Annotated in this window: 48 protein-coding genes and 1 riboswitch; of the genes, 21 read left to right on the plus strand and 27 right to left on the minus strand. The window is 43.4% G+C overall.

From position 1 onward, the window contains the following. Positions 1 to 63 precede the first annotated feature (63 nt). Complete coding sequence (locus tag LZG71_RS19645) at positions 64 to 618, minus strand: hypothetical protein (protein ID WP_233823237.1); 555 nt, start codon at positions 616 to 618, stop codon at positions 64 to 66. A gap of 69 nt (positions 619 to 687) precedes the next feature. After that, positions 688 to 1272, minus strand: coding sequence for a crossover junction endodeoxyribonuclease RuvC (ruvC, locus tag LZG71_RS19650; protein WP_310587772.1), 585 nt, complete (start codon positions 1270 to 1272; stop codon positions 688 to 690). A gap of 7 nt (positions 1273 to 1279) precedes the next feature. Here ruvC and LZG71_RS19655 point away from each other — a divergent pair, with 7 nt between their 5' ends. After that, on the plus strand, positions 1280 to 2284 hold the full coding sequence (locus LZG71_RS19655; protein ID WP_233823241.1) for a lysylphosphatidylglycerol synthase domain-containing protein: 1005 nt from the start codon (positions 1280 to 1282) through the stop codon (positions 2282 to 2284). Positions 2285 to 2302: 18 nt separating this feature from the next. Beyond that, a complete protein-coding gene (locus LZG71_RS19660; RefSeq protein ID WP_233823243.1) occupies positions 2303 to 3448 on the plus strand; it encodes a glycosyltransferase in 1146 nt (381 codons plus the stop codon). 952 nt (positions 3449 to 4400) lie between these two features. Here LZG71_RS19660 and LZG71_RS19665 read toward each other — a convergent pair. Then, complete coding sequence (locus tag LZG71_RS19665; RefSeq protein WP_310587766.1) at positions 4401 to 6470, minus strand: choice-of-anchor A family protein; 2070 nt, start codon at positions 6468 to 6470, stop codon at positions 4401 to 4403. Positions 6471 to 6816: 346 nt separating this feature from the next. Further along, entirely contained in the window at positions 6817 to 7644 is an 828-nt protein-coding gene (locus LZG71_RS19670; RefSeq protein ID WP_233823247.1) for a LexA family transcriptional regulator, read from the minus strand. 128 nt (positions 7645 to 7772) lie between these two features. Between LZG71_RS19670 and LZG71_RS19675 the strand changes: the two genes are divergently transcribed. From LZG71_RS19675 to LZG71_RS19700, 6 genes are read left to right on the plus strand one after another with little or no spacing between them, the layout of a single operon-like run. After that, a complete protein-coding gene (locus LZG71_RS19675; protein WP_233823249.1) occupies positions 7773 to 8672 on the plus strand; it encodes a MerR family transcriptional regulator in 900 nt (299 codons plus the stop codon). Next, positions 8662 to 10158: an NAD(P)/FAD-dependent oxidoreductase gene (locus LZG71_RS19680; RefSeq protein WP_233823251.1), complete on the plus strand. Its 1497-nt coding sequence runs from the start codon at positions 8662 to 8664 to the stop codon at positions 10156 to 10158. The genes LZG71_RS19675 and LZG71_RS19680 overlap by 11 nt, the downstream gene beginning before the upstream one ends. Positions 10159 to 10161: 3 nt before the next feature. After that, positions 10162 to 10998 carry a phytoene/squalene synthase family protein gene (locus LZG71_RS19685; protein WP_233823252.1) on the plus strand — a complete coding sequence of 279 codons (837 nt, stop codon included), beginning with the start codon at positions 10162 to 10164 and terminating at the stop codon, positions 10996 to 10998. 47 nt (positions 10999 to 11045) lie between these two features. Next, on the plus strand, positions 11046 to 11603 hold the full coding sequence (gene idi, locus LZG71_RS19690; RefSeq protein WP_233823253.1) for an isopentenyl-diphosphate Delta-isomerase: 558 nt from the start codon (positions 11046 to 11048) through the stop codon (positions 11601 to 11603). Positions 11604 to 11639: 36 nt separating this feature from the next. After that, the gene (locus tag LZG71_RS19695; RefSeq protein WP_233823254.1) at positions 11640 to 12113 is read left to right on the plus strand and encodes a sterol desaturase family protein; all 474 of its coding nucleotides are present in this window, start codon (positions 11640 to 11642) and stop codon (positions 12111 to 12113) included. After that, positions 12110 to 12853: a lycopene cyclase domain-containing protein gene (locus tag LZG71_RS19700; protein WP_233823255.1), complete on the plus strand. Its 744-nt coding sequence runs from the start codon at positions 12110 to 12112 to the stop codon at positions 12851 to 12853. The genes LZG71_RS19695 and LZG71_RS19700 overlap by 4 nt, the downstream gene beginning before the upstream one ends. A 35-nt stretch (positions 12854 to 12888) precedes the next feature. Here the strand turns inward: LZG71_RS19700 and LZG71_RS19705 are convergent, their stop codons facing one another. Genes LZG71_RS19705 through LZG71_RS19720 form a run of 4 tightly spaced genes read right to left on the minus strand, consistent with a single transcriptional unit; the run spans position 12889 to position 16673 of the window. Further along, complete coding sequence (locus LZG71_RS19705; RefSeq protein ID WP_233823256.1) at positions 12889 to 14028, minus strand: NAD(P)/FAD-dependent oxidoreductase; 1140 nt, start codon at positions 14026 to 14028, stop codon at positions 12889 to 12891. 2 nt (positions 14029 to 14030) lie between these two features. Continuing rightward, the gene (locus tag LZG71_RS19710; RefSeq protein ID WP_233823257.1) at positions 14031 to 14723 is read right to left on the minus strand and encodes a methyltransferase domain-containing protein; all 693 of its coding nucleotides are present in this window, start codon (positions 14721 to 14723) and stop codon (positions 14031 to 14033) included. Further along, entirely contained in the window at positions 14716 to 15801 is a 1086-nt protein-coding gene (locus LZG71_RS19715; protein WP_233823258.1) for a type III polyketide synthase, read from the minus strand. Before LZG71_RS19715 ends, LZG71_RS19710 begins: the two co-directional genes overlap by 8 nt. Further along, positions 15798 to 16673 (minus strand): UbiA family prenyltransferase, encoded by an 876-nt coding sequence (locus tag LZG71_RS19720; protein WP_233823259.1) that lies wholly within the window; start codon positions 16671 to 16673, stop codon positions 15798 to 15800. The genes LZG71_RS19715 and LZG71_RS19720 overlap by 4 nt, the downstream gene beginning before the upstream one ends. 283 nt (positions 16674 to 16956) lie before the next feature. Here LZG71_RS19720 and LZG71_RS19725 point away from each other — a divergent pair, with 283 nt between their 5' ends. The 3 genes from LZG71_RS19725 (at position 16957) to LZG71_RS19735 (ending at position 19030) form a co-directional block, all read left to right on the plus strand. Then, positions 16957 to 17436 carry an Lrp/AsnC family transcriptional regulator gene (locus LZG71_RS19725; protein WP_233823260.1) on the plus strand — a complete coding sequence of 160 codons (480 nt, stop codon included), beginning with the start codon at positions 16957 to 16959 and terminating at the stop codon, positions 17434 to 17436. A 6-nt stretch (positions 17437 to 17442) separates the two neighbouring features. Beyond that, positions 17443 to 18396 carry an EamA family transporter gene (locus LZG71_RS19730; RefSeq protein WP_233823261.1) on the plus strand — a complete coding sequence of 318 codons (954 nt, stop codon included), beginning with the start codon at positions 17443 to 17445 and terminating at the stop codon, positions 18394 to 18396. 133 nt (positions 18397 to 18529) lie between these two features. Continuing rightward, positions 18530 to 19030 carry a hypothetical protein gene (locus tag LZG71_RS19735; protein WP_233823262.1) on the plus strand — a complete coding sequence of 167 codons (501 nt, stop codon included), beginning with the start codon at positions 18530 to 18532 and terminating at the stop codon, positions 19028 to 19030. A gap of 46 nt (positions 19031 to 19076) precedes the next feature. Here the strand turns inward: LZG71_RS19735 and LZG71_RS19740 are convergent, their stop codons facing one another. The 9 genes from LZG71_RS19740 to LZG71_RS19780 form a co-directional block, all read right to left on the minus strand. Beyond that, the gene (locus tag LZG71_RS19740; RefSeq protein WP_233823263.1) at positions 19077 to 20534 is read right to left on the minus strand and encodes a choice-of-anchor A family protein; all 1458 of its coding nucleotides are present in this window, start codon (positions 20532 to 20534) and stop codon (positions 19077 to 19079) included. A 72-nt stretch (positions 20535 to 20606) separates the two neighbouring features. Continuing rightward, positions 20607 to 22109: a carboxypeptidase regulatory-like domain-containing protein gene (locus LZG71_RS19745; RefSeq protein WP_233823264.1), complete on the minus strand. Its 1503-nt coding sequence runs from the start codon at positions 22107 to 22109 to the stop codon at positions 20607 to 20609. A gap of 27 nt (positions 22110 to 22136) precedes the next feature. Continuing rightward, positions 22137 to 23552, minus strand: a complete 1416-nt coding sequence (locus LZG71_RS19750; RefSeq protein ID WP_233823265.1) for a CsgG/HfaB family protein — start codon at positions 23550 to 23552, stop codon at positions 22137 to 22139. A 67-nt stretch (positions 23553 to 23619) separates the two neighbouring features. After that, positions 23620 to 24039: a curli production assembly/transport component CsgF gene (locus LZG71_RS19755; RefSeq protein ID WP_233823266.1), complete on the minus strand. Its 420-nt coding sequence runs from the start codon at positions 24037 to 24039 to the stop codon at positions 23620 to 23622. Between the two features lie 17 nt (positions 24040 to 24056). Then, on the minus strand, positions 24057 to 24560 hold the full coding sequence (locus LZG71_RS19760) for a curli production assembly/transport protein CsgE (protein ID WP_233823267.1): 504 nt from the start codon (positions 24558 to 24560) through the stop codon (positions 24057 to 24059). Further along, positions 24557 to 25078: a hypothetical protein gene (locus LZG71_RS19765; protein ID WP_233823269.1), complete on the minus strand. Its 522-nt coding sequence runs from the start codon at positions 25076 to 25078 to the stop codon at positions 24557 to 24559. Before LZG71_RS19765 ends, LZG71_RS19760 begins: the two co-directional genes overlap by 4 nt. 28 nt (positions 25079 to 25106) lie before the next feature. Then, positions 25107 to 25511 carry a hypothetical protein gene (locus tag LZG71_RS19770; protein WP_233823271.1) on the minus strand — a complete coding sequence of 135 codons (405 nt, stop codon included), beginning with the start codon at positions 25509 to 25511 and terminating at the stop codon, positions 25107 to 25109. 121 nt (positions 25512 to 25632) lie between these two features. Then, a complete protein-coding gene (locus LZG71_RS19775) occupies positions 25633 to 26946 on the minus strand; it encodes a hypothetical protein (protein ID WP_233823273.1) in 1314 nt (437 codons plus the stop codon). A 73-nt stretch (positions 26947 to 27019) separates the two neighbouring features. Beyond that, positions 27020 to 28093 carry a hypothetical protein gene (locus LZG71_RS19780; protein WP_233823275.1) on the minus strand — a complete coding sequence of 358 codons (1074 nt, stop codon included), beginning with the start codon at positions 28091 to 28093 and terminating at the stop codon, positions 27020 to 27022. Between the two features lie 675 nt (positions 28094 to 28768). On the opposite strand from LZG71_RS19780, the gene LZG71_RS19785 reads away from it, so the two are divergent. Then, positions 28769 to 29356, plus strand: a complete 588-nt coding sequence (locus tag LZG71_RS19785; protein WP_233823277.1) for an RNA polymerase sigma factor — start codon at positions 28769 to 28771, stop codon at positions 29354 to 29356. Positions 29357 to 29466: 110 nt separating this feature from the next. Here LZG71_RS19785 and LZG71_RS19790 read toward each other — a convergent pair whose 3' ends face one another. After that, a complete protein-coding gene (locus LZG71_RS19790) occupies positions 29467 to 30645 on the minus strand; it encodes a cysteine desulfurase family protein (protein WP_233823279.1) in 1179 nt (392 codons plus the stop codon). 74 nt (positions 30646 to 30719) lie between these two features. Continuing rightward, a riboswitch (SAM riboswitch) is annotated at positions 30720 to 30814 on the minus strand. Between the two features lie 156 nt (positions 30815 to 30970). Between LZG71_RS19790 and LZG71_RS19795 the strand changes: the two genes are divergently transcribed. From LZG71_RS19795 to LZG71_RS19825, 7 genes are all read left to right on the plus strand, one after another. Next, a complete protein-coding gene (locus LZG71_RS19795; protein WP_233823281.1) occupies positions 30971 to 31543 on the plus strand; it encodes a metal-dependent phosphohydrolase in 573 nt (190 codons plus the stop codon). Positions 31544 to 31684: 141 nt separating this feature from the next. Beyond that, the gene (locus LZG71_RS19800; protein ID WP_233823283.1) at positions 31685 to 31837 is read left to right on the plus strand and encodes a hypothetical protein; all 153 of its coding nucleotides are present in this window, start codon (positions 31685 to 31687) and stop codon (positions 31835 to 31837) included. 20 nt (positions 31838 to 31857) lie between these two features. Then, on the plus strand, positions 31858 to 33000 hold the full coding sequence (locus LZG71_RS19805) for a DUF692 family multinuclear iron-containing protein (protein ID WP_233823285.1): 1143 nt from the start codon (positions 31858 to 31860) through the stop codon (positions 32998 to 33000). Between the two features lie 560 nt (positions 33001 to 33560). Then, positions 33561 to 35864, plus strand: coding sequence for a S9 family peptidase (locus LZG71_RS19810; protein WP_233823287.1), 2304 nt, complete (start codon positions 33561 to 33563; stop codon positions 35862 to 35864). Positions 35865 to 35931: 67 nt separating this feature from the next. Further along, positions 35932 to 39435 carry a PVC-type heme-binding CxxCH protein gene (locus tag LZG71_RS19815; RefSeq protein ID WP_233823288.1) on the plus strand — a complete coding sequence of 1168 codons (3504 nt, stop codon included), beginning with the start codon at positions 35932 to 35934 and terminating at the stop codon, positions 39433 to 39435. A gap of 111 nt (positions 39436 to 39546) precedes the next feature. After that, positions 39547 to 42543: a TonB-dependent receptor gene (locus tag LZG71_RS19820; protein WP_233823290.1), complete on the plus strand. Its 2997-nt coding sequence runs from the start codon at positions 39547 to 39549 to the stop codon at positions 42541 to 42543. 23 nt (positions 42544 to 42566) lie between these two features. After that, positions 42567 to 44150, plus strand: coding sequence for a RagB/SusD family nutrient uptake outer membrane protein (locus LZG71_RS19825; RefSeq protein ID WP_233823292.1), 1584 nt, complete (start codon positions 42567 to 42569; stop codon positions 44148 to 44150). A gap of 355 nt (positions 44151 to 44505) precedes the next feature. Here the strand turns inward: LZG71_RS19825 and LZG71_RS19830 are convergent, their stop codons facing one another. The 3 genes from LZG71_RS19830 to LZG71_RS19840 all read right to left on the minus strand — a co-directional run bounded on the left by LZG71_RS19830 (position 44506) and on the right by LZG71_RS19840 (position 50052). Next, positions 44506 to 45012, minus strand: a complete 507-nt coding sequence (locus LZG71_RS19830) for a DUF4145 domain-containing protein (RefSeq protein WP_233823294.1) — start codon at positions 45010 to 45012, stop codon at positions 44506 to 44508. 767 nt (positions 45013 to 45779) lie between these two features. After that, positions 45780 to 48200 carry a glycogen debranching protein gene (locus tag LZG71_RS19835; RefSeq protein ID WP_233823296.1) on the minus strand — a complete coding sequence of 807 codons (2421 nt, stop codon included), beginning with the start codon at positions 48198 to 48200 and terminating at the stop codon, positions 45780 to 45782. 292 nt (positions 48201 to 48492) lie between these two features. Further along, positions 48493 to 50052, minus strand: coding sequence for a carbon-nitrogen hydrolase family protein (locus LZG71_RS19840; RefSeq protein WP_233823298.1), 1560 nt, complete (start codon positions 50050 to 50052; stop codon positions 48493 to 48495). Between the two features lie 1212 nt (positions 50053 to 51264). Between LZG71_RS19840 and LZG71_RS19845 the strand changes: the two genes are divergently transcribed. Then, positions 51265 to 52014 (plus strand): hypothetical protein, encoded by a 750-nt coding sequence (locus tag LZG71_RS19845; RefSeq protein WP_233823299.1) that lies wholly within the window; start codon positions 51265 to 51267, stop codon positions 52012 to 52014. Further along, a complete protein-coding gene (locus LZG71_RS19850) occupies positions 52008 to 52265 on the plus strand; it encodes a hypothetical protein (protein WP_233823300.1) in 258 nt (85 codons plus the stop codon). Before LZG71_RS19845 ends, LZG71_RS19850 begins: the two co-directional genes overlap by 7 nt. 218 nt (positions 52266 to 52483) lie before the next feature. Here LZG71_RS19850 and LZG71_RS19855 read toward each other — a convergent pair whose 3' ends face one another. The 6 genes from LZG71_RS19855 to ureC form a co-directional block, all read right to left on the minus strand. After that, positions 52484 to 53065 (minus strand): hypothetical protein, encoded by a 582-nt coding sequence (locus tag LZG71_RS19855; RefSeq protein WP_233823301.1) that lies wholly within the window; start codon positions 53063 to 53065, stop codon positions 52484 to 52486. A gap of 123 nt (positions 53066 to 53188) precedes the next feature. After that, entirely contained in the window at positions 53189 to 53917 is a 729-nt protein-coding gene (locus tag LZG71_RS19860; RefSeq protein WP_233823302.1) for an urease accessory protein UreD, read from the minus strand. Positions 53918 to 53964: 47 nt separating this feature from the next. Beyond that, complete coding sequence (ureG, locus tag LZG71_RS19865; RefSeq protein ID WP_233823303.1) at positions 53965 to 54600, minus strand: urease accessory protein UreG; 636 nt, start codon at positions 54598 to 54600, stop codon at positions 53965 to 53967. Positions 54601 to 54697: 97 nt separating this feature from the next. Continuing rightward, entirely contained in the window at positions 54698 to 55378 is a 681-nt protein-coding gene (locus LZG71_RS19870) for an urease accessory protein UreF (RefSeq protein WP_233823304.1), read from the minus strand. 22 nt (positions 55379 to 55400) lie between these two features. Further along, positions 55401 to 55907 carry an urease accessory protein UreE gene (locus tag LZG71_RS19875; RefSeq protein WP_233823305.1) on the minus strand — a complete coding sequence of 169 codons (507 nt, stop codon included), beginning with the start codon at positions 55905 to 55907 and terminating at the stop codon, positions 55401 to 55403. 18 nt (positions 55908 to 55925) lie between these two features. After that, positions 55926 to 57662: an urease subunit alpha gene (ureC, locus tag LZG71_RS19880; protein ID WP_233823306.1), complete on the minus strand. Its 1737-nt coding sequence runs from the start codon at positions 57660 to 57662 to the stop codon at positions 55926 to 55928. Positions 57663 to 57671: the final 9 nt, after the last annotated feature.

A 57671-nucleotide genomic window follows, 5' to 3' on the forward strand; every position in this document is an offset into this window, starting at 1 on the left:
AATCCAGTAGCTTTTGAAGCCTTGTATTACCAAAAAGCAGGATGAGATTTAAATTGTAATTATTTAACTAACCCGCAAAAAGTGTAAACCGAAAGTGAACCACGTCATATCAATTGAGCTTCGCCCAATCAAAATATCCTTTTTTTGAGAGAATTTGTACGGATCTTTTATAAAAAGAAAATGCCTCTTCTTATCCATTTTGAGAATCACAGCATTTTCATTGTTATCACCAATTGGTCTGCTTTTTTGTAAAGTCGGTACATCCGGAACGTGTATTACATCCTTGAACAGTAGATTTGCAGTTAAAGATTGCCTGAAATACCTCGTATGCTCATAAGTATCAAAGTAGTAAGCACTGGGACCTTTAATCTTCTTCATTTCTGATAAGCACACAGCATCCTCTCCTACTTCTTTTTGGTGACTTAATTTGTTATAGTAATCCAACCGACGCCTTATGTAGCCAAGGTCATGCCCATTCGGAATTGACAATTTTTTGGCTAAGTTTTGCTGATAAAATCTACCAGGCACCATTTGCATCAGATAGTTTTTCACATAGGTAGCTATGTTGTTTTTTCTGATGGACAGTAAAATTTTATTAATGGTCACGCCTACTTTCATTGATTATATAAGATATTAGTCCGATCTGTTAATTCGCTAACCCCGATTTGCAAGCGGGCGAGCCTAAAACTACTTCACCCTCCCTGGATTTTCTGTCACAAATGCTCCCCAGCCTCCCTTTTTAGATTTTTTGGATGAGCTTGACGAGGTTGATGCAGGTGAATTGGCGTGGTAATGATGGCATATTGCAATGGCAATTCCATCGGTGGCGTCCATAAACTCTTTACTCAATTCCATTTTCAGTATCTTTTCAAGCATGTAGGCAACTTGCTCCTTCGAGGCATTGCCGCTTCCTGTAACCGACTGCTTTACCTTTTTGGGCGAATACTCTACAATAGGAATGTCGCGAGCCAAAGCTGCTGCCATGGCAACTCCCTGAGCACGGCCAAGTTTCAACATCGACTGCGGATTTTTTCCGTAAAACGGATCTTCAATGGCCATTTCGTCTGGCAGGTAATCGGTGATCAACTGAGAGATACGTTCAAAGATTTTCTTTAACTTCAGTTCGTGGGTAGTATATTTGCTCAAATGAATCACACCATATTGAACAAGCGTAATTTGCTGACCTTTTACCGAAATAACACCGTAACCCATGATCTGGGTACCGGGATCAACTCCTATTATCACCTTTTCGGGGGCATCAGCCTGCTGCATTTTTATCATGGTGCAAGATAAGGAACTCTCCAATCCAAAAGAAAAAAGAAGCTGGCGAAAGCTTTTGTGGCTTGGCAAACTCGTGATCACACTACTTATACTGGGTTATATTTACAAGACTTTCAGAAACGAACAAAAAGGCATTGCCGACATAGGGCGCATTTTCAGCAATGTACTCGTATCTGCAAATGCTCCTACACTTGTGCTCATGCTCCTGCTGGTACCAATTAACTGGGCATTAGAAAGCATGAAGTGGAAACAACTCGCCAAGCGCGTGGTGGATCTTACATTTTGGGACGCTTTCCGGGGAACGCTAACGGGCCTGGCCATAGGCGTTGCCGCACCCGCTCAGTTGGGAGACACCATTGGCAGAGTGGCGGCCTTGAAATCGGATAACCGACTTAAAGCAATTGGCGCTGCGATTGTTTCCAACGGTATACAATTCTACGTATCCGTCGTCGGTGGAACAATAGGCTGGTTTCTTGTTCAGGATCGGCTTCAGATGAGCGAATCGAGCAAACAGGGACTGAATTTGCTTTTATTAACCATCATCTTTTCTGTCTGGCTGGTGATGTTGTTTCGGGGAAGGCTTAACGGATGGAATCCTGCAAAAAAATATCTTCAAAAATTACTTGGCTACATCAGGATCATTGGTGAATATACCAAATCCGATCTGCTTCTGGCAACCACTTTCGGTAGCCTCCGGTACATTGTATTTCTGTCACAGTTTGTGCTGGCACTATCGTTATTCGACTTCCGGTTGGGTTTTGTTTCTTTGAGCGCATGCGTAGCACTTATCTTTCTGGCAAAGACACTCATTCCTGCCATTAACGTATTAGGCGACTTAGGATTAAGGGAATTTACTGCTCTATTTGTCTTTAAACAGTATAATCTACCACCGGAAGAAATTATTACAGCGACTTTCCTTATTTGGATTATCAACGTGCTCGGTCCGATCCTGATTGGTATTTTCCTGATCTGGAAATACAAGTGGAAAAACCTTTTCCGTTAAAGTTTTGCTTCAACAACCATGCAAGAATATATACTTCCCGTTCTTATTTCAATACTCTGGATTTTGGCCGGAAGCTATTTTATATTCACCGTTTCACTAAAATATTTATGGAATAAATTACCTCAAAAGTTCTTGTCAAATTCAAAGGACAATTTCATTACCGTTATTGTTCCGGTACGAAACGAGCAGGACAACATCGCAAATCTCCTCTTAGACCTCAATCAGCAAAGCATGTCTCCGGCGCAGTTTGAAGTGTTGATTATGGATGACGGCTCCACGGATCGGACAGCAGAACTGGTTCAAAAATGCATACAGGACTTCTCCATCTCCATCCAATTAATTGCGCTTCCGGAAGAAAAGACAACCTCTCCCAAAAAGCGCGCGATTGAAACAGCCCTAGCCATTGCAAAAGGAAATTTGATTGTAGCAACCGATGGAGACTGTCGCGTAGGCTCTGAATGGTTACAATCAATAGCAGATTGCTACGCGGAAACCGGTGCAAAGCTCATCAGCGGACCGGTGACATTCACAGAAGAGAACAACTTGACAGACCATTTGCAAACCGTGGAATTTGCTAGTTTAATAGGAAGTGGAGCGAGCGCCATTTCAGCTGGTTTTCCGTCTCTTTGCAACGGAGCCAACATGGCTTATGAAAAGCAGACCTTTTATGAGGTTGGCGGTTATGATGGCGTACGACACATTGCTTCGGGTGACGATGAATTTCTGATGCACAAAATCGCCGCAAAATATCCTTCCAGCATTCATTTTCTTAAAGATTCGAGAGCCGTCGTCAGAACCTCACCTCATAAAAACTGGACATTGTTTTTCCGTCAGAGAAAACGGTGGGCCAGTAAATGGAAGCATTATCAAAGCAAAACACCACTGGTTCTGGCGCTATATGTTTTTCTCTGCAATTTCGCATTAATAGCCGCCGCCGGCCTTTTCCTTACCAGCTACATATCAGCAAACACATTTGTATTTCTCACAGCCTTGAAAGTCGTCCCGGAATGGCTGTTCCTGGGATCTGTTTTGCGCTTTCTCAACAAAGGCAAATCCATTCTGTATATTCCTGTTACCCAGCTTATTTACCCCTTCTACGTCTGCTTTTTCGGACTGGCTGCGCAAAAGCCGGAGTATGAATGGAAAGGACGAAAGCTGGTGTAGGCTGTAATGTATGAGTCAGGAGTTTTCTGTTAATAGTGTTCAAAGGCGTAACACTAACTAGTGTCGTGTCCCGCGTGAAATGACAGTTACAATAAGTTGCGTCTGAGAGCGAATGTCACCCTGAGCTTTTGTAAATGACTAATTGACAATGAATTACAATACAGCCCGTACTTCGGCTCCGCTACCATTGACGCTTTTTATAAGTTATTGATTAATAATAATTTATAATTGGTCGCTCGCCCTTCTACCGTAGCGGCGGCCGCTCCGCTGCCATGGACACATTGAATAAAGTACACTTGATGTAACAAAAAAAAGATAGAGGGTTGCAGGTTCCAAAGCGGTGCTTGGCGAGACGTGTGCGCTGGTTCGACGAAAAAGCGGGGTGCGCGTATGCCATGCGAATGGAAGCATTTTTTCGTCTTGATTTTTTTGCGGCCGCCGCTGCGGTTACTTTTTTTATCAAGAAAAAAAGTAAGAGCACTGAAAGCTACTACTAAGCCATTTGACAAGTAATTGATTATTAGCATTTTGAGCCTGACCTATTGGGCTTCGACAAGCTCAGTCTGACAAACGTTTTTGCTAATTTTAAGAGCAAAAGTGTCATTTTCAAAGAGCTTGTTTGCTCCAAAAAATAGTTACTCAGGGTGACACTATCTAAGGCGTCATCGCGCCGGCGACCCGGTTATATTGTTTTTTTATAAAATATAATTATTCCTCAGCATGACAACCACTTTAAGCGTCATCGCACCGGCCGGTACGCCGGAGCGGACCCGGTCATATTTTTTTTTATGTAATACAATCATTCCTCAGCATGACAACGGTCAATTTACAGGTGACACGACAATAGTACAGAGTCTTACATTGTCTCACAGAGAAGCGTGTCCGCCGGGCATAAAAAAAACCTGCCGTAGAATATCACAGCAGGTTTAAGTTTATACTAACGTTGAAAGCTTTATTTTTTCAATATTTTGGATGAATGTTTTCCTTCACCATTCACAATGTTGACAATGTAAATTCCTTGTACCAACCCCTGAACATCCACCTTCACATCAGTTTGGTTGGGTGCAGGAATTACACTGGAAACTTTTTTACCGCCTGCTGTAATTATCTCAACGGACTTTACAGGTGAAAAACTTTTCACGTTAAGCTCGTCCTGTGCAGGGTTCGGATAAAAATCAACTGTAAGGCGTGTATCGCAGGTACCCGTTGCCACGCTACGTACCGTGCTGTAATCGATAGTTCCATCCAGATCAACCTGCTGAAGACGATAATAAAAGAATTTCGAAGGAGTGCTTTCTGACGAAAAAGGCGAATCCGTGTAGCTGTAATTGCTGTTGGACTCCACAAATTTAATTTGCCCAAGTGAAGCAAAATTTCTGGCGTCTGCTGAACGCTGCACAACAAAGTGAGAAAAATTCTTTGCTTCGGTCACTTTCCATTTTAGCTCAACATCACAGTTTACCTTTGCTGCTGAGAAGCCTGAAACAGTAACCGGAAGTGATATCGATGGTGCGGTACGACATGCATCTGTGGAAGCAGGATAAGTAATATCAATTGTTTCGGACATTCCCGCCGTTACACGAATCTTAGCGCCTGGTTGCAGGATGCTTGCGAAAGTATCTTCAACCGGCTCCCATTTTCCCTGATTCTTCTGCCATCCCGGATATGCTATGCTTTCTCCCTGCGGCGTAACCTCAGCCCCCGGAAACAAAACCTCGCCTGTAAGTGGCTGGTTATCGTTTTCCATAATAACATCACCTTTTCCGTTGATCCATTCAATTGTGGCAGATGTTGTGCTTCTGGACATTGGACCGGTAACAGCGTAAGACACATAAGGAGCATTGTCAATACACTCCGGTTTCGCCGAAACTTGGATTGTAGGTTCAACCGGTGGTTCAGCAACAGAAGGCAGGAACGGATAGTAATGAATCTCACCACCGCTGTGTATTAAACTCTGAGATATAACCTGACCATTTATATTGTTGGAGCCCTGCTTGATCAGATTTGCCTGTGGCGCAAACACAGTACCGTTTATTTCAGCGTTACCGGCAAGTTTAATAGTCTCTTTTGCATCCACAAAATTGAATATGACCAATCCGCCCTGTCCTGACGCCAAACCACCGATCTGAGGAAAACGCATCGCACTGTTTCCATTTTTTGAAACAAATGCATCAAAGTCAACGATGTTTATAATTAAGCCAAATTTACCATTGTAAGTAGTGGTTCCCGGCTGGGAACCCTGAGGAACTCCTTCCATATTGATGTTGCCAATACCGTCCCAAACCTCAGCTGATACTGTGAGGACATTTAGCTGAGAAGGATCAACAATGATCTTGGGATTATTTCCAATTACCGAACGGTTACGGTATGGTCCTACCGGAGCATTCTCATTTATATTTCCGTTCTGATCGCGGATTGCCAGGTTATCTGCCAGTTGAGCAAGCTGTGCTGATCGTTGTTTCAGCTTTACAAATGCTCCATCCACGTCTATCAAATTGTCTCCTGAACCAAATACGTTTTGACATACTCCATTGACATTTTCATCAATAGCCGGCTTAAAAGTATTGATACCAGCATTGATGTTAATATTAGGACTACTGTCATAACCCTTTGTAGAACTGGTAATTCTAATATTGGAAGCGGCATTGTTCTGATCCCGATACCACACTTTTAGTGAAGTAAAAGATTCATCGTTGGTTTGGCAATTACCAATTTTAACGTAGTTATTGCCATTAATAGCAAGACTTCCGCCTGCCAGTTTTACGTTCCCTCTTACTGCAAGAGCGATGGAAGCGCCGTTCACCTGGTAATTGCCGATCTTAGAATCGAAGCTGATCTGATATTGGCCGGTTGTTAAATTGCCCCCGATTGCAATAGGTCCTTCTGTTTCATGATTGCTAAGGGTTACATCACCCTTGCTAAAAACGTTGAAATTCATTGCGGCGCTTGTGGGACTTTGCGCAAATACATACTGATTAAAAATGAAAATAGATGTAAGGAGAGTTAAAAGTAAATTTTTCACTAAGCTGGTTGAATTTAATAATTGTCTATTCAACAAATATAAAACCCATATTCAGCACCCTTAAGTATTTGGGATGACTCCCCAGTTCCTTGGGGTTAATTTCTATTCTACTGGGGTTTACTAGAACAACAAATAGTATTTTTAGGATACACGCTGAAATACATTTGTCGAACATCTACACCAATGTCAACTAATACCAAAAACAAAAAAAATGACCATCTGCAATAGAAGGTCATTTTTTAGCATAGAAGATGAATTTATTCCATCTATTATGAAAAACTAAAACTACAATTAATTGTAAACTATTTTTGTATTTAACCAAGACTAAAATTCTCGTCGATTCACATCAGTTGCTCGATCCAAGACTTCCTCTGGTGGTTAATTCCTTAATTTCGAGCTGCATTTCCTGCAACATTTTAAGCAATTGCTGCATGTCTGTTTGCGGCTCCGGCAGCTGCTTGCTGTGGAAACTATAGTATTCCCAAATTTCAAGTACATCTGTTATCTGCACCGTATAGGCAAAATACTGCTTGTTAAAGGATTGGAGTACCATGGTTCCGTTATTATTGATGGTAACCTGTTTAAAAACAAAATCCTGATCACCCCGCAGAATCACAATGCAGGGAGTCTGAGGTTTTATCCTCGTCCAATCCTGAACGTACCTCGTAATAATATCGCTTCCCTCAGGTACCGGCAGCATTGAATCACCTGTTGTAGGAAACATTCTAAACGTCCCGTTTTTGGGAAGGTTAGGTAAGTTGAATTTAGGGAGTGTTGCCAAAAATTCCGGATCACTAAATCCAGACCGGTAACCAGCTTTTGCTTTCACCGGAACATATTCGATATTTTCGTTCTCTTCCTTGTCGACAGTAACAGCGAGCACCCTTATGTTACTGCCCTGCATAAATAGTTCGCTGCCCGCTTCAAGGTCTTTTATCTTTTGCTCCGACAACTTACCCAGATCAATCTTAAGTAAACTATCAATACTCATTCTGAAAAACTCAGAAAAGTTGATCAGGTCTTCAATAGTAGGATTTGCAGTTCTACCACTCTCATGCGCATTTAGTTTGACACGGGTAATGCCTAATTTCTCTGCCAATACTTCCTGACTTAGCTTCTGACGCAGACGGAGAAATTTAATGTTTACTGACCAAAACATTTCCTGAGTTCTCATAATCTTATTGATATTTATAAAATCAAACATACGATACTTACAATATCAAATGTAGGATCAAATTTTTATTTTCACAAAAAATATCAAAAATAATTTTGTTTAACTATTTTTGATAAAAGTTAAACAAAATGTCGACATACTCCATTAAAGACCTGGAACGCATAAGTAACCAGAAAGCGCATACCATCAGAATATGGGAACAGCGACATGGTTTGCTTCATCCGGAAAGAACTGACACCAACATTCGCTACTACGATGACAGTCAGTTGAAAAAATTACTTAAAGTATGTACACTGATTAACAGAGGGATGAAGATTTCTCAGATCAGTAAACTGAGTAAGCAACAGATGGCGGCGGAGATAGACCTGATCATCGCTGATTCGTTTCAGGGAGACGTTCATATTGAGGCAATCATCAACGAAGCACTTATAGCCATTTCAACGTATGATGCCGAAATGTTTAATCAGCTTTTCTCTGGCTCAGTGAAAAGGCTTGGCATGAAGAAAACTTATTTACGCATTATTTATCCCCTATTGGTTCGTACCGGATTAATGTGGACCATAGATGATTTGCTGCCCTCCCAGGAGCATTTCCTGTCCAATCTGATCAGACAAAAACTTTTTGCAGCGATAGACGTCCTGCCTTTTCCTGATAACCCCGATCAGACATGGGTTTTGTTCCTGAACGAACATGAGGATCATGAAATAGGATTACTGTTCGCCAATTACATTTTAAGGCAATACGGTAAAAAGGTAGTGTATCTCGGAGCCAGGGTACCCTACGCTGATCTCGCTAGCGTCCTTAATGAATGTAAACCTACACATGTGTATACATTCATTACCGGCAGCCAATGGGAAAAAGAACTGGAACAAATATTGATAAAGTTACGTGGTGACTTTCACCAACATCAAATTTGCATATCCGGCGGCGACCCTGCAATTCAGAAATTCGCAACTGACCAGGCGATAAACAATATTTCGTCTGTGGATCAACTTATTAACATGCTTAACGTACCATATGAATTATAATTCCAGAGCGAAGCAGCAAAAGGTTGCCGTAATAGGATCGGGATTTGCCGGAATGGCTGCTTCTGCTGTACTCGCCAAAGAAGGAGCAAAAGTGACTGTTTATGAGCAAAATGAGGATATAGGTGGGCGCGCAAGAACTTTTCAAAGTGATGGTTTTACCTTCGACATGGGACCGAGCTGGTACTGGATGCCAGACGTTTACGAAAGTTTTTACCAGTTTTTCAATAAGACCACAGCCGATTTCTACGAATTGATCAGGCTTGACCCAGGCTTTGCTGTTATTTTTCCTCAAAATGAAGTTTGGGATATTCCGGCAAGCTTCGATGAGATCTGTGATTTGTTTGAGCAAACAGAATCGGGTGCAGGTGAAAAGCTTAGGAAATTTATCGCCGAGGGCGAGTTCAAGTACAAGGTGGGCATGGGTGATATGGTTTACAAGCCAGGCCATTCTATTACGGAGTTTTTCAGTCTCAAACTTTTCAAGGATGCGCTGAAACTGGATTTATTCTCCTCTTTTAGCGGGCATGTAAGGCGGTATTTTAAAGATTCGCGACTATTGGCACTCATAGAGTTTCCTGTGCTTTTTCTGGGTGCAATGCCCAAAGACACACCTGCGCTTTACAGTCTGATGAATTTTTCGGGATTGAAACAGGGGACTTTCTACCCCATGGGAGGATTCGGAAAAGTTGCCGCGGCGTTCCGGCAAATCGCACATGATGAAGGTGTCGAGTTCAGGACTTCTCAAAAAGTAAATTTTCTTGAAATAGATGCGGGTCTCATCCACCATCTTCACTCCGCTGGAAACAGCAACCCCGTGGACGCCGTGATCGGGTCGGCCGATTACGAGCATATAGAAAGCAAACTTCTGCATAAGCACTATCAGTCTTACTCTGAATCGTATTGGGAAAGCAGAACCTTTGCCCCCTCCTGCCTGCTCTTCTATTTAGGTGTGAATAAAAAGATAGACAAACTCAGGCATCATAATTTATTCTTTGATGAGGATTTTGAGCAGCATGCCGTGGAGATATATAAAGACAAAAAATGGCCGGAAAGGCCGCTTTTCTACGTTTGCTGTCCATCCAAAACAGACCCTTCAGTAGCTCCCGAAGGCGGCGAGAATATTTTTGTATTGATGCCCATCGCTATCGGGTTGCAAGACAGCGAAGAAATACGGACGGAATACTACGAGCGGTTAATGACCCGGCTGGAAAAATTTGTGGGTGAAGATGTGCGAAACCATGTGGTATTCAAGAAAAGTTACGCCACTACGGATTTCGTCAACGATTATAATGCTTACAAAGGCAATGCTTACGGACTGGCCAACACGCTCATGCAAACGGCCATTTTCAAACCAAAAATGAGAAGTAAAAGGGTTAAGAATCTCTATTACGCAGGCCAGCTCACTGTACCAGGCCCGGGGGTGCCGCCATCCATTATCTCTGGAAGAATTGCCGCCATTGAACTACTTAAATCCCTAAAAAGATAAGTTATGAAAATCCTGTTCGACAATCTATCAGCCTCGTGCAGCAAAAAAACGACGCAACTATATAGCACTTCGTTTTCTCTAGGCATCCATTTTCTTAAAACCGGATTTCACGAACCGATCTATGGCATTTACGGGTTTGTGAGGCTGGCCGACGAAATTGTTGATAGTTTTCACGATTATGACAAAGCTTACCTGATGGAGAAAATCAGGACGGATACCGTTGAGGCCATACGAGACGGCATCAGCATCAATCCTATTCTGAACAGCTTTCAGAAAGTGGTACATACCTATAATATAGAATGGGAGCTGATAGACACCTTTTTAAAAAGTATGGAAATGGACCTGAAAAAGCTGGTGCACAATTCTGATTCCTACGAGCAATATATACTGGGCTCGGCAGAGGTGGTGGGGCTGATGTGCCTGCGGGTATTTTCAGAAGGCGACGAAAAAATATACCAGGAGCTGAAACCATTTGCCATGAAACTTGGGGCGGCATTCCAGAAAGTAAATTTCCTCCGTGACCTGCAAGCAGACTATTTACAATTGGGACGCACCTATTTCCCCGGCGTTAACTTTGACCACTTTTCACAAAAAGAAAAGGAAGCGATCCAAAAGGAAATCGAAGAGGATTTTCGGGATGCACTCGTTGGCATTAAAAGGCTGCCAACCGGTGCAAGGCGGGGCGTTTATCTGGCCTATTATTATTACCTGAAACTTTTCATCCGGATAAAGGCGACCCCAGCTGAAAAGGTCATGAACGCACGTATTCGTATTCCGGATTACAATAAAATCGGGCTCATGTTTCGTTCACTAGTAAGGCACCAGTTTGACCTTTTATGATATTTTTTTGTTATCAAATCAACAATGGACCTAAATACCTTTTATAAATGCTATTAGCTTCTGAAAACCTGATGCCCGACCTTATATACGATGAAGTAGTATTGGTGAATGAACATGACGATGAAATCGGATTTATGCCCAAACTGGAAGCTCACCAGAAAGGCTCACTTCATCGCGCATTTTCCGTCTTTATTTTTAACACAAAAGGAGAACTACTTTTGCAGCAGCGCGCTTTGGGCAAATACCACTCCGAGGGACTTTGGTCCAACACCTGTTGCAGCCATCCCCTGCCCAATGAAGCTACCTCCAGCGCGGCCGTACGCAGGTTGCAGGAGGAAATGGGTCTGCAGGCGTCCTTACAATTTCTTTACTCCTTTCTCTACAAAGCGGAGCTCGAAAACGGACTTACAGAGCATGAGCTCGACCATGTTTTTTGGGGAGTATCAGACCATGAACCCATCATCAACACGGCAGAAGTGTCCAACTTCAAATATATTAGTGTAGAGGATCTGGCTGTGGACATCAAGAAAAACCCATCCCGGTATACAGAGTGGTTGAAAATATGCTTTGAAGATGTAATGCGCAAGATTAAACACATTGACTAAAAACTCCGACAGCAAAGGAGGATATCGCTTAACAGTATGAATCCGCTGATTGTAAATATAGCCATTGTAGCTGCCGCGTTTGTAGGCATGGAATGTGTTGCCTGGCTGGCGCATAAATATCTGATGCACGGTTTTCTATGGTTTTTGCATCATGACCACCACCAGCGCGACGACGGCGATTTTTTTGAGAAAAACGACTATTTTTTTGTCATCTTCGCCATTCCCGGAATTGCTTGTTTGCTACTAGGCTTGTACGGAGGTTTCAATCCGTTGTTTTGGGTAGGTCTTGGCATAACGATCTACGGTTTTGCCTACTTCATTGTGCACGATATCTTTATCCACCAGCGATTCAAGATTTTAAGAAACACCAATTTTGTCTATCTGAAAGCAATAAGGAGAGCACATAAAATGCACCACAAGCATTTGGGTAAACACCAGGGAGAGTGTTTTGGAATGCTGTGGGTTCCGCTTAAATATTTCAGAGAAGCTAAAAATGCAGCGGCCAAATGAACTATACCTATCTGCTGGTAGACCTTGCGGCCATTTCCGTTCCGCTGCTATTTTCATTTCATCCCAAGATAGCCTTATACAAAATGTGGCCGTATTTATGGCCTGCCATTTTGTTATCAACCATTCCGTTTATCATCTGGGATAGCTATTTTACGCAAATAAGTGTTTGGGGTTTCAGCCCAAAATACCTGCTAGGAACTTACTTTTTCGACTTACCGATTGAGGAGATTCTATTTTTTATTTGCATTCCTTATGCTTGTCTTTTTACCTATTATTGTTTCAGAATGTTTCTGGGTAATCATTATAAGCTTAAAACTGAGGGCCTGATCACCAACCTGATCCTGGCTATAACCGTACTTTTGGGATTGGTTTTCTCCGACAGGCTCTATACTTCTTATACGGCAATAGGGCTCACCGGTTTCCTTCTTTTCCTTAAATTCATAATGAAACCCAAATGGCTGAGTCTGTTTTACTACTCCCACATGTTTCTGCTCATTCCATTTATCATTGTGAACGGAATACTTACGGGAACAGGTTTAGACCAGCCCATCGTATGGTATAACGATGCTGAAAACATGGGAATACGCTTTTTTACCATTCCCTTGGAAGACGTTTTTTATGGAATGCTGATGCTTTTGCTGAATACCTTCCTATTCGAATTCTTCATGCAAAAGGCTGGCGTGGGTAAAGTGGACGAAACAATGCAGGTGAAGAGTTTTTGGGAAATGGCAAAGTTTTGAGGTCAGGCAGACCCATAAAAACCTATCCATCTATTTCAAAACCGCTCCCCATGCGTAAGCGAAACCAGCTTACTGGTCACGGGCGGAAGCTGGCTTAACACTCTCAGCGCGAGATCGGTTGTAGCATTTTTCCCAAAAAGATATTGAAGATAATAACCCACTTTAATGCGGTTGCCAAAGTTTTTGTCCCAACTCCTTTTGTAATTCACAAGCGTTTGCTCTTTGGTTTGCTTATTATTCAAATATGCAATGAGTTCCGCTGCAAGTAATTTCGATGCACGCATTCCCATACTCATTCCATTTCCGCAAAGTGGAGTAATAGAGCCTGCCGAGTCGCCCAGTAAAAATATACCCTGGTTGTCAGTCGATTTTTTCTTAAAACTGACATTGCTGATCACCAAGGGCTGTTGGGTTAGAAATTCAGATTCTGTGAAATACTTTTTCAAAAAAGGATTTTTAAAAAGCACATTCCGTTCCATCAACCCGATATCCTTACTATTCTTGTTAAGGTTATTGGCTGTGGTCAGATAACACAAACACTGCCAGTCATTATCGACTTTGGAAATACCGCAATACCCGTTTTCGAAATTGTGTAATTCAATACGGTTCGTAGGCAGGTCGGTCCTTACATGATATTTTACACCTATGTAATTCATGCCATCTGACCCTTTCCCTAACTCGGCAGATTGAAGAAAGGAAGGTGTATATTTCCCATAACTTCCGCATACAATTTTGGCGTGATATGTACCGCAGGAGGAATCAATTTCACTCACCTGTTTGTCTGCCTTCCTTACGCCGGTTACCCGACAATTCTCCTTGATTATCACGCCCTTTGAAACAGCGATACTGCTTAACTGATGATCCAGCGTAAATCTGCTAATCCCAAAGCCGCCCATTTTCAGTGTGTGATTGAGCATGAATCCGCGTTGGGAACTGATGCCGAGCTGGTCAATGACAGGCAGATCCATATCGCCAAGGGGCAGCCCAAGTTGATTGAGAAAATTCCAGCTCTCCATCGAAATATATTCCCCACAAACCTTATGAAATGGATACCTGTTTTTTTCGAATACGACCACGGAAAATCCTGCTTCCGCAAGCTGAATGGACAAACACAAGCCGGAAAGTCCTCCGCCAATTATCGCACAATCGTAGCTTGTTGGATCCATATTCTCCATAATCAGTTGTTTGTGTACACGATTACTTCATGGCGAAAAGCCCACTTATTTTTTACAGAATAATTATTCGCACCCGCCTTTTTCAAAATTTCAATCCATTCCGGCTTTTTAAAACCACGAAGAACGGAAAGCGGTGCATCATTTTTAACAAGGTATGATTTGGAAAACAAACCAGTCAGGAATTTGATTGCGTAGTAGGCAATCGGATTACGTTCAAGATCATTGATCACAAGTATACATCCGTGGTCCTGGCAAAATCGGACCAAACCAACTAACTGTTCTCCGGAAAGGTGATGACAAAACAAACATGCGTGAATGACGTCGACCCTGCCGAGATGATTGAACACATTGCGGTAGTCGTCACAGATAAAGTTTACATCTTCATTCTTCAAATTATTCTCAGCATAATCAATGCAAACCTGTTTGAGATCAATCCCATGCAGATCAAGCTGAAAGTTGTTCTTTTTGTCCCAGGAAGAGAGTCGTTTGAGTGTATCGCCTCCGCCGCAGCCAATGTCACAAATGGTGTAAAATTGATCTTTTTTCAGCACTTTTTTGAATGCACTGAAGGAAATCTGATAACCTCCCAGCCAATGATTGATAAAATCCAGCTCCCGGAGATTCTGATAAAGATCCGCAGCCGGTATCTCTGCCTGATCCAGCAGTTCCATTTCTTGACTCCGTGATCTAAACATACGACAGCTGCATGGTTTCAATGCTAAGACCCGGGCCAAATGCCGCAGCAAAAACCTTATCACCCTTATCTTCCAGTCTGGCATTTCCCAGAACATCTTTCAGCACAAACAGCACGGTTGGAGAAGACATATTACCGTAATTTTTAAGAACCTCATAAGACGCTTTCAGCATGCAGCGATCTATTTCGAGCACTGCCGCGAAATCATCCAAAATGCGTTTCCCACCAGGATGAACTGCCCAGTGGCCCACGTCCCCGGGCTTTACTCCTATGGATGCAAGCATGGATTGAATATTACCGCTGATCAGGTCGGGAACGTAAGAGGTCAGGTTCATGATGAAGCCCGTTTCGGATAATTGCCATGCCATATCGTTGTAACCATTATGCAGGATCATCGAATTGAAATCTTTGATTTGAACATGATGCATGAAGTCCCCCTCAGGTTGGGAAGCTACCAGGACAGCTGCTGCACCGTCACCAAAAAGCAGATTGGAAAGCAGATAATCATCATTATATCGTTTTTGAAAATGAATGGTACATATTTCCGTACACACGACCAGCACTTTTGCATCCGGCTGATTGCGGCAAATCGCATCCGCATTTTTCAACGCGATCACCGCGGCGTTACAACCCATAAAGTTGACGCTGCTGCGCTGCACCGAATTTTTCAAACCCAATTCGCGCATCAGCTCAATATCCAGTCCGGGTGCAAAAAGCCCTGTACAGGTCACTGTTATTAAATGTGTGATTCCTGTTTTGATGGAATCAATGTCATTAATTTTCTGAATGGCTTTTAATGAAAGACTTGTGGCATTTTTTCTGTACAAGTCCATGCGCTGTGAGAGGCCAGGCTCAGGAAGAAGATCCGCATTCCCTGCAAAAAAAGTGTAGTCGCCCGGCTCCTTGTCAAAATCGCTTATAACCGAATACCGTCTTTCTATTCCGGTTTTTCCGGCCACAATTTTAATCTTACGTTTGTTGACCGTGTCATCGGTTGAATTGATGTAAAATGAAGCAAGCTTTTCCTGAGAAAAACAATGGTCCGGTACAGCTGTCTCAATAGCAGTGATGTAACTCAAAGGAAATGATTAATAAAAATTAGTACTGTGAAACAACTATTCATACATACGGCTGCGATCAGGTTCATACGCATGGTATTCTTAAAATTGGCATTTGAGATACTCTTACTCACCAGAAAGTACCAATATCCAAAGTACAAAACGATGGGCAAAAAGAACACCTGAATTACAAAAAAAACCGTTCCATCGCCTATGAAAGTAAAATAGAGATAATAGAAAATATTGCAAATGCCAAACATGAGGGCAGTGAAAAGAAATGTTCCTTTGTAGCCAAGCTTGTAACTCAATGTAACGACGCCATCTTTGAGATCCTGTTCGTGCTGATAGATCTGGGTAAGTGGGTAGGCTCCGGCAATTTGAAACGAACACCCCATTAGCAAGAATAAATTCCCCTGGTTTAGCTCCATTGCTTCTCCCGTTATTCCGGCAACGGACATGTAATATGTAAACGCCCCCTGGAAAATAACAACCACCAGAAATCCCGGTACAGCGTATTTTTTCAACCTGACCAATCTCGAACTATAAGCTCTGGACGCAGCAATGTATAGGATCAAACAGATCGAAAACAGCCTGCTTACGAAAACGGCTGCGAGAACGATTGCCGTGATGTCGAGTAACAGCGTTAAATAAAATAAAGACCTGGTGGGCATGGGTGGTTTTTCCAACCCGCCAATACTTCCCTCGTCCCGGTCGATGTAACTGTTGTAACCATTACTTGCGGGATAAATCAGGAAATGAATAATCAGGAAGGATAAAAGTGCTTGTGGCAAAATAATCTGATGCGACTGGCTCAGTGCGAAAAGAAAGAGCGGCATCAAAAAAAAGGAAAATGGTATTCTTAGTAATTTAATCGTATTTCTGTCGGGGAGCATAAGCAAATTTAAAAAATAATAAGTAGCTATTCGCAATTAGTAGTGAGCTATTAGCGCTTTCTAGAAATTACCATATCGGGCAATTCTTTGCAATCACTATCACTGTTGGATACGTGGCGTTTTAATAGCACAATTTCATACCAGTACTGTTATACGGTTCTCCTTCCTGATCATCAAACAAGATGTTACCTCTGACCTCTACCTTCAAAAAAGAAATTCGAATTATATTCAATATTATATCCAATTTTTTGAATATAATTCTGAATAGTTATAATTTTACAGAATGATAAGCGGAAATGAAATAGTATTAGACAAAACTGACCTGAGTATTCTCAGGCTGATGCAGGAAAACGCCCGAATCTCGAACGCAGATCTTGCGCGTGAGTTGGAAATGGCACCATCTGCTGTATTGGAACGTGTAAAAAAACTGGAACAAAAGAACGTAATCCTGCAATACACCACCCGGCTCAATCCGGCGGCAGTAAACCAGACACTGCTCGCTTTCATATCCATGCGATCATCGGACGGCATGGGTAGCAACGTTACCGCAACCGAGCTAGCCAAGATCCCGGAGGTACAGGAGGTGCACCACATTGCCGGTGACGACTGTTACCTCGTCAAAGTAAGAACAGCCGACTCGGCCTCACTGATGCACCTGATGAGAAACTCATTTAGTAAAATATCAAATATCCTTTCCACCCGTACCACCATAGTTCTGGAAACGGTGAAAGAAGAACAGCAATTAGTAATTCCGGAAAAATAGATCGTTATGGAAACTCAGCAGGAAAAAACCCCTTCTACTCTTTTGGTTGCAATTGCTTTTGCAACCGTTTACATTGTTTGGGGCTCAACATATTTTTTCATACAAAAAGCGCTCGCCGGATTTCCTCCATTTTTTTTGGGAGCGTTCCGTTTCATTATCTCCGGTTTTCTGATGATGACCTGGGCTCTTTTCCAGGGTGAAAAAGTATTTTCGATAAAGGTCATAAAACCAGCCATTATCACGGGTTTGCTTTTATTGTTTGTAGGTAACGGGGTCGTAATCTGGGTAGAACAATTTTTACCCAGCGCCATGGTGGCCATCATGATCTCCTCCTCTCCGCTATGGTTTGTGTTGCTCGATAAACCGAAGTGGAAGGAAAACTTCAATAGCAGGTCTACAATTGTTGGACTTCTGATTGGTTTCGCCGGTGTGGTATTATTATTCAGTGAAAGAATCATGAGTTCATTCACATCGCTCAACAGCAGCAGAGATTTGTTTGCAATGGGACTGGTGATCATGGGCTCGATGGCCTGGGCGGGTGGTTCTCTGTATTCCAAATACAACTCAGGAACAAATTCTGCTACGGTGAACAGTACATGGCAAATGCTCGTCGCGGGTGTTGCGTTTATTCCAGGAAGTGTTTTTACTGGTGAACTGAATGGTTTGAATTTGAGCCAGATACCACTTGATTCGTGGCTGTCGATATTCTATCTGATCATTTTTGGTTCCATAGCGGGTTTCAGTGCATACGTATGGCTTTTGAAAGTGCAGCCGGCAACCAAAGTGAGTACTTATGCATATGTAAATCCGGTAGTAGCAGTGTTGTTGGGCGTTTTTTTTGCAGGTGAATCCATCTCACGCATTCAAATCCTTGGTCTGATCGTGATTCTCGGAAGTGTATTACTCATCAATTTGAACAAATACAGAAAGTCTTCAAAGACGTTTTCGGCGACGGTTTGACCGGGACTCAACGGTTATTTGTCTCCTAATCATGGCTTTATAAAAAGAAACAGCATTCACTTGTTTCAATTGATATATATAATAAATTTAGATATATATTTGAATGTATTTTTTCATCTAAGAAGCTTTGATCATGAGAAAAGAACTAGTTGTCATTTTGTTGTTCCTTATTCCATTACAAAAAGGAAATGCACAGAATAAGCCAATGGCATTAACTTTTGAACAAGCCGCAAAGCAGGGTATCTCTTATGAAAAGCTTGATAGCATCTATGTCAGTGCCATTCATGCTGATACATCCAAAGCTGCTTTTAAAACAGAAGCAGAGCAGTCAAAATTATTTGAGGCCTACACCCAATTACTCAAAACTTTTGGCACGTATCTGACATCAAACAACTTTTCCTGGAACGCTCCAACGAAATGTTTTAATAGAATTTACATGAAACCAGATGGTAGCATTGATTACTTTCTCTACCACTTCATTTCCAAACCAGGTCAGCCTGAACCTATAAGTGAGGAAAAGAGAATTGAATTCGAACGACTTCTCAATCGGTTTATACAGAGTTATAAATTTGGTATTACTGCGTCTACAAAATTTGCGCAATGCAGTCCTGTATCCTACGGTCAACAAAAATGAGCAGAACGAAATCCGTCCTGCTCATTTCCAATTGTTGTAATCCGGTTTACTTTTTCAATATTTTTTGAGTGGATACATTCCCGTTCTTTTCAGTGATTTTTAACAGATACAAACCCTGAGGAAGACTTCCTACTTCAATGGCCTTCCCGTTTTCAGCCTGTCCAATGAGTGATTTACCAGTGTGGCTCAAAAGCTGTACCTGACCAATTTTCTGCCAGTCTACCGCTGTAAATGTTACCTGATTTGTGGCAGGATTTGGGAATGCACTGATTGTTGATTTTAATTTGAAATCAACACTGATGATTCGACTGTATGCAAAGGTCCCGTCTTTATCCAGCATTTTAAGGCGGTAAAGGTTATCCCCATGCAAAGGACTTTTATCCGCAAAAATATATGACTCGGTTTTCACACTTTCGCCTGCCGCTGCCACCTCTCCCATTGCTACCCAGGCCTTGCCTTTGCCGCTACGCTCAACAACAAATTTATCCGCATTACTTTCCGAGGTAGTTTGCCATGCCAAATTAGCGACTTCGCCTTCCTTTTTCCCCTTAAAACTGATCAGCTTTACAGGAAGCGGCGGAAATTCAAGGCAGGAATTCTTAATGTTTAAACCGGTAGCATTGTTGATATTACCACCAATTATAGCAGGACCCACAATGTCGCTTGCAGCAAGCGCAGATACGTTTGCATTGGGAGCCAAAAATCCACCTTGTACATTAAATGAACTCAATAGAATGTTGGTGGCATTTGGGAAATTGAATACCGTTTTATCCTTGTATCCAATTACCATAGGTGTGGCTCCGGAAGTAAGACTGACATTGGTATTGAGAATATTGATCAAAATACCTGAACCAACGGGAATGTTGACAAACGATACCGTAGAGATATTGTTACCCGAGAGATTGACGTTGAAAACATAATTTTTAATGGTGTTATCTCCCGTTAAAACCAGATCCGAAGATGAAACCAGTGGGTCCGGACCGCTTGTAGAAGCCTGAGCCGCATAACCATTGCTCAAATCAACATAATGTTGTTTTAAACCGGTAAAAATGACTCTGTTGGTTCCATTGATGTTGGCACCCTCGCCAGCTCCATGCACAGGCAAAGGAGTTGACGCTTCCACAGCACCATAATAGAAATTTCCCCGGACGGTGATCTGGTTACCTGTGTTGTGTGTCAGCGTTCCATTCACGATAAAATTGTCGCCGGTAACAGGAGACTCCGCGGTAACTCCAACCTGATAACCCGTGGTGGAACTATTCAGCGTGAAATTTCCACCCACCGCAACTCTTCCTTCGGCACTGCCATCACCTGTATTGTAGTTACCAATAATCACAGCATTAAAGTTACCACCACCACTAAAACCGGTTGACAAATAGGCATCCGGGATCGTTAGATCATTAGCGACAGAACATTGCCCCGAAGCATCGAAACTATTCAGGGAGAGCATACCTGCCACTACCATTCCGGTACAGCGGGCTAAGAGGTGAAGGGTATTTTTCATAATGATGCTGAGTACGTTAGTAGATGTTAAGTTATGTGCGGACCGAAACAGCCCAATCAGGAATATTTAAAACTATCGCCAATATGGCATTTCGGCATTCTTAAGAATTTCCACTCTGTTTTCACCTGTTATGTCCATGGTAAACAACGACTTTTCAGAAAAACCGTCGTTACTGGTGCTGGTGAATATGATCTTCGCTCCGTTGGGAGAGAAACGTGCATCCAGATCGTTGTTGCCGTTCATTTTCCCTGTTGAAATGTCCGACGAAATACCGGTAGCAACATCAACCAAAAACACTCTTGAATCAAGCTGGCGTCCTTCAATATTCTGGAAGTTGCTCACATCCAGGGTAAATACAGCACGCTTTCCGTCGGTTGAGAAATCTGGATTACCCATTTTTCCCGGTCTGCCGGTTACCAATTTTGTAAGTACACCTGTTCCCGGATTAATCGTATACAACTCGTTGTCATACACTGTACTACCTGTTACTCTGGCAATTATTTTATTGCCCTGAGAAGTCCAGTCACAACCAGCGAAGAATCTTCCTGCTGGCGCCTCCGCAACTACGCGCAACCCACTTCCGTCCGTCTGCACCGCGTAAAGTTTGTCGTAGTTTGGGTAAAGCAATTCCCGACCATCCGGTGACCAGCAAAACGACAGATCCATTAATGCCACACCAGCAATAGGCACCACTGTAACCCTTTTCATCTCCTTACCCGCTCTATTGGAAATAAAAATATGAGGATCGGTATTGATGTTAGATATAAAAGCTACTCGCTCACGATTAGGACTCACAACCGGGCGCCAGTTTCCTCCATAGGTAGTCAGCTGTATCGTTTCCGTACCGTTCGAAGAAAATATTTGTGAATTCTGGTTTACCTGGCGACTGAAAATATAGGCGTGCTCAGGAATAGGAACCGTTTTGAAAGACCACACCTCACTGTAAACCGGCTTGTTGATGCTGTCGGAAGTGATTACCTGCCAGTAGTAAGTTGTTTCATATTCGAGGTTGTTCACCACCAACGTATCGGCAAAGAAGTTTGAAGCAATCGGAACAGTTGTTGTTTGTCCTTCTTTAAACAAAATAACACTGTAACGAAGTGAGTCCTTATCAGGATCCGTTGTCTTCCATGCCAATGTGGTTGTCAGCCCAATGTTGGTGGCTTTATCCAAAGGTTTTACAATAGTCGGTACAAGAGGAGACTTGTTCTGGTTGTTGTCTAATGTCAGAAACACAGAAGCGACCACGGTTTTGTTTTCTTCTACTTCCACCGAAGTGATATCGGTTTTGTATTTATCCACGGTTGTCTGTATGCTGTATTTTCCTACCAGGAGGCTGTCTACCCGGAAATTCCCCTGGGCGTCGGGCGTGATGGTTTTTCCGGATGGACTGATACGTACCAGCACATTTTCCAACGGTTTTTTGTCGACCAGCGTCAATACCTGGCCTGAGATAGAACCATATAACTTGGGCTCAACAAATACTTCCTCTGTGCAGCCCATGGCCAGCAACAGAAGAAACGAGCACAATGTCGCAAAACGCTTATATACAGGATTTGATGATAATATTTTCACGAGAATGAGGGATTTATAATGGGATGATCAGAGTGATTTAGACTTTGCCTTTTTGGAATAGCCGCCTCCCAGATAAATGGAAAGGCCGATGTTGGCTCGCCAGAAAGAATCATTAACGGAGCCGCTCACAATCGAATCGAATTCGTCTTTGATGAAGTAATTATACTGGCCTGAAATGTTTAAGCCAACTGTACGGCTCAATGCATATTCGAGTCCCAGCCCTCCGTTGATCATCCTGTCCTTTTTTCCTTTAAATTCAAAAAAGCCGCTGTTGCGGGTCGAGACAATCCCTCCACCGATTTGAATAAAAGGATTTACCTTCTGAAAAGGCAAAGTGCGGTATTGCAAATTGACCTCACTGATTGTTACATCCCGCGAGAAATTTTTCTTGGCAGCAAGTGTCGCCGAGGCAACATTCAACTGTAAGTTCCAGTTTTGTGTAATTCCCACATTCAGTGCTCCGCCAAAACCAAATTTGTTAACCGGATTGGCGTAATCACCAGAGTAGCGTAAAAGAGAGACGGACGGCATGATTGAAATACGCGACCGGCTGATGTCGTTTTTTGCACCATATATGTCCGTAGCTTTCGCATCCTGCTGCTCAATTTCATAATCACTCAATGCCAACTTCAATTTGTCTCCGCTTTTTGCGTCGGCATTCCAAAGTCCGTCACGAACACCTTCAATGATCATGGACTGCACCGATTTTTCAATAGCTTCGGTTACTGCCATTTGCGAAGGCTCATTGGTGGTAAAACCTGTTTCGGTTTCCATCAAACGTTTGAATTTTACAAACCGGAAAAGGCTTGCATTCACAGACTGCGAAAGGATGGTTTTAGAGGTGTAAACCGTTTTTAGGATTTTACCGGTTTTGGTAGCGACTGCACGAAGGTATACCGTTACGCGATCCTGGCGGTACTGTGCAGATCCCCCCGCACCAAAATATTTGAGTCCTGCTCCTCCCGTAATGATATTGGCATCATAAGAAACAATACCACCTTCGAGGATGATCCCGGCGAACAAAAGCGGAGGAAGATTTTCATTTTCCGGCTTAAACTGCGCCATACTGGAACGAATGATTTTCCGCTCATTGAGAAGATTACTTACGTTTTCACGCTCAATGGCCACAAACCAGCCGCTTTCTTCAAGGGCTTTAAGCAGAATATTGGTTGCTCCCTGCGTTACTGCCGTGGAGTAATTGATACCACTTTCAGATGGTTTGTACTGGCCTGTCTGGTCACGGAATTTGTAAACGGCTGCTACCAGTTTTTCCGTTGGCGGCGGCAATGTCCTGAGGGAAGGCGTCAGTTTGGTGTCTTCGCCCAAACGCGCCCTTTTTTCTTTTGTAGGCTGATGAAAATACGGGCTGCATCCGTTGAGAATCAAAAATAAAATTCCGCATACAAGATAAGAACACCGCCTCTGATTGAGTAATGAGTTCATTCTAAAAAAATACGATGAGTGAGGGTTTATAGGGGCTCCGAGTTAACGGAGGTATTCGAATTGGACTTCAATAATAGGGCACGGTGATGGATGTTTCGCCACCTTTCCCATCGGTGATGCGGACAACCAGTCCTTCCGAACCGGGAGATACATCTACCACAAAATCACCATATTGATAAGTACCTTCTTTGATGCCCTCTTCTCCAAACTGATTGGAAAAAAGCTGGCGGGACAAAGTACTTAATAATTGCCTGTTGAGGCTGGTGGTAAAATCTGTGAGTGCGTCCGTTTCTCTTCCGGTTGCCGAAGTTTTCGCTGCCTGCGGGTCTTTGGTTTTATCCTGAACCTGGGCCGAGCTCATCAGCCAGTTGTAATTGAAAGTGTCGCCTCCAAAAGAAGGGTTTATTGGCCGATATACAAAAGCCTGAGCCGATGCACCCTGCTGAAACAAAAACGCCAATAAAAAAGTGAAGTAATATTTTTTCATAACATTGAATATTGTGATCAAAAAATGCCGGACCCGGACTGATCTGCCGTACCCAGCTGGTTTTGAATTTCCTGATAACCGACAAAGTATTGAAGCACCTGCTGTACCGCTTCTGCAACCTGGGCTTCCATGGCCTCGGATCTTGGCTGAACAAACTGCTGCCAAACCAAAAGATCACCCACCTTGATGGCAACCATATTGCTAAGGCCTGGTGAAGGAATTTCCTCGAGTTCGATAAGCAGCTCTTCGTTGGCCATAACGCTCGTTTTGAATTGTGCCTTGCCAAGCGAATCCAGCTGCATTCCACTCCATTGCCGATAAAACTCCTCGTAGAGATCTCGTCCGATTTTGGTTTTTGTATTATCAAGAATAAAGGTGGTTGATGCGTTTTCATCAAACACAGCATCGTCAAGCGGATCCATTGAATACATACTGTTGTTTTCAAGAAGCGATTCCTCCGACTGCGCCTGCGCACTTAATCCAGATAAGACGATACAAAACAGAACCAGAAGGCGTATCATGGTTTTCCGATAAGAGGATTACTGTCGATAATAATTCTCATGCCGCCAGTCTGCTCAATTTTCATGGATTGCAACGGTGTAAAGCCACTTCCTTCAAGCGTGAGGTTATTTCCACCGTCTTTTTGTGTAACCTGAAAATCGATGCCATTACTAGTAATATTGTTCATCTGCAACTTATTGTCATTGCCTTCCTGAGACAGTAGATACTGACTATTGGACCCGTTGAAATCCATGTTCAGCGTGTTCAGATCTCCCTTCTGTTGTGTTACAATGTTGTTGCCGTTTCCGCTCAGGTTGAGATTCAGAATATTTTGGTTCCCGGTTTGCGTTACGTTGGCATTCGAACCGGATTTACCCGTTCCGCTGTAACCACTGATTACCGTAATTTTGGCCTGGTCGGTGAGACTGTTCAGCGATTGAGAAAATGATCCGAATGAAGCTTCGCCGGGAACCTGCTGTGCGTGTAAAGCGCCGAGAGACAGGGCTGATAATGATAGATTGATAAGAAAGTTTTTCATAACGTTTGTAAAGGGTTTCTTAAAACAGTTAATCTTCTTTTTTCTTTTCCGGCGATTGGGAAACCGAAACACTGTTTCCGCTTCCGCTCTGCCTGATCACCACACGATTCCCTGAGCCCGACTGGCTCACACTTGCTGCATTGGTACCAGTTGAATCTGTATTGCTGAGGTGTCTGTGAATGACACGATTTCCGCTTTTACTGATAACCGTGGTTGTGCTTCCCTGGCTGTTGATATTCGTTGTGCCATCCGACTGGCTGACCTCCACCGAATTCCCTTTGCCAGATTGTGAAACTGAAAGACCTTTTGAATCAAACATCACCACCTCATTGAGACTATCCTTTGCTGCCATCGTTTTTTTAGGTTTTTCCTGTCCGAATACAGAAAGAGAAATAAACACAAAAACTATTCCTAGTAACAAATTGGTAATCATAATGTTAACTGATTTAATATTTTAGAATTCAGTTAAAGCTGAAATTGGGCGCTCCGAGTATGCGTATACTCTGAGCGCCCTGATTCATAGTGTTAAGATGAATTCTTAACCCAAAACCTGATTATATTCCGTTGGCTTGTACCACAAGTCCGCTGTTAGCACCACCCGTTTGAATGATCGATGAGGAATGTCCGTTACCACTTTGATTAAGATCAGCAATGTTGGTATTACCAGTTTGCAATACAAGGGATTTTTGCAAGTTACCTGATTGAATAACTTTCATATTGTTGCTGTTTCCGTTTTGCCATGATTGACTAAGAAGGTCATCACCATCCTGACTAATAACACCAATGTTACCATCACCAGTTTGTGCAGCTCCATAAGTATCACCAACCGGACCAGATGGAATACCTGTTACCTTATTGTCATCACCTTCCTGAGTAACAGTAAATGAGTTGCTATTGCCATACTGATGCAACTTAGCCCAGTTGTCATTACCATCCTGAGTAAGTGAAGAACCGTTCATATTTCCTATCTGCGTAACAAATCCTTCGTTACGTCCGTCTTGGTTTACAACAGAAGTATTTGTTGCTCCGTCTTGCCAAACTTTTGCATAGTTTCCAGAAAATGTCTGGCCGTCCTGAATAACAGTTGAGTTGTTTGTGCTACCCAATTGATCTACATCAGCAACGTTAAGGTTATCGTCCTGATTCACAACTGAAATGTTTCCTGTGCCAAATTGATATACGTTGGCATCATTTAATGCTCCATCCTGATCCACACCAGAATTGTTGCCATTTCCTTCCTGTAGAACATCCGCATTGTTTCCGAACAGAATAGTTCCATCCTGTACAACAGTCGAAGTATTTCCGTCACCAATTTGATCTACATCGGCTACGTTACCAAATGCCAAAGTTCCATCCTGATCAACAGATGAATTATTGCCATTTCCTGCTTGATTTACATCTGCTTCGTTGTTCCAATCAGTTTGTGTAACAGTGGATATGTTCGTATTACCGGTCTGCAACACATCTGCCTCATTGCTTCTTACACTTTGAGTAACCGTAGAATTGTTTCCAACACCAATCTGATCAACATCCGCATCCTGACGAGTACCAGTCTGAGTCGCATTGGATAGGTTGGTACCTCCTGATTGCAAGATATTAGCTAGCTGACGGTTACCGTTTTGATTTACATTTGAGGTGCTCTGTCCAGTTGGAGTAGCACCGTTGTTTTGAATAACATTAGCCTGGTTTTTAGCGGCAACAGATCCAGCATTGCTTGTTTGATTTACATTAGAGAGATGGGCATCTCCTGTTTGTTGCACATCAGCATAATTGTGATTGTTTACCTGGTTAAGATTAGACGTGTTAGTCTGCGCAAAAAGGTAAGTCCCAGTCAAAAGGATCGCTACCGTGAGTGTAAGTTTTTTCATAATTTTAGTAAAGTGAGAAAGGATTAATAAATGTTTGAAATATGTAATAATCTAAACTGATAGATTCGGGGGGTTAATTGTCAGTCTGCCTCACGGTAGCTCTGTTACTGGCACCAGACTGATATACTGTTGAAATATGGCCGTTTCCAACCTGAGTGATGGTTTCCTTATTATTATCTCCGTATTGATCCGAGATAATTTTATTGTCCGCGCCATCCTGGGAATAGATAGCCGAGTTGCCATTCCCAAGTTGAAGAGCTCCCAAAGAAGTAGCACCAGTAATGATGTTGCCGTCTCCGTTTTGCAGAATCAGGAATTCGTTGTCGTTCCCGCTTTGTGTCAGGAGAGCATTGTTGCCACTGCCGGTTTGCCCGGCAAAAGAAGTAAGGGTTCCGGTCAGTCCCAGAACACGGTTCCTATCACCGAGTTGGGTGGCGTTAAAATCGTTATTATCGCCCTCGGTCACTACCCGTACAATATTCTCGTCGCCCGTCTGTAATATTTTACTGTAATTATCCTGACTGCCACTACCTACAATCTCCTGAAAAGCAACGTTGTCGTCCTGCGACTGTTCAATGTGCGCTTCATTGCCGCTGCCTTCTAAAAATTGCCAGGCGTCGTTTCTATGACCAGACTGTGTGACATAACCTTTTGAGTCCTGTGCATCATTGGCAGTTTGTTCAGATGTGTTATCCGAACCGTTTTGTCTTAAAGAAAAAAAGGATCCTTCTGCCGAGGATCCCTGTATAAATTGCTTCCCATTATTTCCCTGACCGTATTGATTTGCAAACGTCTCATTATTCACATTCTGAGCCACAACCGATCCATTTGAACCGATATACGCCTCCAGTGAATTCTGCCCCACCTGTGTTACAGTGGATATATGAGAATTGCCGTGCTGCTCCACTTTGGAGACACTATTCTTTACGCCAGTTGCTGTAATATTGCTTTGTGTAACCGTCGCCAGGTTTTCGTCCATAGCGGACCCGGCATTGCTTTTCTGAAGCACGGATGATGTATGCGTACCCGTTTCTGTTACAAGAGCTCTGTTAAAATCTCCTGTTTGAATAACAGTGGAATTGTTATTCTGGGCAATAGCATGAAATCCACCGAGTAGCGTTGCTACCGTGAGGGTAAGTCGTTTCATAAATATTCTTCGTTGAGGAGAGTTATTCCTGCTCTTTCGAGCCGGATTACTACATTAGTCGTAACTCGATATCCATTCTCCTATATTTTTTAATAAAAAAGTTATAAAAAAATACACTACACTGATTACAAGGAAGTTATATTGAATATTTATTTTTAGCCATATAGTTTAGACATACATAAATAGCTATTGCTACCTGTTGTCAGGAAGTTTTTCTAAACCGATTTTCAAAACATCATTAATCAATAGAATTATTTTTATCCATTCCGATTATTAATTTCTGTTAATCCTCATATATTTGCTCTCACAAACCCAAATCAGTTATTCATACTCAATTCTTTACCTCATTATGAAAACCTCAGCTAAAATTTCAAAAAGACACTCTTCACCCTTCACTCTCGAAGGATCTTTCTGTCCATCCATCAAATAGTTTTACATATCCGGTCAGCCGGGTTATTTGTCTTGCGGATTTATCATCACACGCCTTATTAAGGCACTATTTACTCAACGCTCTCATTCATAACGTACACTCTCTGCCTGCACGCAAAACGTGCATCTGATTTACTGTGCTTTACAGTGTATGATTTTATTGATGATACGCGAAACTTATAGTCTGGTTCAATACTGACCCGATATGCTTCTACAAAAGATTTCTATCACCACACGGTAATCTATATGAAGAAAGCACTATTGAACGGATCGGATGAGGCGGCACTCATCTCAGTGATAAAAGAAGGAGGGGCAGAAAAAAACAAATATGTAAAACAACTTATATCTGGCTACCAGGGATACATATTTAAGCTACATTCTGAAACAGGATTAAGCGAATCTGTATTGAAGGACCTGTACACAGATACGGTTATGCTTATTATAAAACACATCGAGGAGGAAAAATTCCGCGGAGAAAGTAAGCTTTCAACTTATTTCTATCGGATCTTTTATTTCAAAACGGTCGATTTCCTCCGCCTAAATGCAGGCAGTAAAATCGACTATACCGATGAACTGCCCGACTTTAGTGATGATGCCCAAAACATAACCGGTATTATGGAGGCGCGGGATGAAATGAATCAGATCATCCGTCTGCTCGACAAAATGTGTCACCCATGCAGACAGATCATCATGGATTGGGCTTACTACGGATTTAAAGCCGAAGAAATAGGCGCGAGAATCGGCGAAACAGATCCTGTCAAATACTCGAAAATCAAATACAACTGTATCGACAAATTCAAAAAACTATGGACGAAGCAGGTCCTGGCCTTTTGATCCCGAAGCCCTTTGAATAGGAAGTTGAAGTAAAAGGAAGCGGTGAAAAGTAAAAAGAAGCCTAACTCTTCTTACTTTTCACTGCTTCTCAATATCAAAAATTCTAACCGTTACAAAGCTGTCTGCTCCAATTCCTGGGTTGCTTCAATGAGGCGGTCGGACTGGTATATTCTGATGATGGATTTTATGATGTAATCTATCTCTTCGAGTGTATTGAACTTACTGAATGAAAACCTGACGATTTCCTTATCCGGATTCCGGTAAATGGTGCTGATCACGTGCGAGCCTCCGTCGGCCAGGTTGGAACAGGCGCTCCCTCCCGACACTGCAATACCCAAAATATCAAGCTGCTTCACCAAGCTTCCGGATGACAAACAGGGAAACGCCACGCTCACAATATTTCCAAGTCCTTTGGTTGCAGAGCGGCTTTCACCGTTGAAAGTGATCCCACCAATGGTCAGGTCGTCCAGATTAGAAATAAAGTATCTTTTTAGGACCGAAACGTGATTTTGAACCACCGCCCGGCTCTTGTAAGCAACTTCGAGCGCCTTGGCAAGCCCCACAATTCCGGCAACATTTTCTGTCCCTCCTCTCTGCCCCTTCTCCTGGCCACCGCCCACAATGATCGGCCTGATCTTATTCCTCTTATTGATGTAAAGAAATCCGACACCCTTTGGTCCGTGAAATTTGTGAGCTGAGCCCACTAAAAAATCAATATTACTTTCACCGACATTGTAGGTAATCTTACCCATAGTCTGGGTCGTATCAGTATGAAAAACGGCATTGTACCGCTTCGCAAGTTCCCCTATTGCGGTTATGTCCGTGATATTTCCAATCTCATTATTGCCATGCATCAGACTGATCAGCGTCTGCGGATTTGCATCCAGGAGGTTTTCAAGATGCCTCAGATCCACATTCCCGAAGTCATCCAATTTAACATAACTGATCTCTATATCTCCTGCTTTTTCGTGCAAAGCGAGGCGTTGCAAAACTGCTTTGTGTTCTATTTTACTGGTGATAACGTGGCTGATGTCATTGGCTTTAATGGCGCCCGTCAGTGCAAGATTATTTGCTTCGGTCGCACCGGACATAAAGAATATTTCCTCAGCCGACGCCCCTATCAGGTTGGCCACAGTTTGCCTTGCCGCAGCAATGGCTTCTTTTACTTTACGCCCGGCCCAGTGGCCTGACGACGGATTTCCGTAATTACTGGTAAGATAAGGCAGTATAGCTTGAATCACTTCCGGGTCAATCGCTGTGGTTGCAGCGTTATCACAATATATTTCCATTCCAAAAAATAAATTAAAACATTAAAACTAACGGACACTTTACTGACCGCTTTACACGTCGTTTTGGGATATCAGATTTATCATTAGAATTAGGTTGGGGCACCTTAAACAGATTATAGGTTGCCAGAAGATCACAGAGCCTAATCTCTCCCTTCATTCTTTATAAATCTACTAATTCGATAGACAAAAATTGTTATTAGATTTTTATTTACCAAATCGTTTTCAAAAATTAGTGATCTATTTTTGAGGAACATTTTTTTTGCAAGGTTTATACCCATCAGAAATTGGCAGGTATTGCCTTGAAAATGTGAAACCTAAATTCGGAATGATGAAACTTACCGGCAGACAACAGCAACTTTTAGAATTTGTAAAACAGCAGCATGGCAGCCAGATGCGCAAGTATGAACCTCTCCCGTACTGGCACCATCTATATGAGGTTGCACGGCTGGTGAGTGAACATATCAAAACGGATGGTGCCATCGAGATTGCAGTCTGTCACGATTTGCTGGAAGATACCGCTTGCACCAGGGAAGCACTTGAAGAAAAATTACGTCATCTGGGCTATGAAGCAGATTTGGTTCGGTACATCTCAGAAGGTGTTGTGGGAATGACCGATGTTTTTATCGCAAAGGATTATCCGGATCTTAACAGAAAGGAGCGAAAAAAACTTGAAGCAGAAAGACTTGGCACCACGTCGTCCATTGTACATTCTGTTAAATATGCCGACATGACCGACAATGTCAAATCCATTGTTTCCGGGGATCCTGGATTCGCGAGGGTTTACATGAATGAAATGACAGCCATTCTGGATCAGATGCGCCAGGGAAATATTCACCTGCTTATCAACTGCTGCTCCGAATTTAGTTACGCACTCAGCAAGCTCCGGGATACAAGATGACGGATATACCTGGCGAAGGCAAAAATATTTACATATCGGTTACAACCATTTTGTACAAACTGCGGTCAATGAGATAAGTTCAGGGAAATCTTGTACAACAGAACTCGGAGCCAGGTATTCCAACTCTAAAAATTAGCCCCTATGAAAATCTCGAAATCAGTTTTACAAGCTGTTGCCATTGCGGTGGTTGTGACTACGGTAACGTCTTGCGCCGTAAACGACGTGGATCCGGAAAAGGAGAAAATTACGAAAAACAAAGTAATTGATTCATGCCCCGCCTGTGGTATGGGCTGAGAAAACGCAACGGTAGTTTAATGACAAAAATATACACTTCCGTTGCCTGTAATCTGGACGCTAACATTTTGTTGGCGTCCCTTCCGCTTTTTGAGCAGGAGAAAATCGAGGCGATCGAATGGTCATTTGATGCTTTGTTCAAATTGGAGCAAATCCCTCCCTGGTTTGCCGACCTCGTTTCTGAATTTGGCAAGAACAACCGGCTCATAGGCCACGGCGTTTACTTTTCGCTTTTCTCAGGAAAATGGCTCCCTGAGCAACAGCAGTGGCTCGACAGTTTACGCGCTTTTTCTCGTGAATTCCATTTCGATCACATTTCCGAACATTTTGGATTCATGACCGGTGCCGACTTTCACAAAGGCGCCCCAATAAGTATTCCCTACACGTCTTCGACACTCGCGCTGGGCACCGACCGCCTGATGAGGATTCAGGATGCTGCCAATTGTCCTGTCGGTTTGGAAAATCTTGCTTTTGCGTATACACTTGATGAAGTTCGCAGACAAGGTGCATTTCTAAGCGAGCTGACAAATAAAGTAAATGGTTTTATCATTCTTGATCTTCACAACCTCTACTGCCAGATTCACAATTTTAATGTTCCTTTTGAAAAACTGCTACATTCCTATCCTTTAGAGAAAGTGCGTGAAATACATATTTCAGGAGGAAGCTGGGAACAGAATCATGCCGCACCCGAGGATAAAATACGGCGCGACACCCATGACGATGAAGTTCCCGAAACCGTTTTTGAGTTACTTTCCGCGGCGATACCAAAATGCCCGAACCTTAAATATGTGGTACTGGAACAACTGGGCACCGCTCTTTCCGATGAGCAAAGCAGGAGCCGGTTCCAACAGGATTTTTTAAGAATGGAGCAGATAGTAAAAAATAGCAAAACGGCTTCGGACGGCCGGATTGTCAACAACTTCCTTCCCCATACAAGCCTGCAATCCGGTCACGTCCCTTACGAAGACCTGCAACTCTACCGCGAGCAAAATGAGCTTTCACAAATACTGGAAACAGCGACGGATCTTGCCCATGCACAGAAATTACTTGCTTCCTCTGTTCTGAACGGAACCGCATGGCAAACGGAAACCTGGCAGCCACACATGCTCGAAACAGCCATTGCCATTGCTCAAAAATGGAAAAATGGTTTTGAGCTGAAATAAAGTCCCTCCGCTGACCTATCCACCCCTAAATTTCTTGGCTAACCATCCACATAACTGCATATAAAAGCTGTGTTGCAAACCTGTAATTTTTGCACACACCTTTTATTTTACATTTCTCTCAAATTGCCGAATATAATGCCTCCAATTGCCAATTATACCAAACCTTAGCCTGATACAAGTTAATATCGGTAAAAAAGCCGCTAAATACTAAGAAGTTTATCGATTAACATAACGGTAATTTTACAAATAGATAAAAGCAAGATTTTATATACCGATCGCTGGTTTATGCTTCTATCGAAAGTTCGTTAACCTTTAAATCGAAAACCGAATGGAAAAACAATACATCTATTTGAATTCCATTACAAGGCTACGCAGCATTTTGCAGCCCGACTGGTTTAGTTAAAAGTTTACAAACCAAGCCAGGTTAGCCGGATGACATACTAATGTTGCTTGCCAGCCTGACTACACACCCTCGTAACCTAACTATAAAAGTAAAAAAATCTTCCAAAAAGGAAGACTGGAAACCTATTGCCCAATTTTTTCAAACACTCCCATTACCAATGACTGTTTTTACCCAAGTAAAAAAGAATACGGCCTGTCAGATTGGGAGCTTGTTCCTGATGTTGTTAGGAACAAGCTCGATGGCTCAGAAAAACCTGCCTTCCTATAAACCCAACCCCGCAGAACTTTCGGCTTCCTATAAAAGAATGGAGCTCTCCGACTCCCTAACCAGAGGAAGTGTTTTGAAGGCAACAGTACAGGCGGGATGGCAGGGTGACGGCGAATCATTCTGGTACAAAAATATACTCAAAGACAGTCTCACCGAATACATTTATGTAAATGCTTCGGATGGGAAAAAGATAAAATTACTCGACAATGAAAAAGTAGCAGCTGCGCTATCCAAAGCAACGGATAGCGCATTTTCTGCTAAAAAACTGATGTTGCAGGACATCCGTTTTACCGACCACAACAGCAACTTGTTGATTCAGGTCAAACGCCAGTGGTACAACTATAACAAAGCGACCAATACCGCAGAAAAGATTGACCGCCCAAACATCGAAAGACCAAAGGAACTTGGCTGGACGCGCCAGAGAAGCCGTTGGCAGCGTTTTAGTGCAGACAGCATTTCGCCGGACAAAAAACAGAAAGCTTACGTTCGCAATGGTAATATTTACCTAAGCAGTCCTGATGGCAAAAATGCTTCACAGCTCACCTATGATGGAAATCCGTTAAAACCCTTTGGAGAATTGAGCTGGTCGCCGGATGGTAATTATCTGGTTTGTTACCGCATCACGCCGCAGGAAGAACGCCAGATCAGTGTGATATTTTCTTCTTTGCCCAATACCACCAGAGGCGAGGTAAAAACCCGTGGATATGCCCAGCCTGGCGACGAGTTTACAAGCTACGAAATGCATGTGGTCAATGTTAAAACTAAAGGTATTGTTAAGGTTAAATCCGAAGCCATCGACTTTTTCAACGCGCCCGTGATCAGGTGGAGAAATGGCGACAACACCCATTTTACCTACGAAAAAGTAGACCGCGGACATCAGCGTTTCCGGGTGATTGAAGCCGACGCTACAAACGGAAATACACGCAACATCATTGATGAAAAAGCGGAGACGTTTATTTATCAGAATATGATCTATACCCATTACCAGCCTGAAAAAAATGAGATTATCTGGGTTTCTGAAAAAGACGGATGGAGACACATCTATCTGGTAGATGAGCTGACAGGAAAAGAAAAAAATCAGATCACTAAGGGCGAATGGGTGGTTCGGGATATCGACAGCATTGATACTGCCAAACGTGAAATCTGGTTTAGAGCAAGTGGTATGAATGCCAACGAAGACCCATATCACATTCATTATTACCGCATCAATTTTGACGGCACCGGCTTGGTGAAACTTACAAGCGCGAAAGCAACGCATCAGCTTTCCTTCTCACCCGACCGCAAATATTACCTCGACAATTATTCAACGATGATGTCGCCGCCTGTGACCGAGCTCAGAAGAACAGCAGACGGGTCGTTGGTAACCAAACTGGAAGAAGCCGACATCTCGCAATACCTGTCATTGGGTTTCAAACTTCCAGAGATTTTCAAGGCAAAAGGTCGTGATGGCAAAACCGACATCTGGGGTATTGTGTACCGTCCGAGCAAATTCGATCCCAAGAAAAAATACCCGATCATTGAAAACATATATGCCGGTCCGCATGACTCATTTGTACCAAAAGCCTTCCGCCATTACGGGGAAATGCAGAGCATGGCTGAGCTTGGTTTCATCGTGGTTCAAATTGATGGAATGGGCACCTATAACCGCTCCAAAGCATTTCATGATGTATGCTGGAAAAATGTCGCGGATGCTGGTTTTCCAGACCGCATTGCGTGGATGAAGTCACTTGCAACGCAGTATCCTCATGTTGACTCTTCCAAAGTGGGCGTTTACGGAACTTCCGCAGGCGGGCAAAATTCCTTGGGAGCATTGCTGTTTCATCCGAATTTCTACGACGCAGCAGTATCAGCCTGCGGATGCCATGATAACCGCGTAGACAAACAATGGTGGAATGAACAATGGATGGGCTATCCGGTTGGGCAGCACTACGACGACCAATCCAACATTACACATGCAGCCAAATTAAAAGGCGATCTGCTACTGATCGTAGGTGAAGTAGATACCAACGTTCCACCGGAATCCACTTACCGCGTCGCGGATGCACTGATCAAGTCCAATAAAGACTTTGAATTACTGGTGGTTCCCGGCATGGGCCACAGCGATGGCGGCACTTACGGAAGAAGAAAAAAGCGGGACTTTTTCGTAAACAAACTTCTGGAAGTAACACCTCCAAACCGCAACAAAGGGATTTAAAACGCAAACAACTTAGTGTCTTTCAGACTTAATGGCCAAATAAACAAATAGCCAAAAGCTAAACATAATGAAAAAACTCCTGTTCCTCCTAACGTATCTATTGCTGATCAACGGCTGTTCCCAAAAGTCGGGCACTGTGCAGCAAACCAAAACAACCGAAGGCCGCAGACTTGAACTGCTGTTCCTCGGCCACGACAGCCGTCATCATTTTTCGGAGAAATTTTTCCCAATGCTTTCTTTACCTCTATTCCAAAAGGGAATCAACCTTACATATACTTCTGATCCAAATTCTTTAAATAAAGAAACCCTGGATCAATACGACGGGATCATTATATATGCCAACCACAACACAATTACTCCTTCACAGGAAACTGCTTTGAAGGAATTTGTAGAAGGTGGAAAAGCAATGATACCGATTCATTCCGCTTCGTTTTGTTTCCAGAATTCTGACTGGTATATCAAAGCAACCGGTGGCCAATTTCACACCCACAAATACGGAACCTTCACTGCACCGATCACCAAACCTGAGCATCCTGTGATGGCAGGATTGAAGCCGTTTGAAACCTGGGACGAAACCTATGTTCATACAAAACTGAATCAGGACATTACCGTTTTGCAGGAACGAGTGGAAGGCGATCACAACGAACCATGGACGTGGGTGCGCACTCAAGGAAAAGGCAGGGTTTTCTACACCGCCTATGGTCACGACGAGCGTACCTGGAAACAGAAGGGATTTCATGATCTGGTGGCCAATGGTATTCTGTGGGCAATCAGTGATGAGTCGAAAGAACAATACGCACGTTTGAAATTACCTGTTCCACAGTTCAAAGATGCAGACGTTCCTAACTACGAAAAAAGAGATCCTGCACCTAAATTCCAGTTACCGCTATCAGCTGCCGAATCGCAAAAGCTGATTCAGGTACCTGTTGATTTTGAGTTGCAGCTATTTGCTTCCGAGCCGGATGTGGTAAAACCAATTGCCATGGCATGGGACGAAAGAGGCAGACTTTGGGTGATTGAAACAGAAGATTATCCCAATGAAATACGCAAGGAAGACGGCACCGGAAAGGACCGCATCAAAATCTGTGAAGATACAGACGGAGACGGTAAAGCAGACAAATTCACTGTCTTCGCTGATGGACTTAACATTCCGACCAGCCTTACTTTCGCCAACGGTGGCGTAATTGTGGCGCAAGCCCCGCATTTCATTTTTCTGAAAGATACCAACGGAGACGACAAAGCAGACGTTCGTGAAAACATCATCAGCGGCTGGGGAAAAAGCGATACGCACGCAGGACCGTCCAACCTTAAATATGGCCTGGACAACAAGGTTTGGGGCGTTTTGGGTTATGCCGGATTCAGAGGAACTGTGAACGACAAACCAACCAATTTCAGTCAGGGCATTTACAATTTTGATCCAAACGGAAAAAACCTGCAATACATTGGCCGCACTTCCAACAATACATGGGGACTCGGATTCTCGGAAGATTTCGAAGTATTCATTTCTACCGCAAACGGAAATTACAGCGGACATTTTGCCATGCCATTGGAATACGTAAAACGCTCTGTGGCTGATGGCTCGGGCAATACAGTTTACAAACTGGATTCACATTACGATATGAATTACCTCACGCCAGGTCTTCGTCAGGTCGATTTCCATGGCGGGTTTACAGCCGCTGCGGGGCACAACTTGTACACAGCCAGAAATTATCCGAAGTCATACTGGAATTCAACGGCTTTTGTTTGCGAACCAACCGGACGACTTCTTTATCAGGCAAAACTCAAACCAAGCGGAGCAGGATACAAAGAGAAAAACGGCTTCAATTTATTGGCAAGTTCCGACGAATGGTTTTCACCAGTTCACGCCGAAGTTGGTCCTGACGGAGCTGTCTGGGTTGCAGACTGGTATAGCTTCATCATTCAGCACAACCCAACGCCGCGCGGTTTTGAAAACGGAGACGGAAATGCCTACATCAATCCTTTACGTGACAATAAACATGGCCGTATTTACAGGGTTGTATATAAAAATGCGAAACCATATACTCCGGTCAAACTTGAGAAAAACGACAACACAAGTTTACTGGCAGGTTTGAAAAACGACAATATGTTCTGGCGTACCACAGCCCAAAGGCTGATTGTGGAAACGCGGAATAAGACGATCATTCCTGAACTTATCAAACTAGTGAACGATCAGTCAGTAGACGAAATAGGATTGAACAGCCCTGCCGTGCACGCACTGTGGACACTGCAAGGATTGGGAGCTTTGGACGGAAGCAATGAAGAGGCATATCATACCGTGGTGCGTGCCATGCGTCACCCTGCTGCCGGAGTTCGCAAGAATGCTGTAAAACTTTTGCCAAGAACGGATAAAGCACTTTCTGCCCTGAAATGGACCAATTCAATTTCAGATCCTGACCTGAAAGTAAGGCTTGCCACAATTCAGGCATTAAGCGACCTACCGGCTTCGGAAGAAATTGGTAAAATGCTTTACATAGCCGGACAGAATTCAGAAAATGCTTCCGACGAATACATTGCCCAGGCCATTTTCTCAGGTGTGATCAAACATGAAGCCGGATTTAAAAATGCTGCTGCAAAACTGAAAGATTCAACGCTCACAGCACGCATCGAAAGAGGGCTGGTTCAGGAAACTTACGTACTTAATCTTTGGTCGCCTCCTATTTACCCACCGGTAATTACCAACAAAGAAATTACCCTAAAAGCCATCATTACCAAAGCAGATGCGGAACTCTCGGGCGTGATCGCGTCTCAGGGAAACAAAGAAAACGGGTACAGTCTGTATATGCAGGATGCAAAACTACACTGGCTGATCAAGCAGGATGGTAAAGCATACAGCGTAACCTCCAACGAGAAATTGCCCGCTGGTCGGTTTACAGCCATTGCCACACTTTCGGAAGGCGGTGTAATGACACTGGCTATTGACGATGAAAAACCGGTTACAGGCAAAGCCGCTTCACTTTTCTCCAAACCATTTACGCCGGAAGATATCAGACTGGGTCGTGATTTACGCGATGAAAATCGTGTGGGAGAATATTCTGAAAACACACGTTTGCAAGGCTGGCTGGATATCAAAAGTACCTTGCAGCTTAACCAGGTTGTGAAAGATAAAAACGACAAAAAAGTGTCTGTAGCAACGCCGGCACAGCAACCGGCGGTCATGAAAAAAGGAGTAGGTACACCGGTGACGATCAACCTGAAAGTGATTGAGCATGAAATGAAATTTGACAAAAAAAGCTTCACCGTAAAAGCAGGCCAAAAAGTAACAATTCAGTTTACCAATCCGGATTTCATGCAGCACAATCTGCTGATCTCAACGCCGGGAAGTCTGGAAAAAGTAGGTGCCGCAGCCGACTTGCTAGCACGCGAATCCAACGCCCTGGAACTTAATTACATACCAAAAATGAAAGAAATCCTTCACGCTACCGAGCTGGTGAGTCCTGAGGGAAATGCAACGCTGGTGTTCATCGCACCTGAAAAGCCAGGAGATTATCCATACCTGTGCACCGTGCCTGGCCACTGGCGCATCATGAATGGAATTATGAAAGTTCAATAAAACCAAAAGCCGCAACTCCAAATCACAACCGCCTATGAAACAGTAAAATACCCCCGATTTTCAATGTAACCCCATCAATCAAAAACATTTAGCTTATCTAAAATTATGAAGATGAAAAGAAAATTATCCATGCTTGCACAGCAACTACCGGCTCTCCTGCTCCGCAGTGTTGCCGTGATATTGCTGCTTTCAGGTAGCATCATGGCAGCCGACCGCCAGATCACCGGAACAGTTACCGGATCGGAGGACAATGCTCCCCTACCCGGAGTTTCAATTATCGTTAAAGGAAACAGCACCGTAGGAACAGTAACGGATACAGAGGGAAAATTCAAATTGACTGTACCTGATGACGCTACCCTTGTACTAAGTTACATCGGCTATGTAACGCAGGAGATTACAGTTGGAAATCAAAGTGCTTTAACCATTGCGTTGAATTCTGACCAGAAACAACTTTCAGAAGTTGTGGTGGTAGGTTACGGAACGCAAAAAAAAGGTGATGTAACCAGCTCAATTGCTAGTATTAAAAGAGAAGACTTCATTCAGGGAACTGTTCGTGATGCATCTTCTCTGATTCAGGGAAAAGTGGCCGGTTTGAGAATTACAACGCCGAGCGGATCACCAACTTCTGAAAACCAAATCAACCTTCGTGGTGTTAACTCCATCACCGGAACAACCACTCCGCTTATCCTGATCGACGGTATTCCAGGTGACTTGAACACTGTAGCTCCGGAAGATATTGAATCTGTTGACGTTTTGAAGGATGGTTCCGCTGCTGCGATTTACGGTACACGTGCTACTGGTGGTGTAATTTTGATCACGACCCGCAAAAACCGTTCAGCTACAAATCGCACGACTGTTGAATACAACAACTACGTAAACTTCCAGACAATTGCACGTCGTCCTGAACTATTGACAGGTGATGACTATCGCCAAAAGATATCTGAGGGCATCGCTTACACGGATTACGGTGGCAATACCGACTGGCTGAAAGAAATTATGCAGACACCGGTCAGTCATAACCACAACCTTACATTCTTCGGTGGTAACAGCCAGACCAACTTCACAGGTTCTATCAACTACCGTAACTGGGAGGGTATTTTCCAGCGTTCAGCACAAAACAGATTCACTGGCCGTGCAGACCTGAACCATTCCATGTTCAACAACAAGTTGAAAACCAATATTCAGATCATCAACCAGATCAGAAAAACAAACGGCGCTGTCAGTCCTAACGATAACGATGCAGCTTACGGATATATCTACCGCCAGGCGATTATCCGTAATCCTACCGACCGCGTAAGAAACGAAGCAGGCGGATGGCAGGAGAGAGATGGATATTTCTATGAAAACCCTGTGTCCAGAATTTATGAATCCAACTACGGTGCAACTTTTAAGGAAATGCGTATGAGCGGAAGTCTGGATTACGCCCCTATTGATAATTTGAATTTTAAGTTACTCGTATCGAATGTTCAAAATAGCAATTTGGAAGGTAGCTCTACCACATTCAACCACACCAACACGAGGTTGAGCAATCAGAATGCCACGGCGTACAGAGGTACAAATGCCAGGGACCAGAATCTGCTTGAACTCACAGGTAACTACGCAAAGTCGTTCGGTAAACATCGTTTTACTTTGTTGGGAGGTTACAGCTGGCAGGATGAAACCTATGAAGATTTTAGTGCAAGTAACTGGGATTTCCCTACCGATGCTTACGACTGGAATAACCTGGGCGCAGGCGGTGCATTGCAAAAAGGACAGGCTGCAATGGGAAGTACGAAAAACAAGTGGCAGTTAGCGGGTTTCTTTGGACGTCTTACTTATAGTCTTGATGAGAAGTACCTGTTCATGGCGAGCGTTCGTCGCGAAGGTTCATCCCGGTTTGGTGTTAATAACCAGTGGGGAACATTCCCGGCTGCGTCTATCGGATGGAGAATCAGCAAAGAAAAGTTCATGCAAGGTTTCGAGAACATATCTGAAATTAAATTGCGTGCAGGTATTGGTGTAACCGGTACCATCGCAGGCGCTCCTTATCTGTCTCAGATCAGCTACAACTTCGACCGCGCACAAGGTGCGTTTGTTGGTGGAAAATGGGTTCCGGGATTCATTCCTGCCCGTAACTTCAATCCTAACTTGAAATGGGAGAAAAAAGAGGAGATCAATGCAGGTATCGACTTCGGTTTTTACAAAAACCGCATCAACGGATCTGTTGATTATTACAGCCGTAACGTGAGGGATTTGCTTTACAATTTCCCTGTACCAGTTCCGCCATACCTGATTTCCAGTATGCTTATCAATGCCGGACGTATGAAAAACAGCGGTGTGGAAGTATTGCTTAATGTCGTTCCGATTCAGAAAGACGATTTCCAATGGAATACAGGCTTTACTTATTCTTCCAATAAAAACAAACTGGTAAGCCTTTCCAATGATCAGTTCCAGGCAGCCAATGATTTCTTTGATGCAGGTGGTACGGGTGAACCAATTCAGACGTCGACCCACCGTGTAAAAGTAGGCGAACCCATTGGTCGTTTCTTTGTGTGGAAAAGCGTAGGCATCGATGATAAAGGTGGTTGGTTAATTGAAAACAAGGATGGCGAAGTGATCCCGATCGCTAACGCAAAACCAGAAGATCGTCAGTATTACGGAAACGGTATCCCAAAGCACAATGTAGGCTGGAACAATTCGGTGCGCTATAAGAATTTTGATCTTTCCGTTAACATGCGCGGAGCATTTGGTTTTGATGTATTGAATTTCCAAAGCATGTATTACAACAACACCAGAAATAAAGCATACAACATGCTGAAAACTGCGTATGACCCGATCGACGGAAAAATGCTGAACAACGACCTTGTTTATGTTTCTCACTACATAGAAAAAGGTGATTACTGGAAAATTGATAACGTAACGTTTGGCTATTCTCTTCCTGCGAATACGATCAAGGGAATTAAGAATGCACGCATTTTCGTATCTGGGCTTAACCTTGCAACCATCACAGGTTATACAGGTATTGATCCGGAAGGTGTTCGTATCACAGGTTTCGATCCTGGAAATGACCACCGCGACAAGTACCCTACCACGCGTACTTTCACAGCGGGACTTAACGTAACATTCTGATCCACACAAAATCTTTTGAAACTATGAAACTTAGAAACACCAAATATATCTTGTTGACCTCCATGTTGGGGGCTGCAACATTTTACTCCTGTACAGATCTTGATGAGCAGGTATATTCAGAAGTACTTTCAAGCAGTTACCAGCCTACAGAAAAAGATCTTCCCGCTATTGTAGCTCCGGTTTATTCTTCTCTGCGTGGTTTAATGCTTGGATGGCAGGGATATTTCGATTTGCAGGAAGAATCCGCTGACGCAATCATTACACCTGCCCGTCCAAACGGCTGGGATGATGGCGGGACCTATCGCCGGATGCATCAGCATACATGGACTTCATTGCAGTGGCAGCCGGAAAATGCATGGCAGAGTTCGTTCAGAAGTATTACCACCGCCAACCGGGTACTTTCCCAAATTGCAGATGGCGACATTCCTGTTACAACCGGGAAAGATAACATCGTTGCAGAACTGAGAGCCGTTCGTGCATTGGCCTACTACCTGCTTTTGGATAACCATGGCAATGTTCCTATTGTAACAGATTTCAAGGACATCAACCTTCCAAAACAGAGTACACGTAAGGAAGTGTATGATTTTGTTATCAAAGAACTGACAGAAGCTATGCCTTTCCTGAGCGAAAGTGCGTCCACTACATACGGACAAATGAACAAATGGGCGGCAAAAGCACTTTTGGCCAAAATATATCTGAATGCAGAAGTGTACACTGGTACAGCTGAGTGGGCAAAAGCCATCACCGCCGCTGACGAAGTAATTGCAAGTGGTAATTATGTGATCGACGCCAACTATTCTGATGTTTTCACCTGGACCAATTTCAACTCTAAGGAAATCATTTTCGCCATTCCTTATGATGAAATTTACGGAACCGGAAACCAGATCCACATGAAAACGCTCGACCCATTGAGCCGTACTGTGTATCCGATGAACGCCGGACCCTGGGGCGGAAACTGCGCCGTACCACAATTTATTGATACTTACGACGCAGAAGACAGCCGTCTTGCAGATACCTGGATCATGGGTCCACAGAGAAATGCAACCACTGGTGCTGTGGTAATTACATATAGTAAAACAGTACCGAGCATGCTTGCTACTGCTTCCACAGATGGTTACAGAATCGGTAAGTACAAGATCAAACCAAACGCAACCGGAAGTCTGGACAACGATTTTCCATTACTGCGTTATGCCGACGTTCTGATGATCAAAGCGGAAGCATTGCTAAGAACCGGAAAGGCAGATGAAGCTGCGGTAATTGTAACGAATGTTCGCAAACGAGCTTTCAAAAGCAATCCTGCAAAAGCAACTGTAACAGGCGCCGACCTTGCCAAAGGAAGCAAATACAATTATGGTATTCAGGCTGTAAACGGAACAATTACTGAGGTACAAGGTGGAGACGACGTGAAATTCGGCCGTTTCTTCGACGAGCTTGGTTGGGAATTCGCAGCAGAGGCACACCGTCGTCAGGATTTGATCCGCTTCGGACTTTACGAGAAAAAGAAATGGTTTAACCACAGTCCACAAACCGGGCAACGTGCACTATTCCCAATTCCACAAAATGAGTTGGACAAAAATACCAACCTGAAACAAAATCCAGGTTATTGATAAGACAAGTTAAATTTGGTTAGGTAGTGTAAAATCCTGCTCTGAGACTGAAAGGTTTCGGAGCGGGATTTTTTTGTGGATTGTGCTTTATATGGGGGCAATAGATTTGATTGCTATTGGAGAAAACTTGTCGGGAGCGTCGTAGACGGTAAAGGATTTCTATTCGGAGTTTTTGGAAACTACGAATAACGGGGGGTGACCACATTCCAGTCATTTTTTATCAGCCCATTCTCAGAAGATGCTATTGCTATACGGCCACCAATTTGGTGTTTCTAGTCAAAGAAAATTTTTGAGGCCCAAATTTAAATCGAGCTATAATATACTGGCATCCAGCACGGCATCTGATATTATAGGATCAAAACGGAGGTTTTCGACTCAGCCGCAAGCCAACCGGCTTTTTTCTTTTATTAATAGTTTTGGTGAGTTTATGAATTCTCTTTGTATGAGTTTCGTATATATTTCCCAACACGTAATCCAAAATCTCAAATGCATCCAAAATGTCATTCCTATCTATAGAATCATTGCTATGGCTTCCAGAGTTCCCGATCCACTTAATAGCCATCAAAGAGTCTGCTTGTTGAGGAAAGTTTGTTTTAAGGGACTCAATTCGCTGATGTAGAGAATAAGGCTTTCTGCCTTTTAAAGATTTCTGGGTCTTTGCAATTTTCAAATTGTCCATTACCTTCTCAACTACCACTCGTATCTTATTTGCGCACGAAGCAGTATCCATCCAATATATATTGAATGCACTAATTATTTCAATGCGAATTGTTTCAGGAACCTCGTCATTGATCTGAAATATGTGGATTGGAGGATTAAATGACATTGGCGTAATAATTTGTATAATATCCATTTCTGGCATTCCTGTTTCTTCATTGTAATAGTCGTGTCTGAGACATCTATAATGTCCGATAATCCCAATTAATTCATTGCAGGTTGAATTGCTGCAGGCTAGTACTCCTGTGCAACTTGACCTTCCATCCATTCGGGTTCCCACGCTTCATGACTGTGTGCTGCCTTTGATGAAGCTGTCTCATAAGTTTTAAGCTCCTTTAGATCATTTGTTAAAATTCCACGTTGACACATAGGACAGATCCATGCTGGAACATTATTCAAAAAAAATTCATTTAGGTAGAGGGCTCGTTTTATTCGCATAAGGTTTCTTAGAACTAAAATTTGGGTTTATCCGCAGAGCGGCTCACTACTTATCGAAAGGAAATATAGTAATTTTATCTCCCGGCTTCAGTTGTACCTCTAATAAACTAGTGATGTATGCCCCCCGTTGTGCGGAGTGTCCACACTTAGCATTTGAAATACACTACCATCTGTGACGGGAAATTTCAGTAACTCTACTTCCGACAAACCCTCCACATTAATACCTTGCTCCCCACGATTTGCAATCGGGGCGCTAATGGCTAAGCGTTTGCAACGCAATTCTAAAACACGCGTTATAAACGCTGCACCACGGTAACCCCGATTGCAAATCTGGGTTAGCAACTTCTACTCCCAACAAGCCGTCCTCAGAGATATTTCTATTGACAAAAACTTGTCAGAACCATCACACACGATAAATGATCCTCATTCGCAATTTTCGAAAACTACGAGTGAGGACAGGTTATTCTGAATACCTCATTTTAAGTTTACCACAATTGCCTTTCCCTCTACTTCTATTGTTTCAAAAGAACCATCAACTTTGGGTTTTATAACTTTTCCGGCGACTGTCCATTCCCTGTACTTTCCTTTTGGAAATGCAATGGTGAGCTTCCAGTTTTCTTCTGACTGGGTAATGTCCAGCTGCAAAGCCTTATCGGTTTTGCGATATTTCATTCCGATTTCGTTACTTCCAACTGTCACTTTTTCCAGACTTGCATCGTTCCAGGTTGAAGGCATTTGCGGCTGAATCCTGATGGTTTTGGAGAATGTATGTGGCTTTATTCCAAAGAATTGCTGCACAATCGGCACCGCAAAGCTGTATATGTTCCAGGCTTGCGACATCATTCCGTAATCCGGCGATACTTCATAAATGGAACCGGGAAGCGCATAGCTGAACGATTTTGTCATGCGTTTCAGGTAACCCAAAGCTTCGTCTGGTCTTCCATAATTGTTTTCGGCAATGGCCAATACGCCTGTCGGGAGTGTCATCACCGCACCTGTGTATGTAAACACCTTCTTGTTGCCCGCTGCTGAACCTTCGTCTTTCCCGGCGGACTCGTCCCGATCTATTCCGGTCACAAATGCACCGAATGGATTTACAAACTTACTGGCCGTTTTCAACGCAGTCAAAGCCTTTGAGCTGTCCGCTATTCCCATTTCCATCGGCGTGTTAACCACCCAATTGTGATGCACCACAAATCCCTGTTTTTGAGACGGATTCATCTTTTCCAATTTAGATTTGGTAGCACGAAGCTCATCCACTGCCCAAGGTTTTTTTAGCGTATCTGCCCGCACAATCGCATCGTCTACCAAATGTATTGCCTGGCTTGTTGTACCAATAAAATCAGCATAAGAATTATTTCCCCCAACCCAAAAATCCTGGTTTATCTTTGTTTTAAGTTGATTGGCAATGCCTTTGTACTTTTCAGACATATCCTTCTCCCCCATTTCAATTGCCATTTGCGAAGCATCTTCAAAAGCTTTTTGAGAATACACCGCCACGTCAATCATTTCACTATTCATGCCATGGATTTCCATCATTCCAAATCCATCCGGAAGCAAATTACCGTCCTTATCATTTTCCTTCAAAAGCCAGTCAAGCCCTTTTTTGATAGTTGGATAATATTTTTTCAAAAATTCCTTATCGCCAGTCCACGAATATACAGTCCATATCAAAGTTGCAAATTGCGGCGTTTCATTTACATTTCCAGGGTTGAAAACAGCACCATTCGTAGAAACCTCATGAACAATACGCCCATTGCCATTAGCCTTTTCTGAAAGCTTCCAGATATTATCAATTGAGTGATATACCAGATCTTTCTGACCAGTTGTAATTAATCCCTGCAAAGTATATTCGCTGTCGACACCAAACCACCACGGATAATCCGGAGCGCCAGCCGATACACCACGACCTACTTCGGGTACATCTCTTACCAGCCAATCCGTATTGTATTTTATCCATTGAAATGCCCGCTGCAAATCCTTATCCGGAACTGTCAGGTTTGTGTTGGCAGCCAACATCTGGTAGCGCTCCTTTTTCTCCTTTAACAATTGAGCTGTATTCTTTTGAACGTTTTCGAATGTCTCACGTGCCTGTGATTTTGATCTGTAAGAACCCGCAATCGTGATAGGAAGTACGTATGACGAATTTGGAGCTATTTCAAGATTGTAAGTTAGCGAAGCCTGACAACCTTTGCCTTGCGGTTTGTAATCGCAGCTTTTCACATCTTTTTGATGGGCATCTGCTGAAATATCCGAACCGTACATCACGTACCATTCGTTCAGGCTATCCTTTGCAACCCATGCTTTCGAAGCTTCATCCCAGGATGCGAAGTCTCCGGCATCAACCATTTTAGTTTTTTCACCAAGCCAAACCGGTCGTAAATCGCTGTAACCGTTAAAGTCAAACGTTATCTTTTTAGCCGAATTTGTTTTGTTCTGAAAGGTGTATTCCACCACCACAGCTTCTTTTGCATCCGGTGCAAACTGAAAACGCTGAACTTCAAGGCCATTTAATCCGGAAACAAAAATGTGTTTGTTTGCAAAAGGATAATTCACGAACGTATCCGCTTTGGATAAGCAAACAGACTTTCCATTGTCGGTTACCGATGCCGTAAAACCATCCATGAGCTTGATCGGATGATCCCAAATCCCGCCCATTTCGCCCACAACATGCCAACCCAGATCTGGAAACTGACCATTTTGATGACCAACCATATATACCCGATCCCCCGCAGTTACATAAGGAGAATTGAGATAGGCAGTTTTACCGGTAATGGTTTCAACATCTGAAACGATACCTGCCAAAGCATTATTTGACTGACTTTTTTTTGTGCATTGGCTTAGTAACAAGAGAGAAGCCAGAGGAATAGCAACCACAAATTTTCGGAAAATCATTGTTACCGTTTGAAGTGAAGTATTGTTTTAAACACAAAGGAAGATCCAAAAAGATCTTCCAATTATAATAGTTTCTCAAAGAAAGAAATTTATAAAACAACTTACACCATCATATCAGCAAGAATTGTTTACTGAACCCGCTCACCCCCAATTTGCCAATCGGGGGTATTAATGGCTGAGCGTTTGCAACGCGATTTTCACAAACAGGGATCTCATAAATGCAGTTAAACATCCATGAGATCCCAAATATTATTTACCTAAAAACGATTTTACAAAAGATTGTCTTTATGGGCTACAACTTATCCGTGCTCTCGATTCTGCGCATAATTGAATAAATGTCGGTTCTCCGGTCTTTCAAATTTCGCACACTTCCAAACTGGTTTAATTCCCGCAGCATATCAATATCCACGTCTGCAATCAATATCATTTCAGTATTTGGGGTCGCTTCGGCTTTTATACCATTGGTTGGGAAAGAAAAATCACAGGGCGTAAATACCATCGACTGCGCATATTGAATATCCATGTTATGTACCTTTGGCAAGTTTCCAACACTGCCGGCGATGGCCACATAACATTCATTTTCAATCGCCCTGGCCTGCGCACAGTTCCTTACCCTCGAATAGCCATTTTGCGTATCAGTCAGAAAAGGAACAAACAAGATATTCATTCCTTCATCAGCCAGGATACGGCCCAACTCCGGAAATTCAACATCATAACAAATGAGAATACCAATTTTTCCGCAGTCTGTATCGAAGGTTCTCAGCGTATTTCCACCCTGCATACCCCATACTTTTGCTTCGTCCGGCGTTACATGAAGTTTTTCAAATCGTTCGATACCGCCATCCCTTTTACACAAATAACCAACGTTGTAAAGACTATTCCCTACCACCTCGGGCATACTTCCGGTAATGATATTGATGTTGTAAGAGATGGCTAGCTCAGAAAACCGGCTGACAATTCGCTCTGTATATTCCGCCAGCTTTCTTATTGCGTCGGGTTCCGCGAGATGGTTGTAGTCCGACATCAGCGGAGCATTGAAAAACTCGGGAAAAAGCGCGAAATCACATCTGTAACCAGACACCGCATCCACAAAATATTCCACCTGCTGCATAAGTTCGTCAAAGTCGTTGTACAACCTCATTTGCCATTGTACCAAACCCAACCTGATAATCGACTTTTTGAAAGCAGCCTGATCCGAAATTTTCTCGTAGTAAACATTGTCCCACTCGAGTAATACAGCATATTCATTTGAATCCTTATCGCCTTCGAGATAGCCTTGCAATATTCTGGCAGGGTGAAAATCGTTGGACAGCTGAAAATTCAGAACCGGGTCGTGTATGTCCTTGTTACGTACCTTTTCAATATACTCTTTCGGGGAGATTGTGTCCGAATATTGGTGGTAATTTGGAATGCGCCCGCCGAATACGATCCCTTTCAGATTCAATTTCTCACAAAGTTCTTTTCTGTAATCGTACAATCGCCTTCCTAACCGCAGGCCGCGGAACTTGGGACGAATAAATACATCAATCCCGTACAAAATATCGCCTTTGGCCGTGTGCGTATTGAAACTATAATTTCCTGTAATTGCTCTGTAGGTGTGTTTGGAGTCAACTTTGTCATAGTCGACAATAATCGACAACGCGCACCCGGCTAGTTCATTATCAACTCTTATACCTACCTGGCCTTCATGAAAAATGTTGATCAGTGTGTTAATGTGATGCTCCTTCCAATACGCATTTGGCATGCTGGAATAGGTCTCAATCATCATTTCTTTTATTTCTTCATAATCAGAAGGTTTTAGAAAAACCAACTCAATATTCTCAATTGATTTGTTGTCTTTGTTTGTTTCCATAGTTTTTTCCCACTTCAAATCACCTGTTTTTAAGATGATTGAAGGTGATTGTTTTTTTGCTGTTACAGCTGATTGATTTTAAATTTTTGGCGATCATTCCGTCGGGACGCCCAGTTGGATCTTCTACAAAATAGTAAGTCCGATTCAGAACACGCGTCACGAAAAGAAGTTGTAGAGAAACACGAATGAAGTTTCAATAATTAAGCAGATCCAGCGGGTGATGGCGTTTAAATATAATTGTACATAAGGACCATTGTGGGCAATACGCTTGAAGATAGCAATTAATATGGCCTGAATCAAGCCCGGAATCGATTACGCCTTAAACTCGTCCGCCCCGATTTGCAAACGGGGTGCCAATGATTTAGCGTTTGTAACGCGATTCCGACAACACACGTTGCAAACGCTCAACACCCCGTGATGCGGAGGTGTCCAAACTCGAGTTTATTCTAAACTTTTTTAATATTGTGGGATACAAGACCAAAATCCGGTTGATTAAAAGAGCTAAAAGCGAGCAATGGTATGTCAACTTTCCGGCTGCCGTAGCACGGGCGATTGACTTTGCGCAAGGAGAAGTGCTTGATTGACGGTCATCAGAAAATAGTGTTACAACGAAGTAACCAATCGGTAGTTGCATTGAAAAAAACTCAGAACCAAGAAGATGGGAAATCGAGGTAAATTTCAGGGAGGAAAAGACATTACTAGGCTACGGAGAGGCACAAGTTATTAACTCCAATTCAGCAGAGAAAGTACCTGCCTTTACTGTTGCCATGTACGGAACGATGCATCTGTCGGCACACAACACTACAAAAAATTGAGACGAATCAATTTTGCCAAGAGCAAAGTGGGATCCGCCAAAAGAAAACCAAAGGCTGTCCACCGCAGCGACGGTCGCATGTGAGATCACAAATCTGTTTCGCGCACGGCTTTGGTCCAAATCCATGCGGGGTAGTTTCTCGGGCTTCGTTAAAAATCAGGATCAAACACAAAGCCAGAGAAGCTCGTCTGAGCCTCAAGTTACCCGAGTTCAACCTTTTCTAAGAATTTAGCGGAAGACAGTGTGTCGCCGACAGTAGTCCTAAATGTGGCCGTTCGATGATCTATGGTCCTTTATTCAAAGCCTTACTCATAAACATTTTGGTCCTTTTGAATATAAACGGTTACTTTGTTCTGTAACTATATTTCTTAATTATCTACAAAAAAATCTCAACGTTTATGAAAAAAAATTATGCTTCTCTCCTGCTGCTTTGGCTGCTCCTGAGTGTTTCATTTATCAGCTGTACGGACCATGATGTTGAGCCACAGGCGTGGCTGAATGATCTTGAAACGCTATTAGGTCAGGGTACAAAATCAACCGTGGAAGGCTGGATTGATGCTGGGTTGGATGAAGAAAAAACAAAAGAAGCTTTTGCCAAATCCGGTAACAAAGCGAACTTATTCAACAGCTTAGAAACTGCGGTCAGCGTTTACGATCAGCGTGTTTACATTGAGGACTGGGATAACATTCCGGGTATCGAAAAAGGAAATTATGTCGCTAACGGATTAAAATCCGCGGTTTCTCATCCTGCCTGGGCGAGTACTGATCTTGATTTGTCCGCGTCGGATGCTGCCAATTTCGTCGATGCAAAAGCAGATGAGTTACCGGCAGGTACAAAAATTTACCGTATTACCGGCGGAAATCCGGCTGGTGGATACTGGACAGCGCAGATCCCTGCTTCGGTGGGTGATGTTATTGGTGGAACTGCCGTTCGTCCGGCCTGGAATAATTTTTCAAAATTCTACGTTTATGAGGTTCCGGTAGGCCAAACATTAAAAGTATGGAGAGGCACTACGGCAGCGCAGCAGATTGCTGACGATGTTATCAATCCATTTCTACCCGGAACAGCTGAGCAAATCTTTATACCCTTTGTTGTAAGAGATGCTACCTTTAAGACACTTGTTACAGAAATCCCGCTACCATGGTAAACGAATTATCTAAAATTGATCACTTATTCAAGGAGCTTACAGCATTATTGTCAGCTGAATCAAAAGCTGATCCGTACAATGCCCAATTTCTCAAATATGTAGAAGAGAGGCGATCACTGATAAAACAAGGTGATGCTAAAGAGGCGATCCGAGGCATAAACCGCTATTCAGATGAATTTTCTTTCTCAGATGCCAATGCAAAAAAAATCAAGACTATAATTGATTCTTTGTATGATCTGGTAAACCACTGATCTGAATTTTGGTAAAATAAAGGACGTAATCCAACCGAAAATTATTTTGGTTGAGTTACGTCCTTTTACTATTATTGGACCATGTTACAAGAGCCAAAAATAGGGCATTCAGAAAAAAAGTAAAACCGTCAGTTCTTCAGAATCTCTAAACCAAAACCCAAATCAAGGGGGTCAGTACGTACGGAATAGCCGCATAAAGAGGATTATAAACTTTGGACCTACCACCCCATAAATACCATCCCGGCTCCGCAGATGAAAATAGTCAGTCCGCCCAGCGGGTGCATAAATTGTTCGAGTTTGTTGGTCTTGAAAATACTGATTCCGTAGTAACCGAGAACGACCATGAAGATCATCGTGGCTAGTGTGACAGCCGTGTAGATTAGTATCATGCTCAACATGCCTGAAACGGAATTCTGAGCTGCCGGAAAATATAAAAGAGGAATCATGGGCTCGCAGGGGCCAAGCAAAAAAATAATAAACATCACCCAGGGGGTTACTTTGTGCCTTTCCTTGCTTTGGACGGCAGAGCCGTGTCGGTGTTCAAAAACATATACATCACCTCCATCCTCCACATCGAAATGCTTGTGACTTTTGTTCCGATATACATTAATAATCCCCCAGATTCCGTAAATAACACCAAATCCAAGAAGCATCCAGCCGGCCAAACCACCCCTCGTGCCTTCAAGCCACTGCACTTTACTCAACGACCAGCCCGCTGCTGCACCACCCAGGCCGAGCAAAATTGAGCTCCAGACATGGCCACATCCGCAAATGACCGTCCACCAGATCGTCTTCGTCAAAGACCAATTCCTGGATTTTGATAAAGCTACAAATGGAACATAATGGTCTGGACCGCTGAATGTGTGCAGACAGGCGATGGTCACCGCAGCAACAAGTAAAATTTCCAACTCTGATTGCATAGCCTAATTTTCTTTCATGAATATATTTGCGATCGATTTTAAACAATCCATTAACTGCTCCGACCGGTTCCCGAGAATACGTACCAACAATCCCGATACCGGTGCAGCAGTAATACCGAAGATAATGTTATCCTGTTTTTCCAAATATTCCGTTGCCCTCAGCACAACAACACTTTGATCAAATTTCTCATTTAACAGCATCAAGCTTGCCTGATGGGAAAACCCCTCCAGAAGTCCAATGCCGGAAAGTGCAATGGAAGCAGGTGTAAGGCAGATATTCTCTTTGATGATCAGTTTTCCGTCGTAAACGACCTCTGTAACGGCGTGGTATTTTTCGTACATAAAAACTTCTCCATTCAGCTTACGCCCACAGGTCACAATTTCTCCCCACACCAATCTGCATCCTGACGCCAGGTGAATTTTATTCCTGGTAGTAAAGATTGAGTTCGCCTGGGGTACGACCGGATGCGGCAAATAAACAAATGAAGAGCCCTTTTCCATAACGACCGTCATGGACTGACTTGCACCTGTTTTCATACTGAACAACCTTTGGTAGGATTGTGTCTGAAAAAGCAGGTGTCCCCCCTCCCCGATCTCAATCCTGATTTCATAGGCATCTCCGTCCAAAATCCCCGGCGAAGAACTCATTTGCATCACGTGCAGGCACCGCTCCATCCTATTTTCTGTAATATCGGCCAATTTGAAAGGAGGAGAAAAATAGCTCTTTTTCAAATACGTGACATTTTCCCGTAAGGCAACCTGTATATGCAAACGGGCATTCATCGTAACAATGCCGGTTCTTCCAGCGCTTCACACAAGGCATATTTTTTGATCCAGTTGATGACCGTATCAAGCCCTTGCAAACTCATCAGGTTGGTAAAAACAAAGGGTTGCCCGTTTCTCATTTTTCGTGAGTCACGCTCCATGACATCCAAATCAGCGTGTACATAGGGTGCAAGATCAATTTTATTAATCACCAGCAAATCACTACGGGTGATTCCTGGCCCACCTTTTCTTGGAATCTTGTCTCCCTCGGCCACATCAATGACAAAAATGCTGACGTCCGCCAGATCCGGACTAAAAGTAGCCGACAAGTTATCACCTCCACTTTCTATGAAAATAATTTCGATGTCGGGAAAACGTGCCGCCATTTCCTCAACTGCTTCCAGGTTCATGCTTGCATCTTCCCGGATCGCTGTATGTGGACACCCACCAGTTTCCACACCGATGATCCTCTCTGGCGGCAGGAGGCTGTTTTGCGTCAGAAATGCCGCATCCTCTTTGGTATAAATATCGTTTGTAATAACCCCAACGCTATACTCAGCAGCCATTTGCCGTGTCAGGCGTTCGATCAGGGCGGTTTTCCCGGATCCAACCGGCCCGGCCACACCAATTTTTATATAGTTCCGTTCCATATTTTAATATTTGTACAGGCCATCAGGCCTTTGTAAGACTTCCGTAACCCACCTTCCATTGCCTCTTTCGATATACCGTCTCCGTCCCAAATGTGCCTCAAGACATATAAAGCCTTGAATATAAACTTTCATGCTGAATACACCTGATATCAAACCCGGGGCAGCAAAGGCCAAGCATATCTTTATCGGGTATTATGGATTCCTCCACCAGTTGGTTTATTGTCGTATGCAATGAAAATAGTATTTCCTGCCCGTCCTGCTGGCCCAGCGGAATAAGCTTCACACAATTCGTTACAAAACCAACAGCAGTATTGTAATACAGTCCGGTCAGCATTTCTCTTTTTGGAATTTTCAAGACAAATGCATACAGTCCAAAAATGATGCAATAATGCCCAAATGCTTTCTTTAGCCGGATATCGGTCTGGTACGTCTCAGTGAGTTCATTGTTGCATAAAGGCTGAAAAACCCTCATCAAACGGTTTCCCAACTTGTGACTCGCCTCCCGGATTTCCCTTGGTAATTTAAGCGCTGAGCACTCCTCATCCAGTCCTAAAATTTCCTGATAATCACCTTGTTCGGCAGCGTCGTAGGCAAGCGAAGCAAAAGCGGCATCACTGTACTTAAAATTCCGGGACAACATTTGATTGATGAAATCCTTAGCTGTCTTCAGATCTTTCACCACACCCGCCTGCACGTAAGTTTCCAGACCCGACGAATGCGCATAACCGCCGATCGGTAAGGTGGGGTCGCTAAGCTGCAATAAACTAAGTAAATGCATATTCAAGGATGCGGTGCATGTTTTAAACAGAAGGACCGGCCAATTGCATAATCTTCGAAAACAAACTTGTCGTTCCCTGATCTCCGTGTGGCGAAACGGTCGTTTTCAAAGGCTGTAAAAGTCTACGGTTTTCTCTCAGTACCGGATACCCCTGAGCGGTCAACAACCGAAACAGAGGGGCTTCAAACGGAACAAGCAAGCAGTTATTCTCAAAAAATAACGGCAAATGTTTATTGCCGATTTCGTAACACAGCGAGGCTGTTTCAAAAATAGTTACCGGCTTCACGATGATACAGTCACAGGCCACAATATCCACGGCAATAACTTGAGACATATCTTCAAAGAGTATATCTCTCTGTGTGATTTCTGGTGATTCAGACAAAAACCTGAGAGTTACTTCCTTTCCAGACAACGTCCTTTTATGAAGAATTCGCTTCCGGGTTTCGTACCATTCCATCGGCAACCAGTCCACATGCCTCCCTGCCAGATCAAAGTCGCTCAAATTTCCAAGCTTCTCCTTTACGGTCATAATTTTCAGTTTGTGATTCTAAAACAAAAAATAGCGCTGCGCGAGTGACGCCACAGCAATCGGTTCGCATGTGATATGCTCACCATCCACTCGCACTTCGTAATTTTCAGGATTGACATCGATCTGAGGAGTGGCGTCATTGTGGACCAGATCCTTTTTTGAAATTTTGCGACAGTTTTTGACAGGTAGAATCATTTTTTGTAGCCCGTACTGCTGTACCACATTTTTATCAAGTGAAAGCTGAGACACGAATGTTGCACAAGTATTAAACAGCGCTTTTCCATAAGCCCCAAACATGTGGCGGTAAATCACAGGCTGGGGTGTTGGTATGGATGCATTTGGATCACCCATCCTGCTACCGATAATCATCCCCCCTTTTATGATCATCTCCGGTTTTACTGCAAAAAAGGCCGGTTTCCATAAAACAATATCGGCCATTTTTCCGTGTTCGATTGAGCCAACGTATTCAGAAATCCCATGCGTAATGGCTGGGTTGATGGTATATTTGGCCACATACCTCTTAGCCCGGAAATTGTCGTTTTCGTTGCCCTCATCTTCTGGCAAAAAACCCCTCTGCTTTTTCATCTTGTCAGCCGTTTGCCATGTCCTGATGATCACCTCACTCACCCGGCCCATCGCCTGGGAATCGGAACTCATCATGCTGAAGACTCCCATATCATGCAGAATATCTTCCGCGGCTATGGTTTCAGGACGGATTCTGGAATCGGCGAAAGAAACGTCCTCGGGTACCGATTTATCCAGGTGGTGACAGACCATAAGCATATCCAGATGTTCGTCAATCGTGTTAACCGTAAATGGACGAGTCGGATTTGTAGAAGAAGGAAGAATATGCGGATACATGGCGGCCTTGATAATATCAGGCGCATGCCCTCCGCCCGCTCCTTCGGTATGATACGTGTGTATAACCCGTCCATCTATGGCAGCTAAGGTACTTTCCAGAAATCCCGATTCATTTAAAGTATCTGTGTGTATAGCTACCTGAATATCGTGTTTATCTGCCATTTTCAGAGATGCATCGATCACGGCTGGGGTAGCTCCCCAGTCCTCATGAATTTTCAGACCAATACCACCCGCTTCGATCTGTTCTTCCAATGGCGGCAACGAAGCACAATTACCTTTTCCCAAAAATCCGAGGTTCATGGGAAACGCCTCAGCCGACTCCATCATCTTCCGGATATTCCAGGCGCCCGGAGTAACAGTAGTCGCATTGGTACCATCCGCAGGACCCGTTCCGCCACCGATCATCGTCGTTATCCCGCTGAAAAGGGCGTGGTCGATTTGTTGGGGGCAGATAAAATGAATGTGGGTATCGATGCCGCCTGCCGTGGCGATCAGGCCCGCTCCTCCATGTACCTCGGTGGAAGCACCAATGATCATGTTGGGTGAAATTCCGTCGGTCGTGTCAGGATTACCCGCTTTGCCAACACCAACAATCTTCCCGTCCCTGATCCCTATATCCGCCTTCACAATTCCCCAGTGATCGATGATGATCACACTCGTTATAACGAAATCCAGAACTCCCTCAGCGCGTACCGCGGTACCAGACTGGGCCATGCCATCCCGAATGGTTTTCCCGCCACCAAATTTAGATTCTTCGCCGTAGCCCACCTCACCCCCGATCGCCAGATCTTTCTCGATCTCGATGATGATGTCTGTATCGCCAAGGCGCACTTTGTCGCCAACGGTTGGCCCGTACATATTGGCATATTTGATCCGGCTGATTGAGAAACTCATTGTTTAATA

This window comes from Dyadobacter sp. CY312, assembly GCF_021390535.1.
Lineage (GTDB): Bacteria > Bacteroidota > Bacteroidia > Cytophagales > Spirosomataceae > Dyadobacter.

Excerpts from the sequence above, each read along its gene's own strand:
- LZG71_RS19645 (WP_233823237.1), bottom strand. The coding sequence starts at position 618 with ATGAAAGTAGGCGTGACCATTAATAAAATTTTACTGTCCATCAGAAAA.
- ruvC (WP_310587772.1), bottom strand. The coding sequence starts at position 1,272 with ATGCAGCAGGCTGATGCCCCCGAAAAGGTGATAATAGGAGTTGATCCC.
- LZG71_RS19655 (WP_233823241.1), top strand. The coding sequence starts at position 1,280 with ATGGTGCAAGATAAGGAACTCTCCAATCCAAAAGAAAAAAGAAGCTGG.
- LZG71_RS19660 (WP_233823243.1), top strand. The coding sequence starts at position 2,303 with ATGCAAGAATATATACTTCCCGTTCTTATTTCAATACTCTGGATTTTG.
- LZG71_RS19670 (WP_233823247.1), bottom strand. The coding sequence starts at position 7,644 with ATGAGAACTCAGGAAATGTTTTGGTCAGTAAACATTAAATTTCTCCGT.
- LZG71_RS19675 (WP_233823249.1), top strand. The coding sequence starts at position 7,773 with ATGTCGACATACTCCATTAAAGACCTGGAACGCATAAGTAACCAGAAA.
- LZG71_RS19680 (WP_233823251.1), top strand. The coding sequence starts at position 8,662 with ATGAATTATAATTCCAGAGCGAAGCAGCAAAAGGTTGCCGTAATAGGA.
- LZG71_RS19685 (WP_233823252.1), top strand. The coding sequence starts at position 10,162 with ATGAAAATCCTGTTCGACAATCTATCAGCCTCGTGCAGCAAAAAAACG.
- idi (WP_233823253.1), top strand. The coding sequence starts at position 11,046 with ATGCTATTAGCTTCTGAAAACCTGATGCCCGACCTTATATACGATGAA.
- LZG71_RS19695 (WP_233823254.1), top strand. The coding sequence starts at position 11,640 with ATGAATCCGCTGATTGTAAATATAGCCATTGTAGCTGCCGCGTTTGTA.
- LZG71_RS19700 (WP_233823255.1), top strand. The coding sequence starts at position 12,110 with ATGAACTATACCTATCTGCTGGTAGACCTTGCGGCCATTTCCGTTCCG.
- LZG71_RS19705 (WP_233823256.1), bottom strand. The coding sequence starts at position 14,028 with ATGGAGAATATGGATCCAACAAGCTACGATTGTGCGATAATTGGCGGA.
- LZG71_RS19710 (WP_233823257.1), bottom strand. The coding sequence starts at position 14,723 with ATGTTTAGATCACGGAGTCAAGAAATGGAACTGCTGGATCAGGCAGAG.
- LZG71_RS19720 (WP_233823259.1), bottom strand. The coding sequence starts at position 16,673 with ATGCTCCCCGACAGAAATACGATTAAATTACTAAGAATACCATTTTCC.
- LZG71_RS19725 (WP_233823260.1), top strand. The coding sequence starts at position 16,957 with ATGATAAGCGGAAATGAAATAGTATTAGACAAAACTGACCTGAGTATT.
- LZG71_RS19730 (WP_233823261.1), top strand. The coding sequence starts at position 17,443 with ATGGAAACTCAGCAGGAAAAAACCCCTTCTACTCTTTTGGTTGCAATT.
- LZG71_RS19735 (WP_233823262.1), top strand. The coding sequence starts at position 18,530 with ATGAGAAAAGAACTAGTTGTCATTTTGTTGTTCCTTATTCCATTACAA.
- LZG71_RS19740 (WP_233823263.1), bottom strand. The coding sequence starts at position 20,534 with ATGAAAAATACCCTTCACCTCTTAGCCCGCTGTACCGGAATGGTAGTG.
- LZG71_RS19750 (WP_233823265.1), bottom strand. The coding sequence starts at position 23,552 with ATGAACTCATTACTCAATCAGAGGCGGTGTTCTTATCTTGTATGCGGA.
- LZG71_RS19755 (WP_233823266.1), bottom strand. The coding sequence starts at position 24,039 with ATGAAAAAATATTACTTCACTTTTTTATTGGCGTTTTTGTTTCAGCAG.
- LZG71_RS19760 (WP_233823267.1), bottom strand. The coding sequence starts at position 24,560 with ATGATACGCCTTCTGGTTCTGTTTTGTATCGTCTTATCTGGATTAAGT.
- LZG71_RS19765 (WP_233823269.1), bottom strand. The coding sequence starts at position 25,078 with ATGAAAAACTTTCTTATCAATCTATCATTATCAGCCCTGTCTCTCGGC.
- LZG71_RS19770 (WP_233823271.1), bottom strand. The coding sequence starts at position 25,511 with ATGATTACCAATTTGTTACTAGGAATAGTTTTTGTGTTTATTTCTCTT.
- LZG71_RS19775 (WP_233823273.1), bottom strand. The coding sequence starts at position 26,946 with ATGAAAAAACTTACACTCACGGTAGCGATCCTTTTGACTGGGACTTAC.
- LZG71_RS19780 (WP_233823275.1), bottom strand. The coding sequence starts at position 28,093 with ATGAAACGACTTACCCTCACGGTAGCAACGCTACTCGGTGGATTTCAT.
- LZG71_RS19785 (WP_233823277.1), top strand. The coding sequence starts at position 28,769 with ATGAAGAAAGCACTATTGAACGGATCGGATGAGGCGGCACTCATCTCA.
- LZG71_RS19790 (WP_233823279.1), bottom strand. The coding sequence starts at position 30,645 with ATGGAAATATATTGTGATAACGCTGCAACCACAGCGATTGACCCGGAA.
- LZG71_RS19795 (WP_233823281.1), top strand. The coding sequence starts at position 30,971 with ATGATGAAACTTACCGGCAGACAACAGCAACTTTTAGAATTTGTAAAA.
- LZG71_RS19800 (WP_233823283.1), top strand. The coding sequence starts at position 31,685 with ATGAAAATCTCGAAATCAGTTTTACAAGCTGTTGCCATTGCGGTGGTT.
- LZG71_RS19805 (WP_233823285.1), top strand. The coding sequence starts at position 31,858 with ATGACAAAAATATACACTTCCGTTGCCTGTAATCTGGACGCTAACATT.
- LZG71_RS19810 (WP_233823287.1), top strand. The coding sequence starts at position 33,561 with ATGACTGTTTTTACCCAAGTAAAAAAGAATACGGCCTGTCAGATTGGG.
- LZG71_RS19815 (WP_233823288.1), top strand. The coding sequence starts at position 35,932 with ATGAAAAAACTCCTGTTCCTCCTAACGTATCTATTGCTGATCAACGGC.
- LZG71_RS19820 (WP_233823290.1), top strand. The coding sequence starts at position 39,547 with ATGAAAAGAAAATTATCCATGCTTGCACAGCAACTACCGGCTCTCCTG.
- LZG71_RS19825 (WP_233823292.1), top strand. The coding sequence starts at position 42,567 with ATGAAACTTAGAAACACCAAATATATCTTGTTGACCTCCATGTTGGGG.
- LZG71_RS19830 (WP_233823294.1), bottom strand. The coding sequence starts at position 45,012 with ATGCCAGAAATGGATATTATACAAATTATTACGCCAATGTCATTTAAT.
- LZG71_RS19835 (WP_233823296.1), bottom strand. The coding sequence starts at position 48,200 with ATGATTTTCCGAAAATTTGTGGTTGCTATTCCTCTGGCTTCTCTCTTG.
- LZG71_RS19840 (WP_233823298.1), bottom strand. The coding sequence starts at position 50,052 with ATGGAAACAAACAAAGACAACAAATCAATTGAGAATATTGAGTTGGTT.
- LZG71_RS19845 (WP_233823299.1), top strand. The coding sequence starts at position 51,265 with ATGAAAAAAAATTATGCTTCTCTCCTGCTGCTTTGGCTGCTCCTGAGT.
- LZG71_RS19850 (WP_233823300.1), top strand. The coding sequence starts at position 52,008 with ATGGTAAACGAATTATCTAAAATTGATCACTTATTCAAGGAGCTTACA.
- ureG (WP_233823303.1), bottom strand. The coding sequence starts at position 54,600 with ATGGAACGGAACTATATAAAAATTGGTGTGGCCGGGCCGGTTGGATCC.
- LZG71_RS19870 (WP_233823304.1), bottom strand. The coding sequence starts at position 55,378 with ATGCATTTACTTAGTTTATTGCAGCTTAGCGACCCCACCTTACCGATC.
- LZG71_RS19875 (WP_233823305.1), bottom strand. The coding sequence starts at position 55,907 with ATGACCGTAAAGGAGAAGCTTGGAAATTTGAGCGACTTTGATCTGGCA.
- ureC (WP_233823306.1), bottom strand. The coding sequence starts at position 57,662 with ATGAGTTTCTCAATCAGCCGGATCAAATATGCCAATATGTACGGGCCA.